32 protein-coding genes (1 of these 32 cut by a window edge) are annotated in these 41,551 nt (G+C 63.5%); 1 reads left to right on the forward strand and 31 read right to left on the reverse strand.

What is annotated here, in order from left to right; all coding sequences use genetic code 11:
- The 15 genes from ACF8RA_RS11880 to ACF8RA_RS11950 all read right to left on the reverse strand — a co-directional run.
- Positions 1 to 948 carry the start of an autotransporter outer membrane beta-barrel domain-containing protein gene (locus tag ACF8RA_RS11880; protein ID WP_392519179.1) on the reverse strand. It extends 1,530 nt beyond the left edge of the window, so the window shows 948 of its 2,478 coding nt (coding positions 1-948); the start codon lies at positions 946 to 948; its stop codon lies beyond the left edge, outside the window.
- A 112-nt stretch (positions 949 to 1,060) separates the two neighbouring features.
- Positions 1,061 to 1,336, reverse strand: coding sequence for a peptidylprolyl isomerase (locus tag ACF8RA_RS11885; RefSeq protein ID WP_010953969.1), 276 nt, complete (start codon positions 1,334 to 1,336; stop codon positions 1,061 to 1,063).
- Between the two features lie 87 nt (positions 1,337 to 1,423).
- A complete protein-coding gene (locus tag ACF8RA_RS11890) occupies positions 1,424 to 3,376 on the reverse strand; it encodes an acetoacetate--CoA ligase (RefSeq protein WP_392519181.1) in 1,953 nt (650 codons plus the stop codon).
- Positions 3,377 to 3,468: 92 nt separating this feature from the next.
- Positions 3,469 to 3,948: a serine protease inhibitor ecotin gene (gene eco, locus ACF8RA_RS11895; protein ID WP_012052429.1), complete on the reverse strand. Its 480-nt coding sequence runs from the start codon at positions 3,946 to 3,948 to the stop codon at positions 3,469 to 3,471.
- Positions 3,949 to 4,003: 55 nt separating this feature from the next.
- Positions 4,004 to 4,774 (reverse strand): 3-hydroxybutyrate dehydrogenase, encoded by a 771-nt coding sequence (gene hbdH, locus ACF8RA_RS11900; protein ID WP_019438467.1) that lies wholly within the window; start codon positions 4,772 to 4,774, stop codon positions 4,004 to 4,006.
- Positions 4,775 to 4,784: 10 nt separating this feature from the next.
- On the reverse strand, positions 4,785 to 6,176 hold the full coding sequence (locus tag ACF8RA_RS11905) for a GntP family permease (RefSeq protein ID WP_339534483.1): 1,392 nt from the start codon (positions 6,174 to 6,176) through the stop codon (positions 4,785 to 4,787).
- Between the two features lie 225 nt (positions 6,177 to 6,401).
- Positions 6,402 to 7,784: a sigma-54-dependent Fis family transcriptional regulator gene (locus tag ACF8RA_RS11910; protein ID WP_176684555.1), complete on the reverse strand. Its 1,383-nt coding sequence runs from the start codon at positions 7,782 to 7,784 to the stop codon at positions 6,402 to 6,404.
- A gap of 59 nt (positions 7,785 to 7,843) precedes the next feature.
- Entirely contained in the window at positions 7,844 to 8,860 is a 1,017-nt protein-coding gene (locus ACF8RA_RS11915) for an ABC transporter permease (RefSeq protein WP_176684554.1), read from the reverse strand.
- Positions 8,860 to 9,918 (reverse strand): microcin C ABC transporter permease YejB, encoded by a 1,059-nt coding sequence (locus tag ACF8RA_RS11920; protein WP_064490558.1) that lies wholly within the window; start codon positions 9,916 to 9,918, stop codon positions 8,860 to 8,862. Before ACF8RA_RS11920 ends, ACF8RA_RS11915 begins: the two co-directional genes overlap by 1 nt.
- Entirely contained in the window at positions 9,915 to 11,714 is a 1,800-nt protein-coding gene (locus ACF8RA_RS11925; protein ID WP_392519182.1) for an extracellular solute-binding protein, read from the reverse strand. The genes ACF8RA_RS11920 and ACF8RA_RS11925 overlap by 4 nt, the downstream gene beginning before the upstream one ends.
- A 142-nt stretch (positions 11,715 to 11,856) precedes the next feature.
- Positions 11,857 to 12,138 (reverse strand): peptidylprolyl isomerase, encoded by a 282-nt coding sequence (locus ACF8RA_RS11930; protein WP_003248318.1) that lies wholly within the window; start codon positions 12,136 to 12,138, stop codon positions 11,857 to 11,859.
- An 81-nt stretch (positions 12,139 to 12,219) separates the two neighbouring features.
- Complete coding sequence (locus tag ACF8RA_RS11935) at positions 12,220 to 13,281, reverse strand: 3-deoxy-7-phosphoheptulonate synthase (protein WP_176684552.1); 1,062 nt, start codon at positions 13,279 to 13,281, stop codon at positions 12,220 to 12,222.
- 554 nt (positions 13,282 to 13,835) lie between these two features.
- On the reverse strand, positions 13,836 to 14,387 hold the full coding sequence (locus tag ACF8RA_RS11940) for a YbhB/YbcL family Raf kinase inhibitor-like protein (RefSeq protein WP_176684551.1): 552 nt from the start codon (positions 14,385 to 14,387) through the stop codon (positions 13,836 to 13,838).
- Between the two features lie 48 nt (positions 14,388 to 14,435).
- A complete protein-coding gene (locus ACF8RA_RS11945) occupies positions 14,436 to 14,744 on the reverse strand; it encodes a hypothetical protein (RefSeq protein ID WP_176684550.1) in 309 nt (102 codons plus the stop codon).
- 196 nt (positions 14,745 to 14,940) lie between these two features.
- A complete protein-coding gene (locus tag ACF8RA_RS11950; RefSeq protein ID WP_021785674.1) occupies positions 14,941 to 16,236 on the reverse strand; it encodes an MFS transporter in 1,296 nt (431 codons plus the stop codon).
- Between the two features lie 427 nt (positions 16,237 to 16,663).
- Here ACF8RA_RS11950 and ACF8RA_RS11955 point away from each other — a divergent pair, with 427 nt between their 5' ends.
- The gene (locus ACF8RA_RS11955) at positions 16,664 to 17,539 is read left to right on the forward strand and encodes an AEC family transporter (protein ID WP_176684549.1); all 876 of its coding nucleotides are present in this window, start codon (positions 16,664 to 16,666) and stop codon (positions 17,537 to 17,539) included.
- A gap of 78 nt (positions 17,540 to 17,617) precedes the next feature.
- Here ACF8RA_RS11955 and ACF8RA_RS11960 read toward each other — a convergent pair whose 3' ends face one another.
- From ACF8RA_RS11960 to ACF8RA_RS12035, 16 genes are all read right to left on the reverse strand, one after another.
- Entirely contained in the window at positions 17,618 to 20,134 is a 2,517-nt protein-coding gene (locus ACF8RA_RS11960; RefSeq protein ID WP_392519183.1) for an excinuclease ABC subunit A, read from the reverse strand.
- Positions 20,135 to 20,299: 165 nt separating this feature from the next.
- Positions 20,300 to 21,385 carry a type VI secretion system protein TssA gene (gene tssA, locus ACF8RA_RS11965; protein WP_021785677.1) on the reverse strand — a complete coding sequence of 362 codons (1,086 nt, stop codon included), beginning with the start codon at positions 21,383 to 21,385 and terminating at the stop codon, positions 20,300 to 20,302.
- Positions 21,386 to 21,480: 95 nt separating this feature from the next.
- Positions 21,481 to 21,999 carry a type VI secretion system tube protein Hcp gene (locus tag ACF8RA_RS11970; RefSeq protein WP_176684547.1) on the reverse strand — a complete coding sequence of 173 codons (519 nt, stop codon included), beginning with the start codon at positions 21,997 to 21,999 and terminating at the stop codon, positions 21,481 to 21,483.
- 143 nt (positions 22,000 to 22,142) lie between these two features.
- Positions 22,143 to 24,638, reverse strand: a complete 2,496-nt coding sequence (tssM, locus tag ACF8RA_RS11975) for a type VI secretion system membrane subunit TssM (protein ID WP_392519185.1) — start codon at positions 24,636 to 24,638, stop codon at positions 22,143 to 22,145.
- Positions 24,635 to 25,543: a type VI secretion system-associated protein TagF gene (gene tagF, locus ACF8RA_RS11980; RefSeq protein WP_176684545.1), complete on the reverse strand. Its 909-nt coding sequence runs from the start codon at positions 25,541 to 25,543 to the stop codon at positions 24,635 to 24,637. The genes tssM and tagF overlap by 4 nt, the downstream gene beginning before the upstream one ends.
- Positions 25,540 to 29,343 (reverse strand): type VI secretion protein IcmF/TssM N-terminal domain-containing protein, encoded by a 3,804-nt coding sequence (locus ACF8RA_RS11985; RefSeq protein ID WP_392519186.1) that lies wholly within the window; start codon positions 29,341 to 29,343, stop codon positions 25,540 to 25,542. Before ACF8RA_RS11985 ends, tagF begins: the two co-directional genes overlap by 4 nt.
- A 30-nt stretch (positions 29,344 to 29,373) precedes the next feature.
- Complete coding sequence (gene icmH / locus ACF8RA_RS11990) at positions 29,374 to 30,090, reverse strand: type IVB secretion system protein IcmH/DotU (RefSeq protein ID WP_176684543.1); 717 nt, start codon at positions 30,088 to 30,090, stop codon at positions 29,374 to 29,376.
- Positions 30,087 to 31,430: a type VI secretion system baseplate subunit TssK gene (gene tssK / locus ACF8RA_RS11995; protein WP_392461103.1), complete on the reverse strand. Its 1,344-nt coding sequence runs from the start codon at positions 31,428 to 31,430 to the stop codon at positions 30,087 to 30,089. The genes icmH and tssK overlap by 4 nt, the downstream gene beginning before the upstream one ends.
- Positions 31,427 to 32,149, reverse strand: a complete 723-nt coding sequence (gene tssJ / locus ACF8RA_RS12000; protein WP_176684541.1) for a type VI secretion system lipoprotein TssJ — start codon at positions 32,147 to 32,149, stop codon at positions 31,427 to 31,429. The genes tssK and tssJ overlap by 4 nt, the downstream gene beginning before the upstream one ends.
- A 24-nt stretch (positions 32,150 to 32,173) precedes the next feature.
- Positions 32,174 to 34,771 carry a type VI secretion system ATPase TssH gene (gene tssH / locus ACF8RA_RS12005; protein WP_392519188.1) on the reverse strand — a complete coding sequence of 866 codons (2,598 nt, stop codon included), beginning with the start codon at positions 34,769 to 34,771 and terminating at the stop codon, positions 32,174 to 32,176.
- Positions 34,768 to 35,838 (reverse strand): type VI secretion system baseplate subunit TssG, encoded by a 1,071-nt coding sequence (gene tssG / locus ACF8RA_RS12010; RefSeq protein ID WP_339443096.1) that lies wholly within the window; start codon positions 35,836 to 35,838, stop codon positions 34,768 to 34,770. The genes tssH and tssG overlap by 4 nt, the downstream gene beginning before the upstream one ends.
- Positions 35,802 to 37,622, reverse strand: coding sequence for a type VI secretion system baseplate subunit TssF (tssF, locus tag ACF8RA_RS12015; protein ID WP_339443095.1), 1,821 nt, complete (start codon positions 37,620 to 37,622; stop codon positions 35,802 to 35,804). Before tssF ends, tssG begins: the two co-directional genes overlap by 37 nt.
- Entirely contained in the window at positions 37,622 to 38,104 is a 483-nt protein-coding gene (gene tssE / locus ACF8RA_RS12020; protein WP_003248355.1) for a type VI secretion system baseplate subunit TssE, read from the reverse strand. The genes tssF and tssE overlap by 1 nt, the downstream gene beginning before the upstream one ends.
- 26 nt (positions 38,105 to 38,130) lie before the next feature.
- Positions 38,131 to 39,633, reverse strand: coding sequence for a type VI secretion system contractile sheath large subunit (gene tssC, locus ACF8RA_RS12025; RefSeq protein ID WP_003248356.1), 1,503 nt, complete (start codon positions 39,631 to 39,633; stop codon positions 38,131 to 38,133).
- 14 nt (positions 39,634 to 39,647) lie between these two features.
- Positions 39,648 to 40,187 carry a type VI secretion system contractile sheath small subunit gene (tssB, locus tag ACF8RA_RS12030; protein ID WP_003248358.1) on the reverse strand — a complete coding sequence of 180 codons (540 nt, stop codon included), beginning with the start codon at positions 40,185 to 40,187 and terminating at the stop codon, positions 39,648 to 39,650.
- A 64-nt stretch (positions 40,188 to 40,251) separates the two neighbouring features.
- Entirely contained in the window at positions 40,252 to 41,001 is a 750-nt protein-coding gene (locus tag ACF8RA_RS12035; RefSeq protein WP_339443094.1) for a hypothetical protein, read from the reverse strand.
- Positions 41,002 to 41,551 lie beyond the last annotated feature (550 nt).

The following is a 41,551-nucleotide window of genomic DNA, read 5'->3' on the forward strand; positions in this document are numbered from 1 at the left end:
GATGCTGCTGCTGGCGTCGAGGGTGAGGCTGCCCGTGCTGCTGTCACTGTCGCCCAGTACCAGCGTGTCATCCAGTGCCAGCCGGCTGCCGTTGTTCAGCGCCACGCGCTCCCAGTTCACATAGTGGGCACCGCCTGCCGGCTGGCTGGCATCGAACGTCAGGCTGTCGTTACCTCCGCCGCCGTCCAACGTGATACTCAGTACCTCGGGCGTGAGGCCTTTGAGCAGTGCCGTGTCATTACCTGGCCCCGCATCCACGCGCCCGCCAATACGGCCACCGTCCCAGGTGAAGCGGTCGTTGCCAGTGCTCAGCAGCACATCACCACCAACCTGGCCGCCATGCATCAGGACCTGGTCATCGCCACCGCTGACGCTGATATTGCCGCCGATGTTGCCATCGAAGACTTCGATGTAGTCCTTGTCGAAGGCCGCGATGACGTTCCGGTCGACACTGCCGCCATGCATGATGAAGGTGTTCTCGTCCAGCCGCATGTTGACGTTGCCGATACGCCCGTCGTCCATTTCGGCATAGTCGCCGCTGTCGAACGTGCCCTTGATCCAGCCACCGGTCATGTGAAAGGTGTCCAGGCCATCACCCTGGTTGAGGTTGCCTTCGATGACGCCGCCGCTCATGGCGAAGTCATCGATGCCGGCGCCCTGGTGGATGTTGCCGCCAACGCTGCCAGAGGCCATGTCGATGCTGTCTCTGCCGGCGCCAAAGGTTACGTCGCCGGTGATGGCGCCGCTACCGGATGCCGGGAATACCAGGCGGTTATCACCGCTGGAGTCCACCAGCGAGGGCGCAGTGCCGCTGTCACAGGTGTAGGTGTCGTTACCCGGGCCGGGTGAGATGGTGCAAGCCGCGTGTGCCGCGGGCGTGACTATGCCCAGCAGCGGCAGCGAACCCAGGGTCAGCATCAGGCGTAGACGCATCAGGAAAACCTCCATTCACCAGGGGGACCTGCGCACCACGCGTGGTGTGCAGGGTTACCGGGGTTGTATAGAGGAGTGCGTCACGATCACAACTGGCAAAAATGTCAGGTGGCAAAAGGCTAGCGCATTAGTCGCGGTAGAACGTTTGCACCAGGTGGTAGCCGAATTTGCTCTTGATCGGCCCGTGTACCACACGCAAAGGCTTCTTGAAAATCACCTGGTCGATGGCACCGACCATCTGCCCTGGGCGGATTTCGCCCAGGTCACCACCCCGCTTGCCGGATGGGCAAAGAGAGAACTTTTTGGCGAGCACGTCGAAAGCCTCGCCGTTGGCGATGCGCTGCTTGAGCTTTTCGGCTTCGTCAGCGGTCTTGACCAGTATGTGGCGGGCTTGGGCTTTCATGGGCTACCTGTGTATCGGGAAAAAAGGCGGCATTATGCCTGATTGAATCCAGCAGAAGCGATCGTGCCTGAATGGCCGCGATGAATGTCAGCTCTTCAGCTCTGCGCGATCGCGAAACTGCTCCAGTGCCTCCGGGTTGGCCAGGGCATCGGTGTTCTTCACCGGCCGCCCATGCACCACATCGCGAATCGCCAGTTCCACCAGCTTGCCACTGATGGTGCGCGGTATGTCGCTGACCTGGGCGATCACCGCCGGCACATGGCGGGGTGTGGTGTACTGGCGTATTACCTGGCGGATGTGCTGGCGCAAGGCTTCATCCAGCTGCAGGCCTTCTTGCAGGCGCACGAACAGCACCACCCGCACATCCCCGTTCCAGTCCTGGCCGATGGCCACGCTTTCCACAACCTGTTCGACCTTTTCCACCTGGCGGTAGATCTCCGCCGTGCCAATGCGCACACCGCCCGGGTTGAGCACGGCGTCGGAGCGACCGTGGATCACCATGCCCCCGCTGGCACGCTGCTCGGCGTAGTCGCCCTGGGCCCACACCCCCGGAAACTGGCTGAAGTAGGCATCGTGGTAACGGCGGCCGTCCGGGTCGTTCCAGAAACCGAGTGGCATCGAGGGGAAGTTGCGCGTGCACACCAGCTCGCCTTTTTCGTCCACCACGGGCTGACCCTGCTCGTTCCACACCTCCACCGCCATACCCAGGCCCTTGCACTGGATTTCGCCGCGACGCACAGGCAGGGTCGGGTTGCCCAGCACGAAGCAGGAGACGATATCCGTACCGCCCGACATGGACACGAGCCACAGGTCGGCCTTGATCTTGTCGTACACATAGTCATAGCTGTGCGGTGACAGCGGCGAACCGGTGGACATCAGCAGCCGCAGGCTGGTCAGGCAGTGGCTGGTGGCGGGTTCCAGGCCTGCCTGCTCCAGTGCCGCCAGGTACTTGGCGCTGGTACCGAAGGCGTGGATACCCTCGGCCTCTATCAGGTCCAGAAGGCGCTCGGGGCCCGGGTGGAACGGCGAGCCGTCGTACAGCACCAGCGTGGCACCCACCGCCAGGCCACTGGCCAGCCAGTTCCACATCATCCAGCCGCAGGTGGTGTAGTAGAACAGCACGTCATCGGCCTTCAGGTCGTTGTGCAGGCCGTGTTCCTTGAGGTGTTGCAACAGCACACCTCCGGCGCGATGGACAATGCACTTGGGCACCCCGGTGGTGCCACTGGAATAGAGGATGTACAGCGGGTGGTCGAACGGCAGCGGGGTGAAACGGGGCTCGCCGCCGGGCTGGAAGAAGTCATCCCACAGGCTGACGTTGGCTGCCTGGAATTCGTCGGCACGGGTGCCTTTGCGGGTATGGGGCACCACGATCAGTTGCTCCAGGCCAGGCAACTGCGCGCACACCTGGTTGACCTTGGTCACCTGGTCGATGGCCTTGCCCGCATACTGGTAACCGGCGCAGACGATCAGCAGCTTGGGTTCGATCTGGCCGAAGCGGTCGATGATGCCGTGCACGCCGAACTCGGGCGAGGAGGTAGACCAGACCGCGCCAAGGCTGGTGCAGGCGAGCATGGCCACCAGTGTTTGCCAGGTATTGGGCATGATGGCCGCTACCCGGTCGCCCGGGACGATACCTGCGGCCTTGAATGCCGTTTGCAGCCCGGCCACCTGTGCGGCCAGTTCAGCATGGCTGAACACTTCGCGTTGGCCGTCTTCGCGTACGGCGACCACGGCCGGGCGGTCGTCGCGGCGGCGCAGCAGGTGTTCGGCAAAGTTCAGGGTGGCATTGGCGAACCACTGTGCATCGGGCATCTGCGGCCCTTCGCTGAGCACCTGGCTGGGCGGGGTATGCCAATGCACGTGGAAATACTCGGCAAGGGTTTGCCAGAAGGCGCCGCGCTGTTCGATGCTCCAGCCGTGCAGGGCCTGGTAATCGTCGAGTTGCAGGTTGTAGCGCAGGTTGACCCGGCGGCGGAAGGCATCCATCCGGCTGGCCTCGATCTGCGTTGTGGACGGGCGCCAGAGCACATCGTTCATGCCGAATCTCCTTTACCGGAACAAAAGCAGGCTCAGGGCAGGATCAGCCTCGTGTTGCGAAGAGGCTGACCCTGCAGAGAAAGCGGTCCTGCCTACTCTACTTTAGCCTTCTGCACATCCTGCGATGCCGACCACACGCGGTAGCGCACTTCGACATCCTTGGGCACATACACCACCACCGGCAGCTTGCTGTTGTAGCGCAGCAGGAAGCCATCGCCGACCACCGGCACGAAGGCCTCGGTCTTCTTGCCGTCCGGGCAGGCCATCAGCGTGCTGGCCGGGCCGCTGACGTTGTCCAGGCGGTAGTAATTGTAGCCCCAGCCTTCCAGGGTGCGTGCTTCCAGGTTGCCGCCCAGGCGCTGACGATTGCAGTCGACCTGCAGCGTCTTGCCAGCGAGGATTTCCAGTTTATAGGCCGACTCGTCGGCCTGGGCCGGCAGGTGGATAACCTGCCGGGTGAAGCCTTTTTCCGCCTCGGGGTAGGGCGCGATGTCCTTCAGGCTGGCGGCCATCGCAGGTGCGGCGGCGGCCAGGCTCAGGGCCAGAATCGCGGTCATTGGGGTAGGGCGCATAAGGCCTCCTTGCTGATAAACGAATGCGCGGCCGTCGCCAGGCCCAGGCCGCCCGTCACTGGGCCAACCAGCCACCATCGACGTTCCAGGCGGCGCCGCGAACCTGGCTACCGGCCTCGCTGCACAGAAAGAGTACCAGCTCACCGAGGTGTTCGGGGGTGACGAAAGCCAGCGACGGTTGCTTTTCTGCCAGCAGATCGTGCTGCGCTTGCAGCCGATCGCCACCCTTGGCTGCACGATCGTCGATCTGCTTTTGCACCAGAGGCGTCAGCACCCAGCCCGGGCATATGGCATTGCAGGTGACATGACTGGTGGCGGTTTCCAGGCCGACCACCTTGGTCAGGCCGACCACACCATGCTTGGCTGCCACGTAGGCTGCCTTGCCCATCGAGCCGACCAGGCCATGCACCGAAGCGATATTGATGATGCGCCCCCAGTTGCGTGTGCGCATGCCCGGCAGCGCCAGGCGCGTGCCATGGAATACGGCCGACAGGTTCAGGGCGATGATCTTGTCCCAGCTTTCCGGCGGGAACTGCTCAACCGGTGCCACATGCTGGATACCGGCGTTGTTGACCAGGATGTCGACGCCGCCGAACTCACGTTCGGCCAGGTTGAACAAGGCCTCGATCTGGATCACATCCGACAGGTCGGCCGGGTGATGCACAACCTTCACCCCGTGCCGGGCAATTTCCGCCATGGCGGGGCCCGGGTCGCCAAAGCCGTTGAGCACGATGTTGGCGCCAGCCCGGGCCAATACCTGGGCGATGCCCAGGCCAATGCCGCTGGTGGAACCGGTGACGAGTGCAGTTTTGCCTTCAAGGGTCATGCAATGCTCCTTAGACGATGCCAGTGGCGTAGAACGTGGCGATGACCACGAACACCGCCAGGGTCTTGATCAGGGTGATACCAAAAATGTCCTTGTAAGCCTCGCGGTGGGTGAGGCCGGTCACCGCCAGCAAGGTGATCACCGCGCCGTTGTGTGGCAGGGTGTCCATGCCGCCGCTGGCCATGGCGGCTACCCGGTGTAGCACTTCCAGCGGGATGTCGGCTGCGTGGGCGGCGGCGATGAACGTGTCGCCCATGGCCGCCAGGGCGATGCTCATGCCGCCCGAAGCGGAGCCGGTGATGCCGGCCAGCAAGGTCACGGTGATGGCTTCGTTCACCAATGGGTTGGGGATGCCGCGCAGGGCATCGGCCAGCACCAGAAAACCCGGTAGCGAGGCGATTACCGCGCCAAAGCCGTATTCCGAGGCGGTGTTCATGGCTGCCAGCAAGGCACCGCCCACCGCGCTTTTGGTGCCCTCGGCCAAGCGTGTACGAATGGCGCCAAAGGCGCACACCAGGACCATCAGGATGCCCACCAGCAACGCGGCCTGCACAGCCCAGATGGCCGTCAGCTTGGTCACGTCGCTTTGTACCGGTGCACTCATGCCTGGCAATTGCAGGCTGTGACTGGGGCCGTACCAATGCGGTATCCAGTGGGTGAACACCAGGTTCATCACCCCCACCAGTATCAGCGGCGACAGCGCCAGCCAAGGGTTGGGCAGGCTCAGGTCGGCAGCGGTTTCCGGTTCGTTGCGCAAGTCGGTGCCATAACCCTCACCGGCGCGCAGGGCCTTGTTGCGCTGGCGCTGCAGGTAGGCCATACCGGTAAAGAACACGAACAGCGTGCCGATCAGGCCCAGCCACGGTGCGGCCCAGGCGGTGGTGTTGAAGAAGGTGCTGGGGATGATGTTCTGGATTTGTGGGGTGCCGGGCAGGGCGTCCATGGTGAACGAAAATGCGCCCAGGGCGATGGTGGCCGGGATCAGGCGTTTGGGGATGTTGCTCTGACGGAACATTTCGGCGGCGAACGGGTACACCGCGAACACCACCACGAACAGCGAAACACCGCCGTAAGTGAGCAGGGCACAGACCAGTACGATGACCAGCATCGCCTGGCGGGTGCCGAGCAGGCGGATGGCCGCGGCGACGATCGAGCGGGAGAAACCGGACAGCTCGATCAGCTTGCCGAACACCGCGCCCAGCAGGAATACCGGGAAGTACAGTTTGATGAAACCGACCATTTTCTCCATGAACACCCCGGTGAAAGCAGGGGCGACGGCAGAAGGGTCGGTGAGCAGGACAGCGCCGAGGGCTGCGATGGGGGCGAAGAGGATTACGCTGTAACCGCGGTAGGCGGCCAGCATCAGCAAGGCCAGAGCAGCGAGTGCGATGAGCACGGTCATCGGGGTGGGTCTCCTGGGTGAGTCTTGTTTTTATCGTTGAACAGGAGATAGCGGGAATCGTGCCAACTATGTAACTGGCTGATTTTTAAGGGGTAAAGGGTTTTGTTAGAAGTCTATGTCTACATTTAGAGACGCCATGGGCTGCTTTACAGCCCATCGCTGGCTTGCCTCCGGTAAAGGGCAGAGCTCTGGCGGTAATCTCAAATAAGAAACAAGAGTCTCCAATCAGAGACCAAGTGCCGCCATCTTCTTGTACAGCGTCGACCGCCCCAGCCCTAGGGCTGCCGCTGCCTCTGGTACTTTTCCTCCCTGTTCGGCCAGCGCCCCGGCAATCAGGCCGCGTTCAAAGGCCTCGCACGCCTCGCGGTAGGTCTGCCGTATGGGCGCCTCAGCCAGCGGGCTCAATGGCCCCAGTGCCGCACGCAGGTCCGCAACCCCCAGCCGGGGCTGATCCGCCAGCAAGGTCGCGCGCTCCAGCACATTGCGCAGCTCGCGAATGTTCCCCGGCCAGGCATGCCTGGCCAGCAGTTGCTGCGCTTCAGCTTCCAGCTCGTACTGGCTGCCCAGCTCAGCCAATATGGCTTCGCACAGCGGCGGCAGGTCCTCCAGCCGTTGCCGCAACGGCGGGACATCGATCGGCAGCACATTCAGCCGGTAATACAGGTCGGCGCGGAAGGCCCCGCGGGCCATGGCAGCCTGCAGGTCGATGGAGGTGGCGGCGATGATGCGCACATCGCTGCGCAGCATCTGGTTGGACCCGACCGGCTCGTATTCCTTTTCCTGCAGCACCCGCAGCAGCTTGCTCTGCAGGGCCAGCGGCATGTCGCCGATCTCGTCGAGGAACAACGTGCCGCCTTCGGCCAGTTGCAGCTTGCCGCTGCGCCCTTTGCGATCGGCACCGGTAAAAGCACCCGGCGCAGTGCCGAAGAATTCGGCTTCCAGCAGCGTCTCCGGGATGGCTGCGCTGTTGATGCTGACAAAGGCTTTGTGCGCCCGTGCCGACGCTGCGTGAATGGCGTGGGCCAGCAGTTCCTTGCCGGTGCCGGTTTCGCCCAGCAGCAACACGGGTGAATCGCTGCCGGCGCCACGCCGGGCGCGTCGCTTGGCTTCCAGGCTGGGCGCGCTACTGCCTACGAACTGGGCGAAGCTGTATTTGGCCTGGCGGGCGCGCAGTTGCGAGCGGGTCGAAGCCAGTTCCTGCTGCATGCTGGCGTAGCGTTTGAGCAGCGGCGACAGGCTGCGCAGTTCGTCGAACAGGGCAAAGCCGATGGCGCCGATCAGCGTGCCCTGGTCGTCGTGGATGGGCAGGCGCATGACCACCAACGGCTCGTTCTGCGTGTCGAGCATGTCCAGCAGGATGGGCCGCCCATCGCTCACCACGTCGCGCATCAGGCTGCCGGGGATCACCGCTTCACACGGCTGGCCGATGGCGCTGGCGGCGTCGGCCAGGCCAAAGCGTCGGGCATAGCGTTCGTTCATCCAGACGATGCGTGCCTGGCGGTCGACGATCACCGTGCCCTCACTGGACTGTTCGATGATCTCGAATAGCGAGCGGATCGCCAGTTGCCGTACCTGGGGGTAGTCCTTGAGGCTGTCGCTTTCGTGCATGGGTGAACATCCTGAATCATGTATTGGCACAAGCCCGCGAAAAGACCGGGCCTGAAAACTTATCGTCGGGGGTCAAACGCCTCGCGCAGGGCATCCCCGATAAACACCAGCAGTGACAGGATCACCGCCAGCGCAAAGAACGCGGTAAAGCCCAACCACGGTGCCTCCAGGTGCTGCTTGCCCTGGGTCACCAGCTCGCCCAGCGAGGCGCTGCCCGCTGGCATGCCAAAGCCCAGAAAGTCCAGCGCGGTCAGTGTGGTAATCGCCCCGGTCAGCATGAACGGCACATAGGTCAGCGTGGCATTCATGGCATTGGGCAAGATATGCCGCAGCATGACCTGACTGTCCGGTAACCCCAGCGCCCGCGCAGCCTTTACATACTCCAGGTTGCGCCCGCGCAGGAACTCGGCGCGCACCACGTCGACCAGGGTCAGCCAGGAGAACAGCGCCATGATCCCCAGCAGCCACCAGAAATCCGGTTCGACAAAACCGCTGAGGATGATCAGCAGATACAACACGGGCAACCCCGACCATACCTCCAGCAAACGCTGGCCGAGCAGGTCGACCCAGCCCCCGTGGTAGCCTTGCAGGGCGCCTGCCGCCACGCCGATGAGCACACTGACCACGGTCAGGGCGAAGGCGAACAGCAGCGATACCCGCGTGCCATAAAGCACCCGCGCCAGCACGTCACGGCCCTGGTCGTCGGTGCCCAGCCAGTTGCTGGCGCTGGGCGGGCTGGGGGTGGGCACCTGCAGGTCGTAATTTGGTGTATCGGCACTGAACGGGATAGGTGCGAACAGCATCCAGCCACCCTGTTCAGCGATCAGTTGGCGCACATAGGCGCTGCGGTAGTCGGGCTGAAACGGCAGTTGCCCGCCGAACTGCTGCTCGGTGTAGCGTTTGAGCGCCGGAACGTACAGTTCGCCCTTGTAGCCGAGCAACAGTGGCTTGTCGTTGGCCACCAGTTCGGCACCCAGGCTCAGCAACAGAAGGCCGGCAAACAACCACAGCGACACCCAGCCCAGGCGGTGGCGACGAAAGCGTTGCAGGCGACGGCGCGACAGGGGCGATAGCATCAGTGCGCCCTCGTATCGAAGTCGATGCGCGGGTCGAGCAGGGTGTAAGACAGGTCACCGATCAGACGAATCAGCAGGCCCGCCAGGGTGAAGATGAACAGCGTGCCGAACACCACCGGGTAATCCCGCGACACGGCGGCCTCATAGCTCATGCGGCCAAGGCCATCGAGCGAGAAGATCACCTCGATCAGCAACGAACCGGCGAAAAATACCGTGATCAGCGCCTGTGGCAGCCCGGCCACCACCAGCAGCATGGCGTTGCGCAAGACATGGCCATACAGCACGCGGCGTTCGCTGAGGCCCTTGGCCCGGGCAGTGACCACGTATTGGCGGGAAACCTCGTCGAGGAAGGCATTCTTGGTCAGCAGCGTGAGGGTGGCGAACCCTCCGATCACCAGGGCGGCGACCGGCAGCACCAGGTGCCAGAAGTAGTCGGCGACCTTGCCCAGCAGGCTGAGCTCGTCGAAATTGTCCGAGACCAGGCCGCGCACCGGGAACCAGTTGAGCGAAGTGCCGCCGGCAAACAGGACGATCAGCAGCAGTGCGAACAGGAACGAAGGCAGGGCGTAACCGATCACGATCAACGCGCTGCTCCAGGCATCGAAGCGGCTGCCGTGGCGCATCGCCTTGCGGATGCCCAGCGGGATCGACACCAGGTAGGTGATCAGCGTGGCCCAGAAGCCCAGTGACAGGGTGACCGGCAACTTGTCGAGAATCAGGTCGGTGACTTTCGCGCCACGGAAAAAGCTGTTGCCAAAGTCCAGCCGGGCATATTGGCCGAGCATCAACCACAAGCGTTCGGGGGCGGATTTGTCAAAGCCGTACTGGCGCTTGATCTCTTCGATCAGTTTCGGGTCCAGGCCGCGGGTGGCGCGGGATTCGCCATGAACCACTTCTGCGCGCGCGCCAGGTGCGCCGCCACCGATGCCCTGCAGGCGCGCCACGGCTTGTTCCACCGGGCCACCCGGCGCGGCCTGGACGATGGCGAAATTGACCAGCAGGATTGCCAGCAGCGTCGGAATGATCAGCAACAGACGGCGCAGGATATAAGCGGTCATGGCGAGGAATTCCGGCGTTCGGCCATTTGCGCGTTGGTCAGCGGGGTAGGGCTGACCTCCCACCAGGTGTCCAGCCCTTCGTCGTAAGTGGCCTGGACCTTGGGCCGACCGAAGCGGTTCCACCAGACGGTAGAGCTGCCCGGCGGGTAATAGTTGGGGATCCAGTAGTAATTCCATTGCAGCACGCGGTCCAGGGCATGGGCGTGGCGCAGCATGTCGGCCTGGGTGTCGGCGCCGACCAGGCCGTCGATCAGATGGTCTACGGCCGGGTCCTGCAGGACCATCAGGTTGTTCGAGCCAGGGTCGTGAGCGGCCGCCGAGCCAAAGTAGTTGTACAACTCGGTACCGGGCGACAGGGTGACCGGGTAGCCGGTGACGATCATGTCGTAATCGCGCGCCATCAGCCGATTGACGTACTGGGCCGAGTCGACGTTGCGGATGTTCAGGCTCACGCCGATCTGGGCCAGGTTGCGCTTCCACGGCAGCAGCAGGCGTTCAAGGCCCGCCTGGCCATTGAGGAACGTGAACGCCAGCGGCGTGCCCTGTCTATTGACCAGGCGGTCGCCTTCGGGGTGCCAGCCGGCTTGTTCGAGCAGGGCCAAGGCCTGCAACTGCTGTTTACGGATGATCCCCGAGCCGTCGGTGACCGGGGCGGTGAACACCGTGGTGAACACTTCATCTGGCACTTGGCCGCGCAAGGGGGCGAGCAGCTTCAACTCCCCCGCATCCGGCAACTGGCGAGCGGCCAAAGGGGTATTGGAGAACACGCTTTGCTGGCGGATGTACAGGTTGCGCATCATCTGCCGGTTGCTCCACTCGTAGTCCCACAACATACCCAGCGCCTGGCGCACACGGCGGTCCTTGAACTGCGGCTGGTCGAGGTTGAACACGAAACCCTGGGCCACCTGCGGTTTGGCCGGGGCCAGGTGGGCGCGTTGCAGGCGGCCGTCGTCCAGTTGCGCACCGTTGTAGCCCAAGGTGTAGGCCGTGGCGGAGAACTCGCGGTTATAGTCGTAGCCACCGCCTTTGAGTACCTGGCGCGCCACTTCGGTGTCGCCGAAGTACTCGATGCGCAGCTTGTCGAAATTGTAGCGGCCACGGCTGGCCGGCAAGTCACGTGCCCACCATGTCGGGTCGCGTTCGAAGGTGATGCTGCGGCCGTTGTCGATGCGCCCGATGCGGTATGGCCCGCTGCCAACCGGCTTGTCGAAGCCGGCACCGTTGGCAAAATCGCGCTGCTGCCAATCGTGCTCGGGCATTACCGGCAGGCTGGCGAGGTCCAGCGCCAGGGTGCGGCCGTGCTCGGGCTTCAAGTCGAATCGTACGCTGTGCAGGCTTTCCACGGTCACGCCGGTCACGTCGGCAAACTGGGTACGGTATTTGAGGCTGCCCTTGCTCATCAGCAGTTCGAAGGTGAAACGCACGTCTTCGGCGCGCACCGGCTTGCCATCGGCGAAGGTGGCGCGCGGGTCGATGTCGAAACGCAGCCAGGCATCCTTGGGGCCGCGCTCCATGCGCCGGGCGATCAGGCCGTAAACGGTATAGGGTTCATCGTACGAGCGTACCGCCAGTGGCGCGTACAGCAGACCATCGACTTCGCTGACACCGATGCCTTTGTCGATGTAGGGGAGGATGTGGTCGAACTGGCCGATCTCGATGGCCGAGCGGCGCAAGATGCCGCCCTTGGGGGCGTCGGGGTTTACATAGTCGAAATGCCGGAAGCTGGCGGCGTAGCGGGGGGCTTCACCGTAGACGGTGAGGGCGTGGGTGGTAGCCGCTTGGACCGTAAAGCCCACGCACGAAAATACAAGCCCCCACAATACTTGTGGGAGCGGGTTCACCCGCGAATGCGTCGGAGCAGGCAACGAGGTTGTCTGGTCTGGCCTCTTCGCGGGTAAACCCGCTGCCACAGGGGGGCTGATCACCGGGAGGGGTGAATCAGTCCTGGCGGCTGGTCACTTCCAGCAGGTGGTAGCCGAACTGGGTCTTCACCGGGCCTTGCACGGTGTTGACCGGGGCGCTGAAGACCACGGTGTCGAATTCCTTGACCATCTGGCCTGGGCCGAACGAGCCCAGGTCACCGCCCTGACGGCTGGACGGGCAGGTGGAGTTGGCTTTGGCGATTTCAGCGAAGTCGGCGCCTGCTTCGATCTGGGCTTTCAGTTCGTTGCACTTGTCTTCGCTGCTGACCAGAATGTGGCGGGCGGTTGCACGGGCCATGGGTACTGCTCCTTGGGGGTAAAAAAGGCAAGCCTAGCGCACTTGTCCGGGGTATGTCTCGCCAGGCTTGCAACCATTGGCCTACAGTTTTTGTGCCGCCTCACGCAACAGGGTTTCGGTCGAGGCCCAGCCCAGGCAGCCGTCGGTAATCGACACACCGTATTTGAGTGCGCCCTTGCCCAGCGCCTGGCAGCCATCGAACAAGTGCCCTTCGATCATCACGCCGACCAGCGAACGGTCGCCGGCCAGGCGCTGCTCCAGCACCTCATTGAAGACCGCTGGCTGGCGCGCCGGGTCCTTGCCGCTGTTGGCGTGGCTGCAATCGACCATGATCCGTGCCTGCAGGCCGGCCTTGGCCAACGCCTGGCGGGCCATGGCGATGCTGTTGGCATCGTAGTTCGGGCCTTTGTGGCCGCCGCGCAGTACAAGGTGTGTGTCCGGGTTGCCCAAGGTCTCGATGATCGCCGGGTGGCCCTGTGCATCCATACCGAAGTGCCGGTGGGGGTGGGCAGCGCTGCGCATGGCGTCGCTGGCGATGGCGATGCCGCCGTCCGTACCGTTCTTGAAGCCGACCGGCAGTTCCAGGCCACTGACCATTTCGCGGTGGATTTGCGATTCGGTGGTGCGTGCGCCGATCGCCGCCCAAGCCAGCAGGTCATCGAAGTAGCCGGCGGCCATTGGTTGCAGCAACTCGGTAGCGATCGGCAGGCCGCGTTCGATCATGCTCAGCATCAGCCCGCGGGACAAAGCGATACCCGCGTGCATGTCGTCACTGCCATCGAGGTGCGGGTCGTAGGCCAGGCCTTTCCAGCCCACTGTAGTACGCGGTTTTTCGACGTAGGCGCGCATCACCAGCAGCAGTTTGTCGTTGACTTCGCGGCCAAGGGCGGCCAGGCGGTCGGCGTATTCCAGGGCCGCGCGTGGGTCATGGATCGAGCAGGGGCCGACGATGACCAGCAGGCGCGGGTCGCGGCCTTCGAGGATGTCGCGGATGGCCAGGCGATGGGCCTGGACTTGTTGGGCCAGTTCGCTGGACAGTGGCATCTGTTGCTTGAGCAGGTGCGGGCTGGGCAGGCGCTTGCTGACAGTGGTGTTGGCCGCTTGCGGCTGGGTCAGGGGCAGGGCGAGGCTGGAAGCGTGCATGGCGTTTTTCCCTGGGCGGACAGCGGGTTCAAGCCCGCATTGTCGGCCCTATCGAGGTGTTCGACAGATCGTTGAATTCGTATTGGCTGCTGCATTGCCACCTGTGGAAGACCGATCGGAGGCGGCAGGCTGGCCCGAGCGGGGTTGGCTAAATCGCCAGGCAGAGGTGTTTGCGTAGTAATAAGTGGCGTAGTTCATGAATCTGTCCTCAACGTGAATCGGTGTTGGTCAAAGGCCTGAAAAGCAAAACCCCCGGTCGGGGAGCCGACCGGGGGTTTGAGTATTCTCATGTTCGGCGGCCCCTCGAAGGTGGACGCCGGATGGGTATCGGCGCCTAGTGGCTAAACCAATACCCAAAGTAATAGCTGGCAGGTGCCACGCAGCCGACAACGGCCAGCACAGGGCGCAGGCTGCGACCGGTGTGGTTGGCGTGGTTGCGGGTGTGTTTCGGCATGTTGCTCTCCAGTGAATGAGCCCGAGCTTACTTCAGTTCGCACGGGCCATTCAATGGATAAATGCTATGGGGTCAATCATTTGTTTTTGTACTGACTGGTTCAATGACCGTATCGCCCGACCAGGCTTTGAGCCCCCAGGGCGTGGCCTTGCAGCAGTTGCAGCAGGCCGCTGCGATCCAGCCCTTCAGGCAAGGTACCCAAGGGCAGGTCGGTGGCGATCAGGGTCAGTGCGTAATGATGGGGGTTGTCGCCGGCGGGTGGACAGGGGCCGCGGTAGCTGAGGGTGCCACGGGAGTTGCGGCCCACTGTCACGGATGGCCCGCTCAGCCCTGCCGTGCCTGCCTTGAGCCCATCCTGTTCGGGATCGATGTTGTAGGCAATCCAGTGCACCACACCAACGCCCTTGCCACCGTCCGGGTCGAACATGATCAGGGCCAGCGACCGCGTACCTGCGGGCAAGTTGTCCCAGCTCAGTTGCGGGGTCCGCTCTTCGCCGGCGCCGCATGCCGGGTCCGGGCCGACCTGTTGCAGGGCGATGACGCCGCCATCGGTGAATGACGAGGAACTGATCGACATCGCGCCTTGGTTGCCTGCGGCAGCTAACGCAGTACACGGCAGCAAAGCAGCGAACAGCCAGTGTCTGAGGTGCATGGTCAATCCTTGGCAGGGCGTCAGGGCTCAGTTTAGTCCAGCTCGGCTTCAGCGGCTGTCCTGGTCCTCGGCAGTGCCGCCGCTGGCACCGGCACCAGATCCGGTGCCTTCGCCGGTATTGTTGGAGCCGCCAGCGGCACCGTCGGCGGCATCGGTGTTGCTGCCTGTGTCACTGCTGTCGTTACCTTTGCCGCTGCCGGGGCTGTTGACGCTGCTGCCTTCACCGACGGTCTTGCCGCCAGAGGGGTCGGTTTGCGGATGGCTGTCGGTATGGGTGTCGGTGGCGGCGAAGGCAGTGCCGGTGAGGCTGGTCAGGGCGAGCGCCAGGCACAGGGATAGCGGGCGAATGCGGATCATGGGACTTCTCCTTTGCGGATGATCAGTCATTCGTTTGGCTGGCGGCGGCTGGCGGGGTGCCTTCTGGGCGACGAGTGGCAAATTCTGAGGGGCTGTAAATCCCCGTCACACCCAAGGCCGCCCGCAGAAGGGAATGGGATCTTCTGTGGGAACGGCCTGGTAGCGCGATTGGGCCGCAGAGCGGCCCCTGCAATCATCAGGATGCCGAGTGCTGTGCGGGCGCCGGGGTTTCGACTGGCTCCAGCGGCGGATGCTCCTGCGCGGCATGCATCAGGTCTTCGGTCACCCGCAGCTCGGCGCCAGTTGGCGAGAAGGTGGTCGACGCGGTGAACGGGGCAGGGTGCTCTGCTGCCGGGCGCTTGCCGCGGCGCCACATGAAGAAGCACACCATGGTCAGGTTGACCACGGCAAACGCCCAGAACAACCCGGCCTCACCAAACTCGGTCATCATCGGTGAAATGGCCACTGGGGCCATGGCCGAACCCAGCGAGTTGATCAGTAGCAGGCCCTGGATCATCGGTACCAGCGCATCGGAAGGCGCGCGGTCGGCCGCATGGCTGACCGCCACCGGGTACAGGGTGAACACGCCACCACCCAACAGGAACAGCATGGCCGGTAGCAGGAACGAGTCCGATGGCAGGAACACCGTTACAAGCGACAGGACAACGCACAACGCGGCAAGCGCGAGCAGCACATCAAGGCGGTCCTTGCGGTCGGACCAGCGCCCGACCGGGTATTGCAGCAGCATCGCGCCAAGGATCACCCAGGCCATCATGTTGCCGACCTCACCCACCTCCAGGCCGATGCGTTGCAGGTACAGTGGCAGCAGCGCATAGATGCCGGCAATCGCTACACCCGAGCCGAAGCAGCCGACCAGGCCCGACGGTGCCACACCCAGCAACTGGCGGGGCTTGAGGGGCTCGACCTGGTCCAGCAGCGGCGACACCCGCGGCAGGATCACGATCGGTAACACCGACAGGGCGGCCAGCACGCCGGCCAGCATGAACGGGGCGGTATCGCCTAGCTGGGTGATTTCGCCAAGGCCGGCCTGGGCGATCACCCCGGCGCCGTAGAAGGCGATCATGTACAGCGCCAGCAGGCGGCCACGAATTTTTGCGTCACCGGCCAGCAGCAGCCAGCTTTCGATCACCAGAAACACGCCGACTGCCGCCCAGCCGTTGATCAGGCGCAGCACCGACCACCAGGTGACCTCGTAGAACAACCCTTGCAGCAGGATGGTCACGGCGATCAGCGAGGCGAAGCTGGTATAGGCGCGGATGTGGCCGATGCGCAGGATCAGCCGGTCGTTGAAGATGGCGCCGAGGGTCAGGCCGATGAAGTAAGTCGACGAGACGATACCAATGGTAGTGGCAGACTCACCGGCGGCGCCCAGGCGCAGGGTGGTCAGGGAAGACATGAAGCCGTTGCCCAGGGCAATGATGAACAGCCCGAGCAGGGGCGCCAGCGCCATGGCCAGCAAACGCGGAGACATACGTACCTCTAGTTGGATGAGCGGAATGAGCACCTTCTCGGCGCGCACACCGGCTCGACCCGGCAAGGGGCGAGTGGCGACACGGATGCGACCTGGGCAAGACTCAACCGCTGGGCGCTATGGGAGATTGGCCGGGCGGGGAGGGTTGAGCCTACTTCACATGTGCGTTCATGTGTTCAGGCGCTGACTCTGTCATTGCTGCTGGTTGCCACCGTTCAAGGCGACGGGCGAAAAGGAAGCGGGATTCTACGGGCTTGGACGCTTTTGCCAAGGGGTATGGGTGTGCGACGAGACGCCGCAGTCTCAGCGCGACATGAACATGTCTTCCACAGACATTATCGATGGCTGCTCCTGCGTGCGGTGAGATCGGCACGGCAATCTTGCAGAGTGCTGCATAATGCTGACCCCCCCAACAAGGAAGGCCTCCATGTTCGCGTCGCTGTTCGCAGTCCTGGCTCCGGTTTTCATCGTCGCCGGAATTGGCTTTGCCTGGGCCCGCAAGGGCCTGGATTACCCCACCGATTTCATCGCCCGGGTGGTGATGACCGTCGGTACCCCTTCGCTGGTGCTGTCTACCCTCAGTCGTACCGAGTTGAACCCGAATGCTTTTACCAGCATGGCCGTGGCCTGCTTGCTGTGCACCCTGGGGATGGCCTTGGCCGCTTTGCTCGTGTGTCGCGCGTCGGGCATGCACTGGCGGGTACTGCTGCCGGCGTTCATGTTCCCTAATACAGGCAACATGGGCCTGCCGATCAGTCTGTATGCCTTCGGTGAGCATGGCCTGGCGTTGGCCGTGGCATTTTTCCTGACCCTGTCCATCGTTCAGTTCACCATCGGCATGGCCATCTCCGGCACGGCGGCTTCGCTCAAGGCGCTGCTGCGCAACCCTATCGTCATCAGCCTGGCCGGCGCCATGCCCATCATATTTCTCGATTTCGAACTCCCGCGTTGGTTGGCCAACACCGTAGACCTGCTGGGCGGTATGACCATCCCGCTCATGTTGCTGACCTTGGGGGTATCACTGGCCAGCATTCGCCTGCGTCACGTGGGCAGCGGCATGCTGCTGGGCGGATTGCGCATTGGCCTGGGGGCTGCGGTGGGCTGGGCAGTGGGCGCGGTACTGGGTATGGACAGCCTGGAGCGTGCGGTGCTGATGGTGCAGTCGGCGATGCCGGTAGCCGTGTTCAACTACCTGATGGCGGTGCGGGCCAACCGTGAGCCAGAGCAGGTGGCGAACCTGGTGATGTGTTCTACGGTGCTGTCGTTTGCCTGGTTGCCGGTGGTGCTGGCTTGGTGGATGTAGGCCATTGGCAACGACAGCAATTTCCGTTGAGTCAATGCGCGCTAGCCGGCGGCCCAGCAACCTGGCAATGCGCAGGGGTCACAAGGCCTTGGCCAGAAACGCCGCCGTGCGGCTGTCGGTGCATGCCGCCACCACCTGCGGCGTGCCACTGACCACCACCTTGCCCCCGGCATCGCCAGCCCCCGGCCCGATATCGATCACCCAGTCGCTCTGCGCCACCACTCGCATGTCATGTTCGACCACCACCACGCTATGTCCGCTTTCTACCAGGCGGTTCAGCTGTACCAGCAGCCGGTCGATGTCCTGCGGGTGCAAGCCGTTGGTGGGTTCATCCAGCACATACAGGGTTGCCCCGCGGGCCATGCGCTGCAGTTCGGTCGCCAGCTTGATGCGCTGCGCTTCACCACCGGACAGCTCGGTGGCCGGTTGGCCCAGACGCAAGTAGCCCAGGCCGATATCCTGTAGCACTTGCAGGCAACGGCGGGCAGGCGGTTGTTCGGCAAAAACCTGCAGGGCCTGGTCGACGGTCAACTGCAGCACTTGCGCGATGTTCATGCCTTGCCAGCTCACCGCCAGGGTTTCGGGGTTGTAGCGGGCACCCTGGCAGGTCGGGCAGGGCGCGTACACGCTGGGCATGAACAGCAGCTCGACGCTGACGAAACCCTCACCCTCGCAGGTGGCGCACCGGCCCTTGGCAACGTTGAAGGAAAAGCGCCCGGCGTCGAAGCCCTGTGCCTTGGCCTGCTCGGTAGCCGCGAAGAGTTTGCGCACGTGGTCGAACAGGCCAGTGTAGGTGGCCAGGTTGGAGCGCGGCGTGCGGCCGATCGGCTTCTGGTCAACTTGCACCAGCCGCTTGATGCTGCCAAGCCCGGCGCTCACGTGGCCGCTGCTGGTCTGTTCAGGTTCGTCTTCCAGGCTTTGCGCTTCGGGCTCGCTACGTTGCTCGGCATGGCCCAGGTGTGCCCCCACCAGTTCCAGCAGGGCCTGGCTGACCAGGCTGGATTTGCCCGAGCCGGAAATACCGGTAACGGCGGTAAAGCAGCCCAGCGGAAATGCGGCGCTTAGGTTATCGAGGTTATTGCGTGTGATGCCTTCAAGCTTCAGCCAGTCGCGGGCCTGGCGGGGGGCGCGTGTGGCCTGTACCGGGGCATTGAACAGGTAGGTGCGGGTGCATGACTGTTGCACCTCGGCCAGGCCGGCAGGCGGCCCGCTGTAGAGGATGGTGCCACCGTGCTCGCCGGCAGCTGGCCCTACATCCACCAGCCAGTCGGCGCGGCGCATGGTGTCCAGGTCGTGCTCCACCACATACACCGAGTTGCCAGCCTGTTTCAGGCGCTGCAGGGCTTCGAACAGCGCTTCACTGTCGGCCGGGTGCAAGCCGGCCGACGGCTCGTCGAGTACGTAGACCACCCCAAACAGCTGCGAATTCAGCTGGGTGGCCAGGCGCAGGCGTTGCAGTTCACCGGAAGACAAGGTCGGGGTACTGCGCTCCAGGGCCAGGTAACCGAGGCCGAGGTCAAGCAGCGTATCAATACGTTCCAGCAGCTCGTTGGCGATGCGTTGGGCCGCCAGGCGTTTTTCCAGGGTCAGCTCGTCCTGCTGTTGGGTCAGGTAGTCGGCTGCCGCCACCTTGCGGAACACCTCGGCCAGCGCCTGCAACGACAGGTGCGACAGTTCGGCGATGTCCAGCTCGGCGAAGGTCACGCCCAGCGCTTCGCGCTTCAGGCGTTTGCCCTGGCACAGCGGGCAGGGGCTGGGGCGCATGTACTGGGACACACGCTTGCGCATCTGCGCGCTCTGCGAGTGCATGAAAGTATGCAGCACGTAACGCCGTGCACCCATGAACGTGCCTTGATAGCTGGGCTCCAGTTTGCGCTTGAGGGCTTCGCGGGTCTGCGCCGGGGTCAGGCCGGCATACACGGGGGCGGTGGGTGTCTCTTCAGTGAACAGGATCCAGTCGCGCTGTGCCTGGGGCAGGTCGCGCCAAGGGATATCGACGTCATAGCCCAGCGTGACCAGAATGTCGCGCAGGTTTTGCCCTTGCCAGGCCATTGGCCACGCCGCCACCGCACGCTCACGGATGGTCAGCGACGGGTCGGGGACCATGGTCGCTTCGGTCACCTCGTAGACACGGCCCAGGCCATGGCATTGCGGGCAAGCGCCCTGGGGCGTGTTCGGAGAAAAGTCTTCGGCGTACAGCATCGCTTGCCCGGCCGGGTAGTGGCCAGCGCGGGAGTAGAGCATGCGGATCGAGCTGGACAAAGTGGTCACGCTACCCACCGAGGAACGTGCACTCGGCGTGCCGCGTTGCTGCTGCAGGGCCACCGCCGGCGGCAGCCCGTCGATGGCATCTACGTCCGGCACGCCAACCTGGTCGATCAGGCGCCGGGCATAGGGCGCCACCGATTCGAAATAACGCCGCTGGGCTTCGGCATACAGCGTGGAGAACGCCAGTGAAGACTTACCCGAGCCGGACACGCCGGTGAACACCACCAAGGCATCGCGAGGAATATCGACATCGATGTTCTTCAGGTTGTGCTCGCGGGCGCCACGGACGCGGATGTAACCGCTTGGGGTGGTCGGGCTTGGAGGCATGAAGCAGTCCTTGTCTGAAGCTGAGCAGGGCGCTCAAGTTAACAGCAATTGCAGCGCCCTTGTGTGGGCAGCAGTCAAGGAACCTACCCGATGGAGCCAGTGGGGGGCAGGGAGCCGGCTGTTTTCGCCTTGTCTGACTTCGTCTCAAGGCTTTTCATACCAACCCTAGCGGGTGCCCAGCACATCGCGGATGTTGTCCACCACGTTGTTGTCCTTGATCACGTCACTCAACCAGCCTTCCAACGGCATGTTGCCCCACTTGATCGCACGTTCGATCAGGTAGGGTACCGGGCTTTGCGGTTCGCTCTGTTTGAAGTACTGGGCGATGCCCGCAAGCATGGTGAATGCCTCGTCGCGGGTCAGCGGGGTGGTGCGCAGGGCTGCAGGCGCGGTCGTCGGGGGCGTGGCATTCATCGGTTCACCTGCTTCGTGGAGGTTGGCGCCCGTGGCCTGTGGCTGTGCTTCCTCCGGGATGGCGGGGTGTAGCTCTACGCCGCGGTCCTTGAGCAGTTTTTCCGCCAGCTGGCTGGCACGCGAAAGCATGTCGGCAAGGCTGGCAAAGCTGGGCGCCTCGTGGCCGAACAAGCGGTCGGCGCTGGCCTGCAGGCGTTTGCATGCATTCAGGCTGGTAGCGATCTGCTGGGCCTTGGCGCGCAGGTAATCGGTGTCGGTAAGCGCTACCGAGCGCTGGAAGATCTCGGCGTTGATCTTGCCTTCGTTCAGCGCTGTCTGCATCGCCTTGGGGTTTTGCAAGGCGAGGTTTTCTACATGGCGTGATTCGTCATAGCGCAACACGCCGAAATTCTGCCCCTGGATAATGGGCAAGCCACCGGCAATGTCGGTGAGCGTGGTCTTCAGCCAGGACAGTCGCGCCGCGCGCTCGTCCAGGCCGTCTTCGAGCGTTGGGTACAGCGTTTCCCAGAACGCAACCAGGAGCTGTTCGGTCAGCTCAAGGCCAAAGGTGATGCCTTCGAAGTGTTCACGCTGGGCCAGCCCCTCGCAGAGCCAGGCCACCAGCATCAGGTCTTTGCTTTGCTGCGCAAGCCCCTGAGCCGACAGGTTGATCACCTGCTCCCAGTCGGCAGTCTTCAAGTCGGTTTGCCAGTCGCCCTGGGTGAGGTAGTCAGGGTCCGCCCGGCGTGCCTCCTTGATCTGGTCGAACAAGGCAGAGAAGCTCAAGTCTTCGCCACTGCCACCCTCGATAGGGGCGACCAGTGTGGCCAGCGAGAGGTCATTGAGAATTTCAGGCATAGAACACTCTGGACATGGCTAATGAACAGCGCGCCAGAATATCCGGCGCGCTGCAGAACACAGGCCGCCGAAGCGGCCCATGGTTTGGCACGTGCTTAGGCAAACACTTTGTTCGCGGTGCGGTCCCAGCCACCGACGATGTTGCCGCCGGCCTGGCCGTCGGTGCGGTTCTGCTGAGTGTAGGTAGTCTTGATGCGGGCAAAGTTGAAGCTGATTTCTTCAATTGGCAGGTCACTGACCGCCTTGTCTTCACCATTCTGGTTGCCACCGGCGACAAACTTGACCGAAGAGACCACCACTTCTTCCATGTCGATGGTCAGGTAGGTGACCTTGTCGCCACCGGCGCGGTTCACGTTCAGCTTCAGCTTGGCAATGTGCTTGCCGGTGCAGCAGTGTTCGAACAGTTTGGCCGATGCCTTGTCGACTGCCTTGCGGATCTTGAAGTCGCTCAGGGCAACGCGCTCGGAGGACGCACCGCCCGAGGAGCTGGCGGTTGCCGACGTAGCCTGGGTGGCGCCGTACTCGTAGCCCAGCACTTCGATCCAGTCCTTGTGTTTTTCATCCAGTACTTCGCCTGGGATGCCGTCGATTTGGATATACGCGTCAAATGCCATTGTGAAACTCTCCATTAACAACATGTAAAGGGTTGCTCATGCGCCCCTTGGTTTTGACCTCGCCGGGCGCGCCGGCAGAGGTAGCTTGCCGCCGCCCGGGCCTCATCCTGTGAGGCCCCGGCGACCGGTTATTGCGGCGTGGCTCAGTTAAGCCCACGCACTTCGATTTCCACCCGGCGGTTGGGCTCCAGGCACTTGATCAACTGCGTTCGCGGTTGTTGCATGTCGCAGTTGACCAACGGTTTGCGGCTGCCTTCGCCCTGCGCGACCATCAGTTCGGCAGGTACGCCCTTGCCAACCAGATAGGTGCGGATGGTTTGTGCCCGTTGTTTCGAAACCTGCAGATTGCTCTGCCTGTCACCCAGTTGGTCGGCGTGCCCCGAGATGATGATCTTGCCGATATTTGGCGTGTTCAGCAGCTTGCTGGCAATTGCGCTCAGCTGGTTCTGGCCTTCGTTTTTCAGGCTCTGGAAGTCGGCGCGGCCGAAGGCGAACAGGGTGTCGGATTCCAGCGTGATGGTCTCGATCGCGCGCAGTGACTGGGCCCGCAGGCTATCGATGTAGTTGCGCGAACTGGACATCAGGAAGGCGTTGTCGAGAATGCGCGGTACATCTGGTTCACGAATCTGGTCGCTGTAGAACGTGATCTGGCGGCTGGCGTACAGGTAGTCCTGGTTGCCACCGGCCTCGCTGCCAGCGGCGGCCATGCTGTTGCCTGTATGGCGGGCGATGGCCGGGTACCAGTAGTCCGGCAGGTGCGCCTTGAGAAACGCCGGGTCGGCATGCTCGCGCTGGCCCGGAGAAAGCATCACATAAGTGTCCAGGGCCGCCTTTCCGAAATTGGCGATCGACTGGGCGCGGTTGTCATGGGGCAGGGCCTCGGCCTCTACGCTGTCAATGCCGCTCACTGGCTGCAGCTCACGGGTGTTGCGCTGGTAGACCTTGAGCGTGGTCAGCAGGTACAGGGTGCGGGTCAGATTATCGGCCGTGGGCTTTAGCATCACATTCTGCAACGTGGCGAAGTAGCGGTCGCGCAGCAGCGGCTCGACCTCATGGCCCTGGTACAGGCCCAGGCGCATGCCGAGGGGCACGCCCTTTGCGTGGTGTTGCTCATGGTAGTGAGCAGCCCAGAAGCGCAAGCGGTCGAGGCTTCGCCAGGCGGTATACTGGCCGCTGGCCGCCTGGTCGTCGGCCTTGGCCTGGGCCAGTTCGCCGGCAATGCTGGCCAGGGTGGCGCGGTTGTTCAGGTACGACCAGCCCCACAGGCTGCACAGCACCAGTGCCGCGAGGCCGGCTGCGCCAACCCACCCGGCCTTGCGCCGGCGTTCACGGTGGTTGCTGGTGTAAAGCGCCACCAAATGCTGGTCGGGAATGATCACTTTGCGGAACAGGCTGTTGATGAACAGCGGCGCCGGCTGGCTGCCGGCAGTGCCCGTACCTTCTGCGTGTTCGAGCGCGAAGCGTTCGGCCACATGCTGGCCGTGGCAACCCCACTGAGCCTCGTCTGCCTGCAGCGCCGCGGTGAAATAGAAACCGCGCAGCATTTCGGCATTCTGGTAAGGGTTGGCACGCAGCAGGCTGTCGACGAACTGATGCAGGCGCGGCTTGAGCGCGGCCAGCTCCAGCGGGAAGCGGTAGGCAGCGTCGTTCCGCCGGGTGACTTGTATGTCCTGCTGCACCAGCTGCTGGCTCGCCATCTGCCCCCAGTAACGGGTCAGCTCGTCCATCGCAATGCTGAAGCGCTGGCCCCAGTCGGCTTGCTCGTAACCCTTGTGAGAGAAGGTTTTACCCATCACTTCACCACGAGCCGCGTCGTCCAGTTGGCGATAGAACGCGGTGAAACCAGGGATCAGGTCGCACTTGGTGAACACCAGGTAGATTGGCAGGCGCACTTCCAGCAGCGCGCAGCTTTCCTGAATGCGTTCGCGCAGGCGCTTGGCCACGCGCTCCTGGTCTTCGACCGAGCCATGCAGGATATCGGCGATGCTGACGCTGACGATCAAGCCGTTAAGGGGACGGCGCTGGCGGTGCTGGCGCAGCAGTTGCAAAAAGCCGCGCCACTTGCCGGCTTCCTCGGGGCTGTTCATGTAACGCCCGGCAGTGTCCAGCAGTACCGCTTCAGAGCTGAAGAACCAGTCGCAGTTGCGCGTGCCGCCCAGGCCCGCGACCCGCACGCCTTCGCGCTCGGCATAGGGGAAGTTCAGGCCCGACTGCAGGATCATCGTGCTCTTGCCGGCGGCAGGCTGGCCAATGACCAGGTACCAGGGCAGGGCATACAACGCATCCTTGGTCGAGGTACCGCGCGGCTTGTTGCTGTGCAGGCGCTCGATGCTCTGCAGCAGGCGCTCGCGCAACAGGCTGACTTCTTCCCGGTCGGCCGGGGCTGCACTGAGTACGGCCTGGTCGGCGTCGTCGCGCAGCAGGCCTTCAAGGTTGTGGTGCTGACCCACTCCGCGGTACAGCAGCAGTACATAGCCCGCCGACAGCAGCAGAAACACGCCGATCCCGGCCAGCAGGCTGTGCAGCGAGGCGAAGCCGAAGGCGCGGCCGATGGCCCAGACCAGGAAGATCGCCAGGAAGAACGCCACGCCCAGCAGGTAGGGTTGGTAGCGCAGGCAGTAGTACTTGAGCTTGTTCATACAGGCGTCGCATCCAGTGCATCGACGAACTGGTCGATGACATGTTCAAGGGGGCGGTCGTAATCGTGCAGCCGTGGCACCGTTGTCAGCGGGCTGAGCAACTCCAGGTGCTGGCGCGGGTCGGCACAGCCACTGAGCAGGCGGTAGGCACAACTGGCGTGGCGCGCCGGGAAGCAATACAGCTGCGGGTGCATGAAGTCGTCGGCCAACAGGCTCACTGCCGGCAGCTCTCGGTGTTCGCTCATGCGGGCCAACCAGGTCAGCCACAGGTCGGCAGTGGGGTTTTTAAGGCCACGTTCGGCCGGCAACGGCAATTCGATGCCGCCTGCAAAGTCGCCCTGCAGCGAGGCACGGCCGAGCTGCAGGTGGGCGAGGGCAGTGGCACTGTCGAAACCAGGCCAGGACCCATGAAGGGCACGGGCCACATCCGCGAAGCTGAAATCATGCAGGAACTTGGCGTGCACCCGGCGGAACAGGTCCAGGTCCTGGCGCTGCAGCGGGCGCAAGGCCTTGATCCGTTCGAACAGGCGGGTGCAGTCGGCGCCTTGCACGGCCTGGTGCAGCATCGGCTTGATCTGCGCGCTGAACAGCTCGCCAAGCGTGAACGGGTTGACCAGCCCAGTATTGTCATCGCCCTTGAGCAACTGGAAGATGAAGAACGGGTAGCGCCGCTGGCTGGCATCGCGTGAGCTGAGCAGGCCACCCAGTAGCCAGTTGCCGTTGCGTGCGCGGTAGGTGAAAAAACACATCGGCAGCGCGTCGAACAACGCCTGCCAGTCATCGCGGTAGCGCATGGCTGCCAGCGATGACTGCAACCAGGCGTCGAACTCGCAGACTTCTTCCGCCGCCCCATGCAGGCTGACGAAATCTGCGCTCGACGGCAGCTTGCCGAAGCAACCGATCATTGCGCGCCCCTGCTGTTGAGGGCGCTCAGGGCCTTGACGTCACCCAGATCGGTCAGCTTGACCCCACCGAAATTGCGCACGACAAGGCTTACGCGGCCGCTGGCGGTGTTCCAGCTGAAGCGTTGCTGAATGCCGTCAAGGTCGTCGACCCGAGCGCTCTCGTTCATGCGCAGCAGGCCCCACCGCCCAGGGAAGTCGAACACGGTGACCCGTGTGCCGCTCAGGGTGACGACGTCCAGGCGCGCGCCCGGAGCGTTGCTGTTGCCCGGCCAGGCGAAGCGGTTCCAGCTGCTGCGGCCGTTGCGGTAGTGCTGCTCCTGGCCATCGAGGGTGAAGACGATGTCGGTGAAGTTGGCTGAAGGCTCCAGCATGATTTCGAAGCCGTTGTCACGGTCCGACAGGCTGGCGATTACCTGGCCCACGGAGCTGGCCTTGTCGATGCTGTTGAGCATGCCAGGGTTGACCAGCGCCGGCCCCTTGCCATCGCCCACACCCAGACCTTCGCCACCGGCCAGGTTGCCGATTTCGTTGCGCTTGAAGGCCGGCAGCAGCCCGCTGTCGGGATCCACGAAGCGTTGCAGGTCTTTCACCGAAGCCTCGTTGCGGCTGCTGCCGGCAATCGGGTAACGGTGTGCCATCACCTGCTCCCAGGGCTTGGCGATCTGCTGCGCCCAGGCCTTGGCGATCTGCTGGCCGGCCGGATCGCGCAGGGTCGCCCAGGCATACTGGATGGGCAGGCTGAACAGCCCCTGCAGCGAGCGCGACAGGCCATCCTGGCTGGTGTCGACGCTGCTTTCCACGTAGTTGCGCACGGTAGTGATTTCGCTCGGCTGGCCTTCCAGGGTCTCGCTGATCAACTGTTTGCTGCTCTTGCCCACATCCTGCGAGCGCTGGATGTTGTTCATGCGTACCTTGAGCTTGCGCAAGGCGGCCAGGTAGCGGTCCATGATGGTGCTGTCGGCGCCTTCGGCGTTGTTTTCGGCGAACACCCGCGCCACCGGCTCGAAGCGCTTGGCCAGGCTACCGTCGTCCACCGCCGGCAGGACCGGGGCGACGTTGGCGGGCAGGGTGTCGTTGGCGTCGAACAGACCGGTGACCTTGCTCCAGAAACCATCATCGCGGGTGTTGCCGGGGGCCGGGATGGCTTGCTTGACCGGCAGGTCCCACCGGGTATTGTCGTTGACCGCCTGCAACAGGTTCTTCACGGGTGAGTTCTGCACGTCGCTCAGCAGCCCCAATTGCCGGGTCGCCGAGGCTAGGTCGGCGAAGTGGCGCACGCCAACGCTGCTGACCATCTTGTACCAGGCCTGGGTGTAGTCGCGCTTGTAGCGGGTCATGAACTCGCGCACGAAGTTGGCCTTCTGCACGATGGCATCGCCACCTTCGCCGTCCAGCACCCAGTCCGATTCGTTGCGCAGGTTGCCCGACACCAGCTTGATCAGCTCGGGCTTGACGAAGGTGTCCCAGCCCTGGCGGGTGTAGATCGCCGGCACGCCAGCGGTTCCATACAGCAGCGCGCGGCCCGGTTGCGGGACCAGGTCGTTGAGGTTCAGTGCCGGGAACTGTCGGCTCGACTCGAGCTGCAGGCGCAGGTACTCGCGATCGACCAGCGAGCTGGAAATCATGAACGACTTGAGGTTCTGCCGGGTTTCGTTGATCAGCTGTTCGTTGCGCGGCAACGACGGCGCCTGGCCCTGTTCCAGCAACTGCACGTACAGCGGGGCATTTTCCGCGATCACGCCTTCGTCGGCCGCGGTGCCTTCGGCGGCGGCGCTGGCCCAGGCCTGGGGCAGGCTGGCAGCGACGAAGGCCGGGTCTGGATGGCCCTGGGGCTCGGTCAGCAACAGGTATAGCTTGAGGGTGTTGTAGGCCTCGATGATCGACGCCACCTGCTGCTCGTCGAGGCGTCCGAGCATTTCTTCGGACAGTGACAGCCCACCGGTGGCGGCGGACAGCTCGGCGCCATCGCTGGCAGTGGCGAGGTTGACCTTGGCGGCATAGGCGCCAGCACGGGTGTTGCCCAGCGCGGCCTTTGCCCTGGCTGCAACGGCAGGGGCCAGCGGCTTGCCAGTGCGTTTCTTCGGCAGCGGGGCCGGGGTGAATTCCAGCTCCTGGTTGATACCGTTGGCGAAGGTGTTGAACGCCCGCATCTGCACTTGCAGGTTGCGTGCGATCGGTTCCAGCGCCTGGCTGCGCAACTGCGCCAGGTAGGCGCTGCGGGTCACCTGGTGAATCGCCTCACCCTGGTACAGGCCACCACCCAGCTGCAAGGGCACTCCCTGCAGGCGATGGGCTTCGACGTTGGCCATCTGTTCACGCAGCACTTCCAGGCCCTTGCCTGCGGCCAGCTGCTGCTCGCGGTCTGCTGCCTGCTCGATGTGCGCCAGCTGCCCGCGCAGGCTGTCCAGCCACTGACGGTTATTGGCGAACGACAGCGCTTGCCAACCGATGAACAGCAACCCGGTGGCGGCGGCCAGGCCCAGTAGCAGTGGGCTGAACGCAGCCTGGCGGCCTAGGCGCGACTGGTAAAGGATCAGATCGCGGTCGGGGAAGATCACCTGGCGGAAAGTGTCGGTGATGAAGTAGCTGCGGTTGCCCAGGGCCTTGCCGACGTGCCCGGCCTGCTCATCGTAGGCGGCCTGCAGGGCGAATTCGTCGGCGATGACGTCTTCATAGACCTGCCCCAGTTGCTGCCCGTTCTGCAATGCACTGGTGAAGTACAGGCCACGCAGCAGCAGCGGGGCACCGCCGCGATGGCCGCGGGTGAAGTGTTCGAGGAATTGCTCGAGCACACCGCTGAGGGCCGCGAAGTACTGTGGGAAATTCAGCAGGGTGCTGTCGGCTTCGGCACCGAGGGCGATCATCTGCGCGTCGACGTGCTGGCGAATATGAGCTTGCAGCTTCTTCAGGCGCGTCTGCAGCACCGCGTGCAGGCCGTTGGTGCGGATTTCCGAAAGGCCAAAGGTCATGCCCAGCGGCTGCTGGCGATCGTGCAGGTCGAGGCCGTCGAAAGCCTGGCTGAAGCCCGGCAACTGGTCGGTCTTGCTCAGCATCAGGTAAACCGGCGGGTTGGCATCGAGACATTCGGCGTATTCTTCCACCCGGGCCACCAGCTGGGCCGCGAGGGCATTGCGCTCATCGCTGTTAGCCGCCAGCAGCTCGGGCAGGCTGACCACCAGGACCAGGCCATTGATCGCCGCTTTGCCGCGTTGCTTACGCAGCATGCGCAGAAAGGCTGAGAACTCGCTGGCCGACTGGTCGTCGCGCAGGTAGCGCCCGGCGGTGTCGATCATCACGGCGTCGGGGCTGAAGTACCAGTCGCAGTGCTGGGTACCGCTTTCACTGTCGTTGGCCGTAGCGATACTGGCCGACAGACCGGAATGGGTCAGCAGCGAGGTCTTGCCGGCCGCCGACATGCCGACCACCAGGTACCAGGGCAGGTCGGACAGCGCCGCCTTGCCGCCGCCACCCGCGGAGCGGTCGGTGCGCAGCATGGCGATGGCGTGCTTCAGGCGCTCACGCAGCACCTGCTGGTCACGGAACTCGCCAGTGGCATTCCACGAGCGGTCGACCTCGATCTGCAGCAGGTTCTCCAGGTTGTGTTCGGCGCGAATGCGCTGGTATTGGCGCAGCACGATTACCAGCAGGAAGCAGGCACTGATGATTGCCAGCGCTTCAGGCACGTGATGACGCAGCCAAGGCACCAGCGGCGCGGCCAGCCAGCAAATCAACAGGCTAGCCAGCCACAGCAGTGGCAGCAGCACCCAGAAACTTTTCAACAGACGCAGTAATGTTTTCATGTCTTCCTGACTCGGCTACCTGGTATGTGCTCAGGCACTGAACAGCTGGCGGATTTGTTCGGACAGGGCGGCGACGTCCTTGTCCAGCAACCAGTCCAGCGTCAGGTACACGGCGACGCAGACCAACGCGATCAGCGCCAGATACACCCACAGCGGTACTTCATGGCGCAGCATCTGCGACACCGGGTCGGGCAGTGCCCAGTCCGGTGACAGGGCTTTGGGCGCCTTGCGGTAGCGGGCAATATCCTGGCCCAGGGTATTGGCCAGGTAACGCAGCTGGTCTTTCTGGCCGAGGCTGAACTTGCCCTCGAAGCCCAGTGCCAGGCACAGGTGGTAAACCTCGAGTACGTCGATGTTCTGCTTGACGTCGGCGCGCAGCGCCTCGACCTTCTCGAAGAAGCCTTCGCCGGCCAGGTGCACGCCGAAATAGCGGAACTGCAACGGCTGCAGCTCGAAGTGCCGACGCAGCGCGTTGTCGTCCGAGCGCAGTACGCTTTCGTCGAGGAAGGCGCACAACGCGTATTGGCTGTCCTTGACCTGCTCGACGCTGTAGTTGGCGGCACGGGCATCACGTTCCAGGTTGGCGAAGAAGCGTTCGACGCTACCTTCGAAGGCCTGCACCGAGGTGACCTGGCGGCCGCGACGTACGATCAACGCCATGCTGATGAAGTCCTGGACCAGGTCCTTGAGCGTCGGTTTGTCGCTGGCAGCCGGGACGGCGCCCTGTTGCAGTACGGCTTCGGTCATTTGAGCACCGCCATCAGTTCAAGCTTGAGGTTGGTAAAGGCGCTGGGCGCATAGAAGCAGATGGCCTGGGCGCTGATCATTCGCTCATACACAGTGCCGTGTGGCTCGATGGCGAAGTACTGGTTGTCCAGGCGCACCGGAATCGCGTTTGGCAGCCGCGCGGCATGATTGAGGGTGACACCCGGCATGGCGCTGTTGACCACCACTTCAATGTCTTCCGGCGAACCGACCTTGAACGCGCGGGGCACCAGCTCCAGCAGGCTGGCGCCGGGCATGTCGGCGTGCACGGCGATATAGAAGTCGGCTTCGGCCAGCCGCGGGTCGTGCAGTTGGCCTTGCCAGTGCGATGGCTTGGTCTGGGTCAGGTTGATGACAATGCACTGGTTGGGCACGACGTTGTCGAGCATCACCCGGATCATTTCGTCGAGCTTGACCAGCGACGCGGCCGGGTCGTGGTGGTCGTACTCGGGGATGTCGCAGAGCTGGGTGTCCAGGGTGAAGGTCAGCAGGCCGCCGGCCAGGTCGGCCAGGAACAGGTACAGGCGCTCCGGGTGCAGGCGCGGGTGGGCCAGTAGATGAGCCAGCTGCGGGTGGGCACGGTTGACCGTGTTCAGCAGCCAGAACAGGGTGACATCGCTGGAGCCGAACTCGGCGATCTGGTCGGCGCGCTCGCGGCGCCGGCCGGAAAGCGCCTTGCTCTTGGCCTGCAGGGCGCCGAGCAGGCGCTTGCCGATGCCGGCAATGGTCTCGTGGCTGCCCAGGTGCAAGGTGGGGTGGACGAAATGCGGGTCAAGGTTGAAACCGCCCATGCTGTTGCGTGTCAGCTTGGCCAGGGGGCAGTGGCTGTAACCGTCGAGGCTGTCACCGTCGACCAGCAGTACGACGTTCAGGCGCAAGCTGGTGATTTCGTTCTCCAGCTCGCCTTCATTAAGGTCGGGCAGGGTGTCGAACTGCTTGCGAAAGCGCCGAGCAGCCTTGTGTTCGTGGCCATCCTCGACGTAGTTGCGGCCGAATGGCTCGGGCAGCTTGAGCGCAGCATACACCTTCAGGTCGTTGGCCTTGAGCAGATCCTTGAGGTCGCGCGCGGCCGGCAGCGGATCGTGCTGCGGCGCGTCGTAGAGGCTGCCATCGGGGAACACCAGCTTCAGGCGCTTGAGCTGCAGTGAACCAGTGGCCAGGGCGTCCTCGTCCACCTGCAGCGCCTGAACTCCCCAATGGAAAGGAGTGCTGCGCAGGGTCGCCTCAGCCAACTGGTGCTGATGGAATTCGTCCTGATACTGGAAGTGTTGGGGCAGCAGGAACATGCCTTCCGACCACATCACCCGGCTCTGCTTGCTCATTTGACGCTATCCACTAAAGAATTGAAGGTTGAATCCATGGCGTTGCTGGCCGACTGGCTGGCGGCGTCGGTGGCTTTGTCGACGACCGCGTCCTGCACCTTGTCGCTAAGGGTCGCCTCGGCATCCTTGGCCTTCTGCGCAGCGGCAAGCTGGTCGGCGGTCGGCGGTTTGTTCAGTACGTCCACGCCCCGCATGGCGCTGATTTCGGTGTTGTCCACCAGCACCCGCAGGCCGTCGGAGGAGAACCAGATACCGTCCTTGCGCAGCGAATTGGCGTCGAAGGCGACTTTCCAGCGCGCGTCCTGCTCATCGCGGAAGAACGCCGCCACGCCGACGTAGCGCGCGCTCTTGGCCAGCGGCCACTGGTCGATCTGGCCGATGCCAGGCAACAGGGTAATCTCGCGGGTCTCCACCAGGGTGCTGCCCAAGGCTTTCTGCGGGGCGTCCCACAGGGTCTCGGCATCGGTAGCCGCGAAGCGCTCGAGGTCGGTCAGCTGGTACACGCGCATCACCACCGACAGCGGGTTGCCCTCGGCGTCGGGGTTGAGCTGGTTGCCGCCGTCGGAGGTCAGGATGACCTTTTCGCTGTCGGCCAGCATGTCGGCCGCCCAGCTGTCTTCCATGCGTTTGCCGATACGGTCGGTGACCCCGCAGCCGGCCAGCGCTACCAGCAAGGCGGCTGCGGTCAGGCGTTTGAGGACGATGTGCTTGTGTTGCATCACGGCAAAACCTCCGGGTACTGGTCAGGCCAGGCGATAGGCAAAATCGCCATCGCTGCCCAGCTCGATCGCAAGGTGCTGGATCGGCGCGTCCTGGGCCATGCGCTCGAGCACGCGCTGGGCGAGTTCGGGCATCAGGGTCTGGGACAGGATGTTGTCGATGTTGCGTGCGCCGCTGTCGACCTCGGTGCAGCGGGCGGCGATGGCCTTGACCAGTGCCTGGTCATAGCTGAGCTCGGCCTGGTGGTTGCGGGCGAAGCGCTTGGCGATGCGTTCGAGCTTGAGGGCGACGATGCGCTCGAGGATCTGGTCCTGCACCGGGTAGAACGGCACGATGTTCAGGCGACCGAGGAAGGCTGGCTTGAACACATGGTTGAGCTGGTCGCGCAGGTCTTCCACGATCGCCTCGGGCGTCGGCAGCTCGGTGGCGTTCAGGCAGGTCTGCATGATGCGCTCGGTGCCGGTGTTGGAGGTGAGAATGATCACCGTGTTGCGGAAATTGATCTCGCGGCCTTCGCCATCGTCCAGCACGCCCTTGTCGAACACCTGGAAGAACAGTTCCAGCACGTCGGGATGGGCTTTTTCCACCTCGTCGAGCAGCACCACACTGTACGGCTTGCGGCGCACCGCTTCGGTCAGCACGCCGCCTTCGCCGTAGCCGACGTAGCCGGGTGGCGAACCCTTGAGGCTCGACACGGTGTGGGCCTCCTGGTACTCGGACATGTTGATGGTGATCAGGTTGCGCTCGCCGCCGTACAAAGTGTCGGCTAGGGCCAGGGCGGTTTCGGTCTTGCCGACACCGCTGGGGCCTAGCAGCAGGAACACGCCAATCGGCTTGTTCGGGTCTTCCATGCGCGCTCGGGAAATCTTGATGCGCTTGCCGATCTCATGCAGGGCGTGGTCCTGGCCCAGCACGCGTTCACCTAGCAGGGCCGGCAGGCGCTGCACGGTATCGATTTCGTCACGCAGCATCTTGCCCAGCGGGATGCCGGTCCAGCCACTGATGACCTGGGCGATGGCGCCGCTGTCGACCAGCGCGTGGACCAGTGGCTGCTCGCCTTGCACGCGCGCCAGCTCGGCACGCAGGGTATTGAGCTGTTGGGCGTCGGCATCGTTGGCGGCGTCCAGTGCCTTGAGCTGTTCGACCAGCTCCAGCTCTTGCTGCCACTGGGCATTGAGCTGCTGTTCCTGCTGCTGCTCGGCCTGCAGGGCAGCCTGCAGCGCTTCCAGGCGGCGGGCATGGTCGTGCCCCTTGCCGGCTTCGTGGCCGAGCACGCCGATTTCCGCCTGCAGGTTGTCGATCTGTCTGCGGCAGTCTTCCAGTGCGCCGGGCAGCGAAGATTGCGCCAGGGCAATGCGTGCACAGGCCGTGTCGAGCACGCTGACGGCCTTGTCGGGCAGCTGGCGGCCGGTGATGTAGCGGTTGGACAGGCGTACCGCCTGCACCAGCGCTTCGTCCATCACCGCCACCTTGTGGTGCTCGCGCATCTTGCCGAGCAGGCCGCGCAGCATGTGAATGGCCTTGTCTTCATCGGGCTCTTCCACTTTGACCACCTGGAAGCGGCGGGCGAGGGCGGCGTCCTTCTCGAAGTACTTCTTGTATTCGGCCCAGGTCGTGGCAGCGATGGTACGCAACTCGCCACGGGCCAGGGCCGGTTTCAGCAGGTTGGCGGCGTCGTTCTGCCCGGCCTGGCCGCCGGAGCCGATCAGGGTGTGGGCTTCGTCGATGAACAGGATGATCGGGTGCAGGCTGCGCTTGACCTCTTCGATCACTGCCTTGAGGCGGTTCTCGAACTCGCCCTTGACCCCGGCGCCGGCCTGTAACAGGCCCAGGTCGAGGGTGTGCAGGGCAACGTCCTTGAGCACCGCCGGCACTTCACCCTGGGCAATGCGCAGCGCCAGGCCTTCGACCACGGCGGTTTTGCCGACCCCGGCTTCGCCCGTGAGGATCGGGTTGTTCTGCCGGCGGCGGGTGAGGATGTCGACCATCTGCCGTACTTCGAACTCACGGCCCAGCACCGGGTCGATGCGGCCTTCGCGGGCGCTTTGGGTAAGGTTGACCGTGTACTGGTCCAGTGCCGGGGTCTTGCCGCTGGCCTTGCCCGACGTGCTCACTGGCGCCGCTGGGCTGGCCAGTGGGCTGGCCTGCCTGGACTCGGCGCTACCCTCCACCAGCGCGGCAAGGTTCAGGCGCAGGTCATCGGCGTTGATTTTTTCCAGCTCTGGCGCCGAGGCGATCACCACGCGACGCAGTTCAGCATCGTCGAGCAGCGCCTGCAGCAGGTGGGCGCTGCGCACCTGGCCTACGCCGTATTCGATCGAGGCCAGCAACCAGGCTTGCTCGATCATGCGGGTAATGTGTGGCGACAGCGCCGGGGTGCGGGTATTACCTTTCTTGAAGGTGCCCAGGGCGGTGACCAACTGCGCCTGCAGGCGTTCGGCGACGACTTCGTAGTGGCGCAGGATCGGCGCCAGGTCGCTGTCGTTGTTATCGAGCAATTGCAGCAGCAGGTGCTCCACTTCCACGTCGTAGTGGTGCTCCGACAGGCACAGGGCCGCCGCGCTTTCGGTGGCCGTGCGGCTGGTTTCGTTGAGCTTGGCGAACAGAGACTTCAGGTTCACAAGGCGACCCCATCGTAAGGAATGTGGAAGACGGCGCAACGCGAAGGCTCCGCGTCGCGACCAGGGCGTTTGAGCCAACCCAGCCAGCCCAGGGCGACATTGCCGCTGCGGCCCAGTTGGGCGCGTGGCACCGCCTCGCGCTTGAGGCGCGGGGCAATTTCGAAATCCAGTTCGGCACCTATATAGAAGCGCACCAGCTCGACCAGCTTGCGGTAGCAGGCGGTGCCCGGCTGGAAGCGCTGGTAGTCGGCCAGGTTCAGCGGGCCCAGCTCGATACGGATGCATGACTGGTAGTCCCAGACCCGGTTGCCGGCGACGGCGCTTTGGCCAAGCTGGGCATTGCGGCGGCCGAGCTGGGTGCATTGTTCGGGCTGCAGGTGCAGCCAGCGCCCGGCGAACGGCTGGACCTTGATCGGCAGCGAGAAATAGAAGCCGAGCATGCGTTCAAGGTTCAACGCATTGCGCGGCTTCTGGCTGAGCAGGCCGGCAAAATAGCTGAACAGCTCACGACGCAATGCTGACGGTTGCTCTTCGAACTTCAGTTTCTGGGCGCGCGGCCCGAGGCCAACCAGGTTGAGCAGGTAGCCATCGAAGCCCGATGTGCCATTGCGCTCGTGCTCGATGTGGAATTTGTATTTTTGCCAGGCCTCGTAGAACAGCGTGGTCATGCGGTGCGAGAAGATGTCGAGAAACGCATGGGCGGCATCGTCGCGATACTGCACGTGGCGCTCGAGCAGCAGCTCGGTGTAAGGGCGCGGCAGCACGCCTGACGGCCCGACCAGGCCCATGAAGGTGACCTGCACTTCCGACAGCGGTAAGCCTGCTGGCGACACCTTGCCTTCGCGCTCGAAGTGCAGGTCGCTGACCTCGCTGGCCGGGAACGCCAGCGACAGCTGGGTACGGAAACGCAGCGGGTCTTCGTGCGGCCGGGTTGCCAGGTCCATGCGCCCGGTGCGGCTGTAGTGCAGGCGGAGCAGGCGCACCAATTGGAAGAATTCGAATCGGTGCGGCTCGGCTCGGGCCTGATCGATCAGACCAGGGGCTGATCGCCGGTGCGTGCTGGCCATTGTACGACTCTCTTTTCTCGTTGTTGGGTGCGCAGGGTCAGTTGGGTGAAGCTGTTCATCGAGCAGTACTGGCCGAAGAAGTGATCCAGCACCTTGCCGAACAGAAACACGCCGCTGCCGATGAACTGGCTTTCATCCAGGGTCAGGGTGATGCCGACGCCGCGCACGAAATTAGGCCGCGGGTGGCCGATGCGCGCGACCACCGGTTCGCTGCTGATCGCCTTGATGCCGTTGATCTGTTTGCGAATGGCGGAGACATTGCGGTAGTTGTACAGCGACAACAGCTCCAGCAGCACTTCGCGGCCTTGGCTGACCAGCGACAGATGGTTCAGCGACAAGTGGGCGATCAACCGCCAGATCAGGCCCTTGCCCAAGGGCACACGCACCGTGGCGGTGGGCTTGCGCAGGCAGCGGATATCCTTGATCACCGAGTTGGCGGGAATGGTGAAATCGCCCCGTTCGCCACCGAACGGCAGCATCAGCGGCACGTCGCGGTTGCTGCAGGTAAGGCCGATACTGAGGGTGTCGCTGCTGGCATCGATCAGCTCCAGATCGCGGTCGACCACGCGGATGCTCATGGCAGTGGCGTCACCCTGATTCCGCCGACGCGCGACCCAGAAGCTGCTGTGTGGGTCTTGCTCGCCCCGGGGTTCGAAAAACGGCTGGCAGGTGGCGACCTGGTCGATACCGCCGAGTTTGCGCACCCGCCGTACCCGGTCGATCGAGACCACTTCTGCCGCGTTGTGCAGCCGTGTATCAGGGGTGACCGGGTATTCGTGCTGGGTGTGGGTCAGCTTGATCGGCTCGGCCTGCTGGCGGAACAGGTTGATGATCGGCGTGCAGTTGAGCTTGAAGTTGTTGCGCCCGATGTTCTGGGTCAGCCGCGCCAGGCGCTCGCTGAGGTCGTAGTCGGAGAAATAGAAGTTGAGCTCTACCTGCTCGATGGCCTTGCCCTGCAGGATGCGGGCAAATCCACTGAGGTCGAAGAACATGAACTTGTCGGGGAAGGTGAAATACTCGTGCAGCAGGCGGTAGCCCAGGAATGAGCGTTCGGAGTAGTCCACCAGGCCTTCGTCGCGGGCGTAGCCCACGGCTTTCAGGGCATCGGCCGGCAGCGCTACCTCGCGGCTGCGGCCCTGGTCATCGAAGCTCAGCGTGGCCTTGGCGAGGTTGTTGAACAGCAGTTCGTACAGCTGCAGCATCAGCGTCGCTTCGCCGTCGAGGAAGAACCGCAGACGGTTCATGTCCATCTGCCCGAACAGGGCATCACCAGTGGCTGCCAGGCGGATGCGCAGACGAGCGACCAGGTCGGCGCTGTGCCCGTTGAAGGCCGAACGTTCCATTTCTGTGAACGAGGCCTGCTGCACGGCAATCGGCCACAGCTCTACCGGGTAGCAGGTGCGGAACTTGCACACCACGCCTTCCACGGGATTGGCATGCATCTCGGTATGGCGCGCCACGCGGTAGGCTTCGGTGACTTTCTCGTGCCTGCCCAGGCTCAGTTCGACAATCGACATCGACGGAGTAGGGCGCAGGTAGTGGGGGTACAGCACCTCGAGGAAGGATTCGACGATTTCCGGAAACTCGTCATCGAGCTTCTTGTGCACCCGCGCAGACAGGAACGAGAACGCCTCGATCAGGCGCTCGGTGTGCGGGTCTTCGCAGTTGTCGCCCTCGATCAGCAACCGCGAAGCGATCTTTGGGTACTGCGCAGCAAACTCCTGGCCGAGAAAGCGCAGGTGCGACAGTTCCTGTTCGTAGTAGGGCAGCAGTTCGTCGAGCATCAGTTGAGGTTCTGCACTTTGTATTCCTGGGTGTTGACCTGCAGCACGGCGTCGAATGACACCTGGCGGCTGATGTCCTGCAGACGCAACACGGCGTCCACGCGGAAGGTCAACATGCGGTGGCCGTTCTGCTGGGCCAACAGCTGGACACGGACCCGGCGAAAGCGCCGGTCTCCGGTGCTGATCGCCCGCTCCAGCTGTTGCTGGATCAGGCGACGATCGTGCGGGTCGAGCACGCTGCGGCTGATGAAGTCCGGCATGCCGTATTCAAGGATGGAACCACCGAGCTGGCTGAAGCCGTCGAGCTCTTCGGCGACCAGGGACTGGCGGGTGTTCACCAGTACTTCGAGGTCGCGGACGATGCTGGCCTTGTACTCGGCCAGCGAGCAGGTGCGCTGCGCTGCGGGCTCGGCCGACTGGTAGGGACGGTCGTCCAGCAGTCGGTCGAGCAGCGAGGGCAGCAGGCGGGCCTGGTTACTCATGTGTCATCCCTGTACACAACGGCCTGTCAGCCGCGCGCGCCCTGTGGCAGCTCGGCAACCAGCCGCAGCGAGGCGGTCAGTTCATCCAGCTGGTAGTGCGGGCGCAGATAGGTGACGGCCTTGTACACGCCTGGCTTGCCGGGCACTTCGAACACCTCGGCGCGGGCTTCGCGCAGCGGGAACTTGGCCTTGGCCTCCTGGCTGGCGGTATCGTCGAGCAGCACGTAGCTGGCCAGCCACTGGTTGAGGAAGCGCTCGACATCCATGCGCGAGGCGAAGCTGCCGATCTTGTCGCGCATGATCGCCTTCATGTAATGGGCGATGCGCGAAGTGGCGAAGATGTATTGCAGCTGGGCCGACAGGCGTGCATTGGCGTTGGCGATGTCGGTGTTGTACTGCTTCTGTTTCTGCGCCGACTGGGTGCCGAAGAACGCGGCATAGTCGGTGCCCTTGCAGTGCACCAGGGGGATGAAGCCCAGGTCCGACAGCTCTTTTTCGCGGCGGTCGGTGATGGCGATTTCGGTCGGGCACTTGAGGGCGATTTCGCCGTCGTCGGTCTTGAAGGTATGGGTTGGCAGGCCTTCGACCAGGCCGCCACCTTCCACGCCGCGGATGGCCACGCACCAGCCGTAGCGGGCGAAGGCATCGGTGACGCGGGTGCCGAGGGCGTAGGCGGCGTTCATCCACAGGTATTTGTTGTGGTCGCGGCCATCGACGCTTTCGACGAAGTTGAACTCTTCCACCGGGGTGGTATCCGGGCCATACGGCAGACGACCGAGCACGTGGGGCAGGGTGAGGCCGACGTAACGCGAGTCTTCCGAGGCGCGGAACGACTTCCACTTGGCATATTCCACAGTGTCGAAGATCTTCGCCAGGTCACGCGGGCCGGACATCTCGGTGAACGAGTCCCAGCCGAACAGCTCGGACGAAGCGGCCGAGATAAACGGCGCGTGCGCCGCCGCCGCGACGTGCGAGATTTCTTCGAGCAGGTACATGTCTTCGGGGTTGCGGTTGAACTCGTAGTCACCGATCAACATGCCGAAAGGCGCGCCACCGAAGGTGCCGTACTCTTCTTCGTAGACCTTCTTGAACAGCGCGCTCTGGTCGAATTCGCTGGCGGCCTTCAGGTCGCGTACCAGGTCTTTCTTCGAGGCATTGAGCAGGTGGATCTTCAGCGTGGTGCTGGTCTCGGTCTGGTCTACCTGGTATTTCAGGCCGCGCCAGGAGGCTTCCAACTGCTGGAACTCGCGGGCGTGCATGATCTCGTTCATCTGCTCGGAGAGCATCGCGTCGATCTCGGCGATGCGCGAATCGAGCACGGCGATCAGGTCCTTGCTCGGGGTCATCTCACCCTCGAGCACCTGGTTCACCAGTTCGCCAATCAGGTCGCGGGTGCGGTTGCGCTCGGTGTCGGAGCGGGCCACGCGGCTTTGCGAAATGATGCTGTCGAGCAGCGAGGGCTGTGGTGCGAAGTTTTCCACTTCGACCAGGTCGCCGGCCTGTTGCGGTGCGGTTTGCTTGTCGGTCATGTTCGGGCTCCTGCTCAGGCGCGATCGTCGCTGGACGGGTCTTTCACTTCGGCTTCACGGCCGAATTCCTTGCCCAAGGTCTTGAGCTTTTCGGTGTTCTGCAGCACGTCCATCAGCAGCTCTTCGAGCTTGTCGTTGCCGCCCATCTTGTTGCGCAGGTCGGCCAGCTTGTTGCGCACTTCCAGCAGCTTGCGCAGCGGCTCGACCTGCTTGACCACGTTCTGTGGCTCGAAGTCTTCGAGGCTGTTGAAGTTCAGCTCCACGCCCAGCTGGGTACCGTTCTTGGCCAGGGTGTTGTCGACGCGGTAGGTCAGGCGTGGCTTGATGCCCTTGAGTACACCGTTGAAGTTGTCGCGGTCGATGTACACGAACTTGCGGTCCTTGAGCTTGGGCAGCGGCTCCAGCGGGTTGCCGGAGAAGTCACCCAGTACGCCGACGACGAAGGGCAGCTCCTTTTTCTCGATGGCATCGCCGATGTCCACGTCGTAGGTGATATGGACCCGAGGCGCGCGAACGCGGTCGAGTTTGTGCTGAGTGCTTTCCTTCTTCGCCATCGTGTTCTCCAGTGCGAGCAATTCGCTGCGAATCATTGCGCGGCCCGGTGCCGGGCGCTGCGCGTTACAGTCCTTCGATCGTCAGCAGCAGGCGCTGACGGATTTCGTCGTTCATTTCCAGAATGTTGTCGCGGCCCACCAGTTCTTCGAAGCTGGTGTTGCCGGCAATCTGCGTGCTGCTGCGGATGACCGAGTCGTCGGGCAGTTCCGAGCGCACCGGCGAGCTGATGACGCAGAACGGCAGGTCGCCAAAGCCCTTGAGGCGTTCGAAGCTGAGGCTGTAGCGCAGGCCCTCGAACAGCCGGCCAAGGCCAGGCGACTTGCTCAAGCAGTAGAACAGCACCAGGTAGTGCACCACGAAGCGGTACAGCTCGGCGCTGCTGCGGTTGGGGTCTTTGATGACGTTGCGAAACCGCGCCAGGTCGAAGGCGTGGAAGCCCACTACCCAGCGGGTCGGGCTGGTGATGCGGATGACCTGGCCGCTGTGTTCCAGGGTTTTGTCGTATTCCAGCGGGAACAGTGCGGGGGTGGTGCTGATCAGGTTGAGCGGTACTTCCAGCTCGGTGACCAACTGGAACGGCGCAGCCGAGCCGATGCGTTCGTAGAGTTCGACCAGGGCCTGGAAGTGACCCTGGGTTTCGCGCCCGCTGCTGCGCTGTGCGCCTTGCAGGTATTCGCCAAACAGGGTTTGCGGACGGATCAGCGGTGCCACGGTGGCAAGGTAATCCGCCGCCTGCGCCTTCAGCGCATCGGAGATCACCCGCGTCTGGCTACGCAGCTTGATCAGTGCTTCGACATCGAATGTCTGTGTCATTGGTGCATCGTCCATGTGCCTGCATGATCGTCCTGAAACGCCGGTGGCGTGGACCTGAAAAATCGCCTTTCGGCTGCAGCGAATTTGAGTGCTGGCATATGAATATTGTGTTGCCAGCAATGCCGAGTAGGGCACCTCGCTGTGGAAGAAGTTCCGGCGAGGGGGGCGATTTTTTCCCCGTTTTGAGACGCGGCGCAATAATGGCGCGATGATATTGACAGCGTGTCTTGGGCGCAGGAGATGGGGGATTAAGCCCTAAAGACTGGGTACGAAAGGGGCTGGAAAGCGATGAAAATCGTTGGCAAAAGTTTTTTTCAAAAAGTGAATCAGTTCTCATTTTGTGCGCCGGCCGCCTGTGCGTTGCGGGATGGGGGCGCGTGTCAGGATGATGGCAATGCGACGAGTTTCGTCGCGCCCGGCGGGGTAACTGTATTGTTCAAAACCTAATAGCTAGCGCGATGCTCGTAGGAGCGGGTTTACCCGCGAATAGGCCGGACCTGCCGGCCAATATCCTTGATCATTCACCGTCGCAGCCGCCACCGCATTCGCG

This window comes from Pseudomonas sp. FYR_5, assembly GCF_043106315.1.
Lineage (GTDB): Bacteria > Pseudomonadota > Gammaproteobacteria > Pseudomonadales > Pseudomonadaceae > Aquipseudomonas > Aquipseudomonas putida_Y.

What these genes read in the sequence shown, in the direction of transcription:
- ACF8RA_RS11955 (WP_176684549.1), top strand. Translation starts at nt 16,664, where the DNA reads ATGTTCGCGTCGCTGTTCGCAGTCCTGGCTCCGGTTTTCATCGTCGCC.
- eco (WP_012052429.1), bottom strand. Translation starts at nt 3,948, where the DNA reads ATGCGCCCTACCCCAATGACCGCGATTCTGGCCCTGAGCCTGGCCGCC.
- tssM (WP_392519185.1), bottom strand. Translation starts at nt 24,638, where the DNA reads ATGAACAAGCTCAAGTACTACTGCCTGCGCTACCAACCCTACCTGCTG.
- ACF8RA_RS11905 (WP_339534483.1), bottom strand. Translation starts at nt 6,176, where the DNA reads ATGACCGTGCTCATCGCACTCGCTGCTCTGGCCTTGCTGATGCTGGCC.
- ACF8RA_RS11940 (WP_176684551.1), bottom strand. Translation starts at nt 14,387, where the DNA reads ATGCACCTCAGACACTGGCTGTTCGCTGCTTTGCTGCCGTGTACTGCG.
- icmH (WP_176684543.1), bottom strand. Translation starts at nt 30,090, where the DNA reads ATGACCGAAGCCGTACTGCAACAGGGCGCCGTCCCGGCTGCCAGCGAC.
- ACF8RA_RS11985 (WP_392519186.1), bottom strand. Translation starts at nt 29,343, where the DNA reads ATGAAAACATTACTGCGTCTGTTGAAAAGTTTCTGGGTGCTGCTGCCA.
- tagF (WP_176684545.1), bottom strand. Translation starts at nt 25,543, where the DNA reads ATGATCGGTTGCTTCGGCAAGCTGCCGTCGAGCGCAGATTTCGTCAGC.
- tssF (WP_339443095.1), bottom strand. Translation starts at nt 37,622, where the DNA reads ATGCTCGACGAACTGCTGCCCTACTACGAACAGGAACTGTCGCACCTG.
- ACF8RA_RS12035 (WP_339443094.1), bottom strand. Translation starts at nt 41,001, where the DNA reads ATGACACAGACATTCGATGTCGAAGCACTGATCAAGCTGCGTAGCCAG.
- ACF8RA_RS11885 (WP_010953969.1), bottom strand. Translation starts at nt 1,336, where the DNA reads ATGAAAGCCCAAGCCCGCCACATACTGGTCAAGACCGCTGACGAAGCC.
- ACF8RA_RS11960 (WP_392519183.1), bottom strand. Translation starts at nt 20,134, where the DNA reads ATGCCTCCAAGCCCGACCACCCCAAGCGGTTACATCCGCGTCCGTGGC.
- tssK (WP_392461103.1), bottom strand. Translation starts at nt 31,430, where the DNA reads ATGAGCAAGCAGAGCCGGGTGATGTGGTCGGAAGGCATGTTCCTGCTG.
- ACF8RA_RS11950 (WP_021785674.1), bottom strand. Translation starts at nt 16,236, where the DNA reads ATGTCTCCGCGTTTGCTGGCCATGGCGCTGGCGCCCCTGCTCGGGCTG.
- ACF8RA_RS11970 (WP_176684547.1), bottom strand. Translation starts at nt 21,999, where the DNA reads ATGGCATTTGACGCGTATATCCAAATCGACGGCATCCCAGGCGAAGTA.
- ACF8RA_RS11945 (WP_176684550.1), bottom strand. Translation starts at nt 14,744, where the DNA reads ATGATCCGCATTCGCCCGCTATCCCTGTGCCTGGCGCTCGCCCTGACC.
- tssG (WP_339443096.1), bottom strand. Translation starts at nt 35,838, where the DNA reads ATGGCCAGCACGCACCGGCGATCAGCCCCTGGTCTGATCGATCAGGCC.
- ACF8RA_RS11930 (WP_003248318.1), bottom strand. Translation starts at nt 12,138, where the DNA reads ATGGCCCGTGCAACCGCCCGCCACATTCTGGTCAGCAGCGAAGACAAG.
- ACF8RA_RS11920 (WP_064490558.1), bottom strand. Translation starts at nt 9,918, where the DNA reads ATGACCGCTTATATCCTGCGCCGTCTGTTGCTGATCATTCCGACGCTG.
- tssC (WP_003248356.1), bottom strand. Translation starts at nt 39,633, where the DNA reads ATGACCGACAAGCAAACCGCACCGCAACAGGCCGGCGACCTGGTCGAA.
- tssA (WP_021785677.1), bottom strand. Translation starts at nt 21,385, where the DNA reads ATGCCTGAAATTCTCAATGACCTCTCGCTGGCCACACTGGTCGCCCCT.
- hbdH (WP_019438467.1), bottom strand. Translation starts at nt 4,774, where the DNA reads ATGACCCTTGAAGGCAAAACTGCACTCGTCACCGGTTCCACCAGCGGC.
- tssJ (WP_176684541.1), bottom strand. Translation starts at nt 32,149, where the DNA reads ATGCAACACAAGCACATCGTCCTCAAACGCCTGACCGCAGCCGCCTTG.
- ACF8RA_RS11915 (WP_176684554.1), bottom strand. Translation starts at nt 8,860, where the DNA reads ATGCTATCGCCCCTGTCGCGCCGTCGCCTGCAACGCTTTCGTCGCCAC.
- ACF8RA_RS11890 (WP_392519181.1), bottom strand. Translation starts at nt 3,376, where the DNA reads ATGAACGATGTGCTCTGGCGCCCGTCCACAACGCAGATCGAGGCCAGC.
- tssE (WP_003248355.1), bottom strand. Translation starts at nt 38,104, where the DNA reads ATGAGTAACCAGGCCCGCCTGCTGCCCTCGCTGCTCGACCGACTGCTG.
- ACF8RA_RS11910 (WP_176684555.1), bottom strand. Translation starts at nt 7,784, where the DNA reads ATGCACGAAAGCGACAGCCTCAAGGACTACCCCCAGGTACGGCAACTG.
- ACF8RA_RS11935 (WP_176684552.1), bottom strand. Translation starts at nt 13,281, where the DNA reads ATGCACGCTTCCAGCCTCGCCCTGCCCCTGACCCAGCCGCAAGCGGCC.
- tssB (WP_003248358.1), bottom strand. Translation starts at nt 40,187, where the DNA reads ATGGCGAAGAAGGAAAGCACTCAGCACAAACTCGACCGCGTTCGCGCG.